This is a genomic window from Stenotrophomonas sp. YJH_SMC_58 (assembly GCF_059369635.1).
Window position 1 is genome coordinate 113,169 of sequence record NZ_JCAFSW010000009.1, and the last position, 54,694, is coordinate 167,862.

60 protein-coding genes and 2 tRNA genes (2 of these 62 only partly in view) are annotated in these 54,694 nt (G+C 63.3%); 33 read left to right on the forward strand and 29 right to left on the reverse strand.

Annotation, left to right across the window (positions count from 1 at the left end; all coding sequences use genetic code 11):
- A protein-coding gene (locus tag AC5P68_RS13185; RefSeq protein ID WP_033835198.1) for a GNAT family N-acetyltransferase crosses the window boundary here: on the reverse strand, positions 1–106 show its beginning. The gene continues 338 nt to the left of window position 1, outside the view; 106 of the gene's 444 nt are visible here — the first part of the coding sequence; it begins with the start codon at positions 104–106; the stop codon falls past the left edge of the window.
- Positions 107–445: 339 nt separating this feature from the next.
- Here AC5P68_RS13185 and AC5P68_RS13190 point away from each other — a divergent pair, with 339 nt between their 5' ends.
- Entirely contained in the window at positions 446–856 is a 411-nt protein-coding gene (locus AC5P68_RS13190; RefSeq protein ID WP_239498936.1) for a DUF3592 domain-containing protein, read from the forward strand.
- A 565-nt stretch (positions 857–1,421) separates the two neighbouring features.
- Entirely contained in the window at positions 1,422–1,793 is a 372-nt protein-coding gene (locus AC5P68_RS13195; RefSeq protein ID WP_495216741.1) for a virulence factor, read from the forward strand.
- A 147-nt stretch (positions 1,794–1,940) separates the two neighbouring features.
- Here the strand turns inward: AC5P68_RS13195 and AC5P68_RS13200 are convergent, their stop codons facing one another.
- From AC5P68_RS13200 to AC5P68_RS13210, 3 genes are all read right to left on the reverse strand, one after another.
- Entirely contained in the window at positions 1,941–2,279 is a 339-nt protein-coding gene (locus AC5P68_RS13200) for a hypothetical protein (protein ID WP_495216742.1), read from the reverse strand.
- Entirely contained in the window at positions 2,276–2,590 is a 315-nt protein-coding gene (locus tag AC5P68_RS13205; RefSeq protein ID WP_053505548.1) for a hypothetical protein, read from the reverse strand. Before AC5P68_RS13205 ends, AC5P68_RS13200 begins: the two co-directional genes overlap by 4 nt.
- Positions 2,591–2,656: 66 nt before the next feature.
- Positions 2,657–3,430: a hypothetical protein gene (locus AC5P68_RS13210; RefSeq protein ID WP_495216743.1), complete on the reverse strand. Its 774-nt coding sequence runs from the start codon at positions 3,428–3,430 to the stop codon at positions 2,657–2,659.
- Positions 3,431–3,560: 130 nt separating this feature from the next.
- On the opposite strand from AC5P68_RS13210, the gene AC5P68_RS13215 reads away from it, so the two are divergent.
- From AC5P68_RS13215 to AC5P68_RS13235, 5 genes are all read left to right on the forward strand, one after another.
- The gene (locus AC5P68_RS13215) at positions 3,561–3,863 is read left to right on the forward strand and encodes a helix-turn-helix domain-containing protein (RefSeq protein ID WP_495216761.1); all 303 of its coding nucleotides are present in this window, start codon (positions 3,561–3,563) and stop codon (positions 3,861–3,863) included.
- Between the two features lie 35 nt (positions 3,864–3,898).
- Complete coding sequence (locus tag AC5P68_RS13220) at positions 3,899–4,030, forward strand: hypothetical protein (protein ID WP_258179534.1); 132 nt, start codon at positions 3,899–3,901, stop codon at positions 4,028–4,030.
- 221 nt (positions 4,031–4,251) lie between these two features.
- Positions 4,252–5,364: a dsDNA nuclease domain-containing protein gene (locus AC5P68_RS13225; protein WP_495216744.1), complete on the forward strand. Its 1,113-nt coding sequence runs from the start codon at positions 4,252–4,254 to the stop codon at positions 5,362–5,364.
- Positions 5,365–5,402: 38 nt separating this feature from the next.
- The gene (locus tag AC5P68_RS13230) at positions 5,403–7,100 is read left to right on the forward strand and encodes a coiled-coil domain-containing protein (protein WP_495216746.1); all 1,698 of its coding nucleotides are present in this window, start codon (positions 5,403–5,405) and stop codon (positions 7,098–7,100) included.
- An 89-nt stretch (positions 7,101–7,189) separates the two neighbouring features.
- On the forward strand, positions 7,190–8,095 hold the full coding sequence (locus AC5P68_RS13235) for a toll/interleukin-1 receptor domain-containing protein (RefSeq protein WP_495216748.1): 906 nt from the start codon (positions 7,190–7,192) through the stop codon (positions 8,093–8,095).
- 13 nt (positions 8,096–8,108) lie between these two features.
- On the opposite strand, the gene AC5P68_RS13240 is transcribed toward AC5P68_RS13235, so the two are convergent.
- A complete protein-coding gene (locus AC5P68_RS13240; protein ID WP_495217026.1) occupies positions 8,109–9,500 on the reverse strand; it encodes a site-specific integrase in 1,392 nt (463 codons plus the stop codon).
- Positions 9,501–9,902: 402 nt separating this feature from the next.
- Between AC5P68_RS13240 and AC5P68_RS13245 the strand changes: the two genes are divergently transcribed.
- Both AC5P68_RS13245 and AC5P68_RS13250 read left to right on the forward strand, forming a co-directional pair.
- Complete coding sequence (locus tag AC5P68_RS13245; protein ID WP_495216751.1) at positions 9,903–10,985, forward strand: type II toxin-antitoxin system RnlA family toxin; 1,083 nt, start codon at positions 9,903–9,905, stop codon at positions 10,983–10,985.
- Positions 10,964–11,326 (forward strand): type II toxin-antitoxin system RnlB family antitoxin, encoded by a 363-nt coding sequence (locus AC5P68_RS13250; RefSeq protein ID WP_152236269.1) that lies wholly within the window; start codon positions 10,964–10,966, stop codon positions 11,324–11,326. Before AC5P68_RS13245 ends, AC5P68_RS13250 begins: the two co-directional genes overlap by 22 nt.
- A gap of 82 nt (positions 11,327–11,408) precedes the next feature.
- Here the strand turns inward: AC5P68_RS13250 and AC5P68_RS13255 are convergent, their stop codons facing one another.
- Complete coding sequence (locus tag AC5P68_RS13255; RefSeq protein ID WP_152236268.1) at positions 11,409–11,825, reverse strand: hypothetical protein; 417 nt, start codon at positions 11,823–11,825, stop codon at positions 11,409–11,411.
- A 178-nt stretch (positions 11,826–12,003) separates the two neighbouring features.
- Here AC5P68_RS13255 and AC5P68_RS13260 point away from each other — a divergent pair, with 178 nt between their 5' ends.
- Positions 12,004–13,533: a MobA/MobL family protein gene (locus AC5P68_RS13260; protein WP_495216752.1), complete on the forward strand. Its 1,530-nt coding sequence runs from the start codon at positions 12,004–12,006 to the stop codon at positions 13,531–13,533.
- A 104-nt stretch (positions 13,534–13,637) separates the two neighbouring features.
- On the opposite strand, the gene AC5P68_RS13265 is transcribed toward AC5P68_RS13260, so the two are convergent.
- The 4 genes from AC5P68_RS13265 to AC5P68_RS13280 form a co-directional block, all read right to left on the reverse strand.
- The gene (locus AC5P68_RS13265; protein ID WP_072168241.1) at positions 13,638–14,792 is read right to left on the reverse strand and encodes a phospholipase D family protein; all 1,155 of its coding nucleotides are present in this window, start codon (positions 14,790–14,792) and stop codon (positions 13,638–13,640) included.
- Between the two features lie 556 nt (positions 14,793–15,348).
- Positions 15,349–16,116, reverse strand: coding sequence for an NYN domain-containing protein (locus tag AC5P68_RS13270; protein ID WP_072168240.1), 768 nt, complete (start codon positions 16,114–16,116; stop codon positions 15,349–15,351).
- On the reverse strand, positions 16,116–17,624 hold the full coding sequence (locus tag AC5P68_RS13275; RefSeq protein ID WP_495216754.1) for a DUF6538 domain-containing protein: 1,509 nt from the start codon (positions 17,622–17,624) through the stop codon (positions 16,116–16,118). Before AC5P68_RS13275 ends, AC5P68_RS13270 begins: the two co-directional genes overlap by 1 nt.
- Before the next feature lie 86 nt (positions 17,625–17,710).
- Positions 17,711–17,803: transfer RNA gene (locus AC5P68_RS13280), tRNA-Ser, on the reverse strand.
- Positions 17,804–17,965: 162 nt separating this feature from the next.
- Here AC5P68_RS13280 and dnaX point away from each other — a divergent pair.
- The 4 genes from dnaX (at position 17,966) to AC5P68_RS13300 (ending at position 21,464) form a co-directional block, all read left to right on the forward strand.
- Positions 17,966–19,999, forward strand: coding sequence for a DNA polymerase III subunit gamma/tau (gene dnaX, locus AC5P68_RS13285; protein ID WP_033835199.1), 2,034 nt, complete (start codon positions 17,966–17,968; stop codon positions 19,997–19,999).
- 6 nt (positions 20,000–20,005) lie between these two features.
- The gene (locus AC5P68_RS13290; protein WP_005408298.1) at positions 20,006–20,326 is read left to right on the forward strand and encodes a YbaB/EbfC family nucleoid-associated protein; all 321 of its coding nucleotides are present in this window, start codon (positions 20,006–20,008) and stop codon (positions 20,324–20,326) included.
- Positions 20,327–20,437: 111 nt separating this feature from the next.
- Positions 20,438–21,037: a recombination mediator RecR gene (recR, locus tag AC5P68_RS13295; protein WP_005408299.1), complete on the forward strand. Its 600-nt coding sequence runs from the start codon at positions 20,438–20,440 to the stop codon at positions 21,035–21,037.
- A gap of 67 nt (positions 21,038–21,104) precedes the next feature.
- Positions 21,105–21,464: a histidine triad nucleotide-binding protein gene (locus tag AC5P68_RS13300; RefSeq protein ID WP_005408300.1), complete on the forward strand. Its 360-nt coding sequence runs from the start codon at positions 21,105–21,107 to the stop codon at positions 21,462–21,464.
- Between the two features lie 77 nt (positions 21,465–21,541).
- Here AC5P68_RS13300 and AC5P68_RS13305 read toward each other — a convergent pair whose 3' ends face one another.
- Genes AC5P68_RS13305 through AC5P68_RS13320 form a run of 4 tightly spaced genes read right to left on the reverse strand, consistent with a single transcriptional unit; the run spans position 21,542 to position 25,908 of the window.
- Positions 21,542–22,069: a Slp family lipoprotein gene (locus AC5P68_RS13305; RefSeq protein ID WP_005408301.1), complete on the reverse strand. Its 528-nt coding sequence runs from the start codon at positions 22,067–22,069 to the stop codon at positions 21,542–21,544.
- Entirely contained in the window at positions 22,066–24,015 is a 1,950-nt protein-coding gene (locus tag AC5P68_RS13310; RefSeq protein ID WP_414498077.1) for a transglutaminase TgpA family protein, read from the reverse strand. The genes AC5P68_RS13305 and AC5P68_RS13310 overlap by 4 nt, the downstream gene beginning before the upstream one ends.
- On the reverse strand, positions 24,008–24,952 hold the full coding sequence (locus AC5P68_RS13315; RefSeq protein ID WP_033835175.1) for a DUF58 domain-containing protein: 945 nt from the start codon (positions 24,950–24,952) through the stop codon (positions 24,008–24,010). Before AC5P68_RS13315 ends, AC5P68_RS13310 begins: the two co-directional genes overlap by 8 nt.
- A 2-nt stretch (positions 24,953–24,954) precedes the next feature.
- The gene (locus tag AC5P68_RS13320; protein WP_005408304.1) at positions 24,955–25,908 is read right to left on the reverse strand and encodes an AAA family ATPase; all 954 of its coding nucleotides are present in this window, start codon (positions 25,906–25,908) and stop codon (positions 24,955–24,957) included.
- A gap of 42 nt (positions 25,909–25,950) precedes the next feature.
- Here AC5P68_RS13320 and AC5P68_RS13325 point away from each other — a divergent pair, with 42 nt between their 5' ends.
- The gene (locus AC5P68_RS13325; RefSeq protein WP_005408305.1) at positions 25,951–27,792 is read left to right on the forward strand and encodes a glycosyltransferase family 39 protein; all 1,842 of its coding nucleotides are present in this window, start codon (positions 25,951–25,953) and stop codon (positions 27,790–27,792) included.
- A 246-nt stretch (positions 27,793–28,038) separates the two neighbouring features.
- Here the strand turns inward: AC5P68_RS13325 and AC5P68_RS13330 are convergent, their stop codons facing one another.
- Positions 28,039–28,608, reverse strand: coding sequence for a Maf family protein (locus tag AC5P68_RS13330; RefSeq protein ID WP_414498076.1), 570 nt, complete (start codon positions 28,606–28,608; stop codon positions 28,039–28,041).
- 113 nt (positions 28,609–28,721) lie between these two features.
- Between AC5P68_RS13330 and AC5P68_RS13335 the strand changes: the two genes are divergently transcribed.
- The 17 genes from AC5P68_RS13335 to AC5P68_RS13415 all read left to right on the forward strand — a co-directional run bounded on the left by AC5P68_RS13335 (position 28,722) and on the right by AC5P68_RS13415 (position 41,559).
- Complete coding sequence (locus AC5P68_RS13335; protein WP_012479287.1) at positions 28,722–29,231, forward strand: YceD family protein; 510 nt, start codon at positions 28,722–28,724, stop codon at positions 29,229–29,231.
- Between the two features lie 107 nt (positions 29,232–29,338).
- A complete protein-coding gene (gene rpmF / locus AC5P68_RS13340; RefSeq protein ID WP_005408308.1) occupies positions 29,339–29,533 on the forward strand; it encodes a 50S ribosomal protein L32 in 195 nt (64 codons plus the stop codon).
- Between the two features lie 91 nt (positions 29,534–29,624).
- Positions 29,625–30,602 (forward strand): beta-ketoacyl-ACP synthase III, encoded by a 978-nt coding sequence (locus tag AC5P68_RS13345; RefSeq protein ID WP_005408309.1) that lies wholly within the window; start codon positions 29,625–29,627, stop codon positions 30,600–30,602.
- A gap of 78 nt (positions 30,603–30,680) precedes the next feature.
- The gene (locus tag AC5P68_RS13350; protein WP_414498075.1) at positions 30,681–31,463 is read left to right on the forward strand and encodes a BUD32 family EKC/KEOPS complex subunit; all 783 of its coding nucleotides are present in this window, start codon (positions 30,681–30,683) and stop codon (positions 31,461–31,463) included.
- 256 nt (positions 31,464–31,719) lie between these two features.
- The gene (gene fabD, locus AC5P68_RS13355; protein WP_049403325.1) at positions 31,720–32,664 is read left to right on the forward strand and encodes an ACP S-malonyltransferase; all 945 of its coding nucleotides are present in this window, start codon (positions 31,720–31,722) and stop codon (positions 32,662–32,664) included.
- Between the two features lie 82 nt (positions 32,665–32,746).
- Positions 32,747–33,490: a 3-oxoacyl-ACP reductase FabG gene (gene fabG / locus AC5P68_RS13360; RefSeq protein ID WP_005408312.1), complete on the forward strand. Its 744-nt coding sequence runs from the start codon at positions 32,747–32,749 to the stop codon at positions 33,488–33,490.
- A 152-nt stretch (positions 33,491–33,642) separates the two neighbouring features.
- Complete coding sequence (acpP, locus tag AC5P68_RS13365; protein WP_005408313.1) at positions 33,643–33,882, forward strand: acyl carrier protein; 240 nt, start codon at positions 33,643–33,645, stop codon at positions 33,880–33,882.
- Positions 33,883–34,025: 143 nt separating this feature from the next.
- Positions 34,026–35,288: a beta-ketoacyl-ACP synthase II gene (fabF, locus tag AC5P68_RS13370; RefSeq protein WP_414498074.1), complete on the forward strand. Its 1,263-nt coding sequence runs from the start codon at positions 34,026–34,028 to the stop codon at positions 35,286–35,288.
- Positions 35,289–35,503: 215 nt separating this feature from the next.
- Positions 35,504–36,868, forward strand: coding sequence for an aminodeoxychorismate synthase component I (locus AC5P68_RS13375; RefSeq protein ID WP_322534810.1), 1,365 nt, complete (start codon positions 35,504–35,506; stop codon positions 36,866–36,868).
- Between the two features lie 197 nt (positions 36,869–37,065).
- Positions 37,066–38,127, forward strand: coding sequence for an endolytic transglycosylase MltG (mltG, locus tag AC5P68_RS13380; RefSeq protein WP_099527119.1), 1,062 nt, complete (start codon positions 37,066–37,068; stop codon positions 38,125–38,127).
- Entirely contained in the window at positions 38,124–38,789 is a 666-nt protein-coding gene (tmk, locus tag AC5P68_RS13385; RefSeq protein ID WP_111117991.1) for a dTMP kinase, read from the forward strand. The genes mltG and tmk overlap by 4 nt, the downstream gene beginning before the upstream one ends.
- Complete coding sequence (locus tag AC5P68_RS13390; protein ID WP_005412451.1) at positions 38,786–39,742, forward strand: DNA polymerase III subunit delta'; 957 nt, start codon at positions 38,786–38,788, stop codon at positions 39,740–39,742. Before tmk ends, AC5P68_RS13390 begins: the two co-directional genes overlap by 4 nt.
- Complete coding sequence (locus AC5P68_RS13395; protein ID WP_005412452.1) at positions 39,739–40,092, forward strand: PilZ domain-containing protein; 354 nt, start codon at positions 39,739–39,741, stop codon at positions 40,090–40,092. Before AC5P68_RS13390 ends, AC5P68_RS13395 begins: the two co-directional genes overlap by 4 nt.
- A gap of 113 nt (positions 40,093–40,205) precedes the next feature.
- A tRNA-Val gene (locus AC5P68_RS13400) sits at positions 40,206–40,280 on the forward strand.
- A gap of 141 nt (positions 40,281–40,421) precedes the next feature.
- Positions 40,422–40,628 (forward strand): YegP family protein, encoded by a 207-nt coding sequence (locus AC5P68_RS13405; protein ID WP_414498049.1) that lies wholly within the window; start codon positions 40,422–40,424, stop codon positions 40,626–40,628.
- 145 nt (positions 40,629–40,773) lie between these two features.
- Entirely contained in the window at positions 40,774–40,920 is a 147-nt protein-coding gene (locus AC5P68_RS13410; protein ID WP_495203756.1) for a DUF4224 domain-containing protein, read from the forward strand.
- Positions 40,921–40,995: 75 nt separating this feature from the next.
- A complete protein-coding gene (locus AC5P68_RS13415) occupies positions 40,996–41,559 on the forward strand; it encodes a hypothetical protein (protein ID WP_495217031.1) in 564 nt (187 codons plus the stop codon).
- Here the strand turns inward: AC5P68_RS13415 and AC5P68_RS13420 are convergent, their stop codons facing one another.
- From AC5P68_RS13420 to AC5P68_RS13440, 5 genes are all read right to left on the reverse strand, one after another.
- Positions 41,560–41,727 (reverse strand): helix-turn-helix transcriptional regulator, encoded by a 168-nt coding sequence (locus AC5P68_RS13420; protein ID WP_414498047.1) that lies wholly within the window; start codon positions 41,725–41,727, stop codon positions 41,560–41,562.
- Positions 41,728–42,005: 278 nt separating this feature from the next.
- A complete protein-coding gene (locus tag AC5P68_RS13425) occupies positions 42,006–42,584 on the reverse strand; it encodes a hypothetical protein (RefSeq protein WP_414498046.1) in 579 nt (192 codons plus the stop codon).
- 223 nt (positions 42,585–42,807) lie between these two features.
- On the reverse strand, positions 42,808–43,536 hold the full coding sequence (locus tag AC5P68_RS13430; RefSeq protein WP_414498045.1) for a hypothetical protein: 729 nt from the start codon (positions 43,534–43,536) through the stop codon (positions 42,808–42,810).
- Positions 43,537–43,734: 198 nt separating this feature from the next.
- Entirely contained in the window at positions 43,735–44,301 is a 567-nt protein-coding gene (locus AC5P68_RS13435) for a hypothetical protein (RefSeq protein WP_414498044.1), read from the reverse strand.
- Between the two features lie 52 nt (positions 44,302–44,353).
- Positions 44,354–44,761 carry a hypothetical protein gene (locus tag AC5P68_RS13440; protein WP_414498043.1) on the reverse strand — a complete coding sequence of 136 codons (408 nt, stop codon included), beginning with the start codon at positions 44,759–44,761 and terminating at the stop codon, positions 44,354–44,356.
- A 561-nt stretch (positions 44,762–45,322) separates the two neighbouring features.
- Between AC5P68_RS13440 and AC5P68_RS13445 the strand changes: the two genes are divergently transcribed.
- Complete coding sequence (locus AC5P68_RS13445) at positions 45,323–45,703, forward strand: tautomerase family protein (RefSeq protein ID WP_106549828.1); 381 nt, start codon at positions 45,323–45,325, stop codon at positions 45,701–45,703.
- A 31-nt stretch (positions 45,704–45,734) separates the two neighbouring features.
- On the opposite strand, the gene AC5P68_RS13450 is transcribed toward AC5P68_RS13445, so the two are convergent.
- The 9 genes from AC5P68_RS13450 to AC5P68_RS13490 form a co-directional block, all read right to left on the reverse strand.
- Positions 45,735–46,808: a phage late control D family protein gene (locus AC5P68_RS13450; RefSeq protein ID WP_414498042.1), complete on the reverse strand. Its 1,074-nt coding sequence runs from the start codon at positions 46,806–46,808 to the stop codon at positions 45,735–45,737.
- Positions 46,799–47,014 carry a tail protein X gene (locus AC5P68_RS13455; RefSeq protein ID WP_049430174.1) on the reverse strand — a complete coding sequence of 72 codons (216 nt, stop codon included), beginning with the start codon at positions 47,012–47,014 and terminating at the stop codon, positions 46,799–46,801. Before AC5P68_RS13455 ends, AC5P68_RS13450 begins: the two co-directional genes overlap by 10 nt.
- On the reverse strand, positions 46,998–47,465 hold the full coding sequence (locus tag AC5P68_RS13460; protein ID WP_414498041.1) for a phage tail protein: 468 nt from the start codon (positions 47,463–47,465) through the stop codon (positions 46,998–47,000). Before AC5P68_RS13460 ends, AC5P68_RS13455 begins: the two co-directional genes overlap by 17 nt.
- A gap of 2 nt (positions 47,466–47,467) precedes the next feature.
- Positions 47,468–49,915, reverse strand: a complete 2,448-nt coding sequence (locus tag AC5P68_RS13465) for a phage tail tape measure protein (RefSeq protein ID WP_414498040.1) — start codon at positions 49,913–49,915, stop codon at positions 47,468–47,470.
- Between the two features lie 120 nt (positions 49,916–50,035).
- A complete protein-coding gene (locus AC5P68_RS13470) occupies positions 50,036–50,326 on the reverse strand; it encodes a phage tail assembly protein (RefSeq protein ID WP_106549831.1) in 291 nt (96 codons plus the stop codon).
- A gap of 80 nt (positions 50,327–50,406) precedes the next feature.
- Entirely contained in the window at positions 50,407–50,910 is a 504-nt protein-coding gene (locus tag AC5P68_RS13475) for a phage major tail tube protein (RefSeq protein ID WP_005412457.1), read from the reverse strand.
- Positions 50,911–50,912: 2 nt separating this feature from the next.
- Complete coding sequence (locus AC5P68_RS13480) at positions 50,913–52,115, reverse strand: phage tail sheath C-terminal domain-containing protein (RefSeq protein ID WP_414498039.1); 1,203 nt, start codon at positions 52,113–52,115, stop codon at positions 50,913–50,915.
- A gap of 106 nt (positions 52,116–52,221) precedes the next feature.
- Complete coding sequence (locus tag AC5P68_RS13485; RefSeq protein ID WP_111173243.1) at positions 52,222–52,881, reverse strand: hypothetical protein; 660 nt, start codon at positions 52,879–52,881, stop codon at positions 52,222–52,224.
- 1 nt (position 52,882) lies between these two features.
- Positions 52,883–54,694: the 3' portion of a tail fiber domain-containing protein gene (locus tag AC5P68_RS13490; RefSeq protein WP_414498038.1), read on the reverse strand. 156 nt of this gene lie beyond the right edge of the window; 1,812 of the gene's 1,968 nt are visible here — the last part of the coding sequence; the start codon falls outside the window, past its right edge — the gene reads right to left on this strand; it ends in the stop codon at positions 52,883–52,885.

Consider the following 54,694-nt stretch of genomic DNA (forward strand, 5'->3'; position numbering starts at 1 on the left):
GCTCAAAGTCGCTGCGCTCTTCGGGCGCGAAGTAGGTGGGCACGTTGCTGTCGAAAATCGACAGGCAGGCGCTGGCATCGGCGGGGCGGTAGAGGCGGAGGTTCATGGAAAATGCCTTGGCGTTGCCCGGGCGCATTTCAACCGTCCAGACGTTGTCCTTCTCGAGGGGGGTATCGCACGACGAGGCCGCAGGGGCGCCGAAGTGCTCCAAGGTACATGGAGCGGAGTCGATCTTCTCACGGATGATTTCGCCCACTTCGAATGACTGTGCGGAACACAGGCGCCTGCACCAGGCGGGTGCGTCAGTGGCGAGGCGCATGCGGCCGCGATGGCATGCAGCGGGGCGCGGCGGCTCCTGGGCTATGCTTTCGACACGTGGGACTGACCGCGCGGCAGGATCCGCCGGCCCCATTCGTCTTCCTGCCTGCAACGGAGCTGCCCAGCGATGCCCGACCCTTCTCTTTCCCGGACTGCCCAGGTCATGCGCGGTCTGCTGTTTGGCGCGGTGGGGCTGTTGATCCTTGCCGTGGCCGCCTTCGAAGTGACGCATCGCCTTGAGTTCCTGCAGATCGCGCAGGCCGTCGATGGCCAGGTCGAGCGCCTGAACGCGGGCGGATCGCATCCGCAGATTGCGTTCACCACCGCGACCGGCCAACGCGTCTCTTACCCGCAGGGTGGCATGATCTTCGGCTATGAGCCTGGACAGCCGGTACGCGTGCTGTACGATCCGGCGCAACCGCGCCTGGACCCGGTCCTGGACACGTTCGGTGCGCTGTGGGGAATGACGGTCGTGTGGATGCTGCTGGGGCTGGCGTTCGTCGGCGCCTGCGTGCGGGGACTGCTCCGGCGCAGGTGACTCGCAGCGGATCGCGCGCTGTCGGCGGGCGGACCGTTGGACCTGCCCCTGGCGGCAGGGCCTGTTCAGTTCGGTAGTATCTGCCGCGCTTCCCGCCAGCCAAATAAAAAAGCCGCCCAGTGGGCGGCTTCTTCATTTATCTGGCGGAGAGAGGGGGATTGTCGGGTGCATCCCTGCACCCGATCCCGATGCGCGTTGCGCCCCGGGACCAGCCTGCGGCTGTCCGGTTCTGCTCCTGCAGAACCGTCGAACCCCGGCGGGGCGTCTCACCACCCATCCCATCCGCCAGCCAAATAAAAAAGCCGCCCAGTGGGCGGCTTCTTCATTTATCTGGCGGAGAGAGGGGGATCGGATCGACTCGAACCTAACCCCTTGACCCTGCAACAGATCGCAAACCGGACATGTGTCCTATGTTGTGTCCTGAGATGCTAGCAGTTAGCAAGGTGACAGAGGAGGATCGACTACTAGTGCCCAGCTGAACGCTTGGAGCTATGATATTTGCACCTACTTGCGCCTTGCCAGCATCTTGTTACAATGTCAAGTGTAATCTCAAATGGGGATCCTCATGGGCCGCTATGATCCAGTTATACATCGGCTCGCCGAAGAGGCGGCCAAGGAATCTTTAACTCAATCTCTGCCTAAGGATGCGAGCAGGATGTATGCGATTGCTTTTGATTTGGACCAAAAAGCGCTTCAGGCTAACTACCATGTTGCCTCATACCAGAATGCGTATGCCGATATCGGTCGCGTTTTGGTAGCAAAGGGTTTCAACAGGCAGCAAGGCAGTGTGTATTTTGGTGGTCCTACTGTGACGGCTGTCAGCTGTGTTCTGGCTGCGCAAGCCCTTAGTGCGGCCTTCCCTTGGTTTAAGCCCTCTGTCACCGACATTCGGATGCTTCGCATCGAAGAGTTCAACGATCTCTTCCCTGCGCTTTAAGGGATGGCGTAACGTAAGATGACAAAAAAGCCCGGTTTTCCCGGGCTTTTTTGTGAGTGGCGTATAGGCTGATTGCGAGCTTGGGTGTTTATTTCTGGCCATACAGCGCGTTTGGCGTAAAGCTATCGATTATGGTCGGCTAGGTGGCTACTGAGTCAGCTGTGCATACATCACGAACAGGAACATCGGCAGCCCGCTTAGGACAGCGAAGGCCCCCAGTGCGCCCATCAGCGTCAGCACGGTCATGGCCCACCACTGCCACCAAGCGAACCCTTTATCCCTAGCCTGAGCCACTCGAGATTCGGCGGGGTAGAGGCGTCCTACCTTCCGTGTTCCTCGCCGGGCCATAAGCGGCCCAACAATGAACCCAAAAGGTCCGAGGAAGAGCAAGGTTCCCGAATACCACCAGAAGAACCGGTCCCTGGGGGGCATCAACTTGCGCCGGGCAGGGGGCGACTGGTCAAGAAGAGGGGGAGGGACGCTCATTTGGCGTAGGCCCTCCAAGTCCCATCCTCTTTGACGTAGCGCAGGTTCTTGCCGATAGGAACCGGAACTCGGCGGCCGCCAATGTCGATAGCCACCTTGCCGCTGGTGTCGCAGCGGTATCCGGCGGTGTCTTTCGCTTCAACGCACCCGTTGATTTGGAACTCGGGGACATCGGAGATCTGCCCGGCTCCGCTCTGCTCGAGCAGGGTGACCAGCGCTTTCTGGGCGTCCGCGTTGGAAGGCGGGCCGCCGCAGGCGGTCAATGCAAAAGCGGTCGCCAAGCCGGCGAAGGCAAGCTTCGGTGCTTTCATAATCATTCCTTGGGAGTGATGAGGGGCGGCGGTGGGCCGCCCCGGACGGGTAGAGAAGGAGAGGGCTTACCGGTCTCGATTGCCTTCCGGCTTGAACCCAGCGAGCCACATCCTCGAATCTTTGAAGGGCGTCAGCAGACCGCTGGCTCCCGGGTGCAGATCCGATGTTTGGATGAAGCCGCTTACCCAGGCCACGCGAAGGGCTACGTCGACAGCCCGGTCGGACACACCTGGACGGCTCACGTTGAGGACGAACGGCTGGCTCGGCGGATTGGGGCCGCTGGACCGACTAGCCCCGGTGTTCGGTTTGCCTGCCGGCACTCGAATCCCAGTCAGGCTGTCGCGCCCTTTCCAAAGTGCCGCCGTGTTGAGCTCGGCGATGTCGCCCAGGTCGTCGGTCTCCGTCAGGGCTGCATTGGCGCAGGTCTGGAAGACCTCTGTGGTCGACGCGGAGGGGCTTGTCCAGATGCGGGCCTCGACGGTCCAGCAGCGCAGGGACGTTCCCCACTCCTGGAATGTCAGGGCGACCCGGGGCCAGTCCAGTCGGCCTTGCTGGGCAAGCTGGTGGTTATCGGATTTGAAGAGCCCGGGCAGCTTCCCTGCACCGCTGACCGGGGCGTAGATCGGCTGGTTGCCAGAGGCTTGGGTGGTGGCCCCGGCGGGCTTCCCCCCCATCATTTCTTGGCCCGCATTCTTCAGGCTGGTCCCAAGCTGGCGGAAAAAGCCCGGCTTTCCTGACTCCGGGTTGGACTGGCTGGCTTCCTGGGCGGAAACGACATGTGCACTCAACAGCAGCGTGGCCACCAGGGCGGCGGCCATCCTTGTCTGGTTCTTCTTCATGAAAACCCCTGTGGTTGGTCGGGAGGGTGCTACATTTCATGAAGAGTCTGCCATGCATTGAGGGACCACGTCATGCTGTCCACCCAAGTTTTCAACATTCGTTCACGTGTCCAAGGCTTCCCCCCGTTCATTGTTCGCCGCCCGCCTCAAACAGGCCCGGGAACTGCGCGGCATCGCCAGCCAGCGAGCGCTGGGGGTTCTGATGGGGCTCGATAAGAAGCTGGCGAGCAGCCGGGTCAACCGGTATGAGACCGAGGTCAGTGGGATTGACCTGGACGGGCTCGCGCGTTTGGCCGAAGTGCTGGGCGTGCCAATGGCCTACTTGGTCGCGAGAGATGACCACATGGCCGACGTTATTCTGGCGTTGGAAGAGCTTTCGCCGGAAGAGCGCGCGGATGCGGCGCTTTGGTTGCTGAAAAAGCTCAAACGGTGACTGTCGTTGGTTTCCTTCTATAAGGAGAGCTCCAGATGGCAACGAAGAAGATCGGACGCGATGCGGGTTCAGGGAGATTCAAGCCCGTAAAGGAAGCGGAACGTGACAAGAAGGGCTCGGTGGTTGAGACGATCAAAACGCCGCCCCCGAAACCCAAGAAGAAGTGACTGCGCCTGCCACAGGGAAGTGGCACCCCAAATGTTTTTCTTAGGTGGTCGCTTTGGACGTTTGGAGGGGGCGTTAGCCGAGCCGTGGGGAAACACCAGCCCGGCAGGCAACTCATTGATTATGCTGAGTGTGTAGGCCCAATGTTGACTTGGGTCACAAACATCCCTCTAATCGCGGCAAGGCGTCGGGCAAGGAGATCCGACGGAAGGGGCCTCGGGAAATGAGTTCGACCGTCATCGCTGACTTTCTGTCCACGGCTCAATTGGCAGAGGAAGGCGGCGCTATCTCTGCGGATCGCTTCGATTACCAAAAGAACTGGGCTTTGGCTCGGTTGCTGACCCTGCACCAGGGATCAGGGAACTACGTGCTCCTTTGCGAGTTGCATGAGGACATCGCTGTCCTGGATTGTCCAGACCAGCCATCACGCGCCGCGTTCTATCAGATCAAGACCAGCGAAAAAAAGGCTTGGACGCTGAAGAGGCTGACGAATCGGAAGAAGGGTAAGAGTGGCGACGCTCTACCTTCCATCCTTGGGCGATTGTGCGCCAAGGCTGCTCAGCTAAAGCAGGAGCAAGTCACTTTCCAGTTCGTGACCAACGTGGGAAGCGGCTACGGCTTCCCTGTCACCGAAAAGGCCTCTGAGCCATCTGGTGAGCGACTCTTTGAGGTGTTGAAGCCTACAGAGTGGGAGGCTATGAGGACCTGCTTGGCGGACGAACTGGGCGAGGACTTTGAGGAGCCTCTCCGGGAGCAGCTAACGGTTTCCATTGCCCAGATTCATCTGGATACACACAACGAAACCGCTGTCGGCTTGGTGACCAACTTCTTAGATCAGCACGTCAAAGGCGCTCACATTCGGCCCAAGGCTTTCTACAGAACGCTGTTTGACGAGTTGCGTAGACGGACTGTAGCTAAAAGGCCGTCCGGGACCATTTCCGAGGTTTGCAGTGCAAAAGGGATCGACCGGGCGTCCTTTAACCTGATGCTTGACAGCGCACGATCTGTAGCACCAGCCGCTGGTGCTTGGGCAAATGTCCTCGCAGAGCTACACAAAGACAACGTGCCATTTCCCGTTCGGGTCAAGCTCCGGGAAGCCTATCCGGACTACTTCTCAAGGATGCAGAGCCCGTTGGATGGAGCGTTTCGCCGAGACAGGCAAATCCTCGTCGCAGCGGGTGAGAGCGTCATGGCCAATAGTGCAACGCTGTTTGACATGGCGAACGCTGCCGTGGCGATCGCTCGAAGCGACTCTGGATACGGCGCTGCTGCGCTTTCCCCGGAGCAGGAACTCATTGTCGTAATGATGACTTTCTATGAAAACCACTCCCAATAACTTCCGGATGCTGGTGCGCAGTCTAAGGACCAGGACTCATGAAAAACTTAGTCTTTCAAAGGCTTCATCTCGTATCCCATCGGGAACGAAAAGCAAGGTCGGTCGAGTTCCACCCCGACGTGACGGTGATCAAGGGCCTAAATGACGTAGGCAAGTCATCGTTAGCCAAGTCCATATATGGGACGCTGGGCGCAGAAGCGGCAGAGATCCATCCGGATTGGAAAGGTGCGAGCGTCATATCGGCGCTGGAGTTCACTGTAGACGGCGATTCCTACGTCATGTTGAAGGAGGGAAAAACCTTCACATTGATCGAATCAGAGCGCGTCAGAGGTTGCTACACCAGTGTCACTGAAGGGCTCGCGCCGGCTCTCTATGAGTTGCTGGGTGCCAAGCTTCGGCTGAAAAATCGGGCCGAGAAGGTGGTTGTTCCGCCGCCGGCCTACCTGTTTATCCCTTTCTATGTGGACCAAGACGCTGGATGGAGCAGTCCTTGGACTTCCTTTGCTCGTCTGGAGCAGTTCGCTCGCTGGCGAGAAGACGTTGTTAACTTTCATGTAGGCGTGACAGGCGCTGAGTATTTCGATGCCTTAGAGCTCCAGGCGACAGCAACGGCTGCCAAAGTTGAGCCGGCTAAGCAGTTGGATGGATTGCGCTCGCTTCAGAAACGAGCCAAGAACACGGTTGCTGAAGACATCGACGTAGAAATCGATCCGGAAGTCTTTTCCGAGGAGATTGAGCGCGTGGTGGGCATGCTCCAACAGCTGGTGGAGGTCCGTGAGGAAGAGCGAGCAAAGCTCTCAGGCTTGACCCAGCGCCGACTACAACTGGAGGCTCAGCGAGAGATTCTCGATCGCGTTCGCAGGGAGTTGCATGCGGACTACATGTTCGCTGTAAAGCATGAGGGTGAAGACTTAGAGTGCCCGACCTGTGGTCAGCTTCACGAGAACTCGTTTGGTGAACGGTTTGCGTTGGCGCAAGATGAAAGTCGGACAGACGATGTCTTAGTTGAGGTGATGAATGCTCAGGCGATTGTATCTGGTGAGATCGCCATCAGTCGTCAGCGCCTCAAAGACGCCACCGAGGACGAGCAAAGGTTCAATGAGCTTCTCACTCGCAGACGGGGGCAGGTCACGTTTGCACGTTTACTTGAGCGAGCAGGACAGAAGCGATTCTCCTCACAGCTGGACGATCAGGTTGCTGATCTTGTTCAGGAGATCGCCACTCTGGACTATCGGATTAAGCAGGCGGCGGAGCGGCTAAAAAATGCGCGCTCAACAGAGCGAAAGAAGGAGATCCTCGAGACGTATGCTCGGTTGTTGACTGGCTTTGCCGGGAAGCTCAGCGTCATGTTTCAAGAAGACTTTCTTAAGTCGCTGATGCTCAAGATTCAAGAGACCGGAAGTGACCGGCCCCGCGCCATCCTCGCTTACGTTTATGCAATCCTTCATCTCATCTGGGATGCGGAGGATGCTGTGAGATGTCCGATTGTGCTGGATTCGCCCAAACAGCAGGATCAGGATGACATCAATCACCTGAATCTTCTTCACTTCATCAGAGACGAACGGCCGATTGGATCTCAGCTCATCCTGTTGCTGGTCGACGATGCAGAGGTTGATTTCGGTTGTGAGCCATTGGTGTTGGACTCGAAGTATTCGCTGCTCTCCGCCGAAGAATATGAGCAGACATCTGAGGTGATTCGTGGTTTCCAAGCCATTCGAGAGATGTCGGCACATTGATCCTCATCGCCGCAACTCAATGTAGGGGCTCCTCCAGTCGGAAAGGCCTGGTCATCTGTCGTGGCTAACTCAGTCAGTATGGAGGGCGTATGTATAACTTGTTGATGGTGTATCGGGAGGGGACTTGGGATGAGGACGAGTTCATCCTTGAGCTGCCGCGTTACCTTGAGCACACTGTTCCGCCGCTAGCAGAGCGTTTTGCTACCTTGAATGCGGATACTATTGCCGCCCTTAAGGGGCTTCCTACTCTGTTTGCCTATGAAGATCGAGGACGTGACGTTGGACCTTCCTCGCAGGTCGGTCGGATCGAGGACATCCAAGTTCGTTACGGGGGTGTGCGGATCACTTGGTCCATTGACGCGAGAATAGGCCCTATCCCAGCTGAACGCCTAAAGGAGATGTTTGGCCAGCTGGATATCTCGGAGCGAAACTGGGAACACACCCGCACTCACTGGGCGGTGAAGGACGTTGATCTGCTAGATGTCCTGGTCCGAAACGGCATCTTGCAGGATGACCCATCTCTGCCCCCTAAGGTCTTCGTTTCCTATTCTTGGGATTCCCCTGAGCATCTGGAGTGGGTCCGTAGGCTCGTGATTGATTTGCGGGCGAACGGTGTCGACGCAATCTCGGACCGAACACACCTTCGGTTCGGACAGGACCTGCCCCATTTCATGGAACAGGCAGCTGCCTGTGATCGGGTGATCGTGGTCTGCACCGAAAACTACATGAACCGCGCAAACCAGCGCTTGGGTGGGGTTGGGTATGAGCATCTAGTGACCGCCGCACAGCTTGCCAGCGATCCCTTGTCTATGAGATTCATCCCAGTCATCAAAGATCAGCGAGATGCCGGGAACACCCCTGTAAATCTTAGGGGAAGGATGTTCGTAGATCTCAGTGATGGGCCGGGATACAACACCAACTTCCAGGCGTTGGTTCGAGACATTCATAACGCCGTCCCTCCCGTCCCTCCCCTTGGTCGACGACCGCAGTTCTAGGTGGTCGATTTTCTCAAGGATAGAACTTGCGAGGGTCGGACAAGGCCCCCTTGAACTGGCCCGCTTGGTAGACCGGCAGCACCACGTCAGGGCGATACCTCTCCAGGACTGCGATCTGCTTTGTTCGTGCCAACGCGGGCTTCTTGTGGAAATAGGCCTCGTGCAGCACAGGGACCCGCTTGCTGATGGAGTGGCCGGTGACCAGGGCAATGTCCTCATCGGCCACCCCCATGTGATGCAGCTCGGTGGCAAGGGTATGCCGGAAAGCGTGGAACCCGACGCCTTTAGGAAAGTCGAGATCCTTCATGTATCGGCTGAACTGGTTGAGGACGCCTTGGCTGTAACGGGCATTGGTGTCGCCATTGTCGCGTCGCACCCCGGCAGATAGGTGGGGGAAGAGGCGAGGATGGCCACAAGCGCGGATGTCCTCCACGAACGCCAGGAAACCAGCATCGAGCAGCGGTTGGGGAATGGGGAGCGTTCGGACGGCTGCTTTGCCTTTTAGGCTTTGGCGGCTTCGATTCCGGTCTTTATGGCCAAGGTCGCTGTCGATGGTCTTTTGGATGCGGATGCACCATACGCCGCTCTCCTGAACGATGTCGTGCAACTTGAGCTGAGCCACTTCATTGATACGTGCGCCGGTATATAAGCCAATCATGGGCACCCACCAACGATGCGGGGATTTCATTGCCCAAGGGATGAAGGTCTGAGGGGCGAAGATGCGCTGCAAATCCTGCTCATCAAACAGCCTCTCGGCTTTGTTGGGGTCAATAGCCAGGTCTTTCTTGACCTCCGCGAAGACGCGCATGGGCGAGGCGATGATGGCCTTTGCTTCTTCCAACCGCCCGAAGAACGTAACCAAGAACCTGCGGTGCTTTTCAGCTGTGGCGGGAGCAGGCGGATCGACGCACAACTTCTTGCCTCGCGCTACCGCCTGCTCGAACGTCCAATCTCGATACATGGTGTCCGACAGTAGTAGCGGCGGAGCCCATCGCAGAAGGTCCCACAACCTGTAGATGTGGGTATGGTCGATTCGAGAAACAGGAATGTCCCCGCAGGCCATCTGGAGCAGTTTCAATGTCCGCGCCGTGGACTCGATGGTGTTGCGTGTCAGGCCCATGCGCTCGCGGTCAGCCAGGTAGTCCCGGATCTCGATAGACAGCAATCGAGCAGGGGCGGCCACGGGGAGCGGCTCGGGGTAGCGCGTGCCATTCTTTCCAAGGTTCGCTCGACGGGTCCGCTCACAGGCGTCGTTGATGATCTCTTGAGCATGGATGGCTGCTTCTCGGCCGGTGACAATCATTTCGCCGATGCGGACGCGGCCAATGCGAACGTCTGTCAGCTTGAGCGTGCCAGTTGGGTCGGCCAAGTAGGAGTTGAGGTGTTTCGAGGTGGGGGAGGTCACTGCGTTGCTTCCATCTGAAGGATGGAAGTACAGATACTGCGGGCCTAAAAATCGTCAACGAATAATCGGGGTTTTGTTCACGGCCTTAGGCATCGCCTGAAAGGTGCCGTTTTGCACGTCGGCCTAGCCAATCGTACCGCGCGAAAATGCACCTGAAGTTTCATATTTATCAATGGCTTGCGTTCGGCGGGGCGGACCGTTTTCGGAGTCATTACCGTACTGTTTAACTGAAGTAAGCTAACAGTTCATTTTTTGAACATGAATGAAATATAAATGACGATTCTGTTTTGTTAGCTAGTTCATGTCGGATCATCCAGGTCAACGCCGGACGGCGGCTTGTGTTCCTATCCATGCCTCACAGATCTGTTATCATCTAGTGTTAAGGACGATCAGGGGGCGGCAGTGGCGGAGAAGCGGTTCAAGGACATTTTTCTCGATTGCGCAAAAGTGCAATCCGCTCTGGTGGATGCTGGCGCGACTGATTTGGCCGAGCGGGTCGTGAAGGAAGGGCGACTGACTCACCATAGCGGAGAGCTAAATGGGAAGCGTTTCTTGGTCCAGATCTTCGCCAATAACGGCGGAAAGTTCACCATCGGCAACTCGTCGGGGTTTGATGCGGCGACCTTTGAGGTTCTTGGGGATGCCATCAAGGATCGGTGCGGGTATGGTTCTCCTTCCCCTCTCAATGCGAGTCTCCCTCGTTTCGAGGATGAGAAGGTTGCCTTTGTTTTGGATTACCTGCTTGAGCAGGGCGTGGAAATCAACGGCGACGAGACGACAGCCAACTACAGGCTGATTCGTGTGGTTGGCACAAATGGCGAGCGACTGACTTTCAAGCACTACAAGAATGGCACGTTCCACATGCAAGGCGTGCATGGAAAGGTCGCCGGGTGGGCATTGGATGCAGTGCAAACCATGCTTCCTGTGGACAAGATCCTTGCTCACCAAAAGGACATTTACTCTGTCCCTTTGTCGGTCGAGCAGATCAAGCAGAACCTCGAGGTTAAGATTCCTATCGTTCACGATTACCTTCGTGACGCCGTCCGTATCCAGTTTTCATCCTCGCTGGCGCTCACGCAGGTGGGCATTGCCCTGGAAGATTATTCTGCGGTCGCCTACCCCGCGTTGCGAGGACTTGAGGGCTACTGCTTCCAGCTTCTGGGCGAAGAGGGCGGTATCGCGCTAAATGTTAGGGAAAAGCTAGGTGATTATTTTGATTTGGAAGCACCCACGCCGAGAGTCCTGTCTACCTATCAGGCGACCTGCTCACTAGAAGTTCAGCAAACTCTTGTCGAAGGTTACCAGCTGTGGCATAACCTTCGGCACCGTCTCTTCCACATGGACGGCAACGTGGACACCACGCGAATGCTAAAGACGCGTGAAGAGGCAGTCGCCATTGTGGATGAGGTGTTTTCGCTTGTAGAGAGTGGCCATCAACGAATCAGCCGTTCAAAAGGCAAGGTATGCGAAAGTTTGTCGTCATAAGTTCTTCATCGGAAGCCTTCTCGGTCGTCGTCATGGCGACAGGGCAGAGCTTGCCGCAGGAGAACTTGGAAGACGTGGCTGAAGAGCTGCGGCGACGCCAAGTATTTGGCAATGTCGTATTCGATCTTCTGGCGTCGAACGGCTCTCGCCACTGCCGTTTTTACGAAGCCGACTTTGATGGCTACGCCTTCGATAGCCGCGCTCGATTCAAGGCAGTGCAGCCGGATCCGTGTGTCCGCGAAGCAACGGCGCAATACCTTAAAGGTCACATGGATGAGTTCGACCTCTCCATGCTGACCCCTGCGATGCAGTTCGCCGCCAAGCGCGGCGTGGCCCTATAAAAAGGCTTTTGAACGTCTAGGGAGCCCGGCAGCGCCAGCCTAGTCAGTTGGCGTTGAGTTGGAGTCGCAGTCCTTAAGCTCGTTAGTCGGAGATCCCTGGGAGGTTTGTAACGAACATCTTCTTCTTCGGGGAAATCTTCGGCGTTTGTGACATCCCGGCTAAGGCAGATCCTATCTTGCGCCTTGTATTCTTGTTTTCGCGGCGAGTAAGTATTTCTCGACACGCCTTGCCGGTTTCCCTTGCGCTATCTGTGGTGATGTTGTAATCCCCATTTTTTCCTTGTTGGATTCCGCTGGTTGGATCTGGTTCCCCAAGTTCATTTGCGGCATCTTGAATGGAACGTATGGATGGGAGTGATCGAAGATCCGGTTCCATTTTGCGATCAGGATCCTTTGAGTCGAACGGGTCGCCTGCTTCAGCGGCGCGCGTAATCACTTCAATGGCTGCCGCTTTTTTGTCATCTTCTGCTTCTTTGTCATCAGTCGGTTTGTCGCTCATCCTTAGCTTTCCTATTTCTTAGATTGGTGGACAGTATGGAGGATGAAAGGCAAGAGCGCACTTAGGCATCCTGACGGATGCGTGCGCCAAGGGCTGCGCCCCTGGAACCCCAAGCCTCTGCGAGGCTTGCCAAAGGCAAAAGTTGAGCCATAAAGACTTCTATTTCTTAGGAGTTTCCATGGCTATCTTCCACGCGGCGGTCAAGACGTTCAGCCGAGCCAAAGGCCAATCCGCCGTCGCCGCAGCCGCCTATCGAGGTGGCTTGCTGCTGTCCGATGTCATCACCGGGCAGCAGCACGACTACCGCCGTCGGAGCGGCGTTGTCGAGACCTTCTGCCTCGCACCCCCAGATGCGCCCGACTGGGCACTGGTGCCCGGCGAGCTCTGGGCCGTCGCGGAGGCCGCTGAGCGTCGTAAGGACGCTACGGTGGCTCGCGAGTTCGAGCTGTCGTTGCCCCATGAGCTTTCGGAAGAACAGCGCGCACACCTGGCGTTTTCCATCGCCGAGGCCTTGGTGGATCGCTACCAGTTCGCCATCCAAGCTAGCATTCACTCCCCTGGGACCCCGGACGGGCTTAATCATCACGTGCACCTGCTTGCCAGCACCAGACGCATTGGGCCGGATGGGTTTGGCGAGAAAACGCGCGAGCTCGATGGGGGCGTGTCGGGAAAAGTACAAGTCCAGTGGGTCCGGGAGATGGTTGCTGAAACGACCAACGCACACCTTGAAGCGGCTGGCCTGACGGTCACAATCGATCATCGGAGTCTGGCAGAGCAGGCTCGGGCGGCGTCGGACCGGGGTGACGAACTCCGAGCCGTAGCCCTATCTAGAGAGCCCACGAGACACCTTGGAAAGGCAGCAACTGCGCTGTCCAGAAAGGGCATGGACAGCCGGCTGGTAGCGGAGAACGACGTCATAGAGGTCGGCAACGTCGAACATCTGGACCATCTCACCCTCCAAGCTGGGCGCGAGGGCAGGGCAGTTCCCATGCCTGCGTCGGTCGGTCATGGCCAAGGTGGCCGGCCGTCCTCCATGCAGGGCTTGGCTCCTGGACTCGAGATTCGAGGCGTGTCCGGGATGCGGCTGTCTCAGGTCGTGGCCCTCCAGCACGAAGCGACCGAAGGGCAGCGCCCGGTCAGTCTCGTCGAGCGTGTGAGTGATGCCTTGCGCGACCTGCGGGACATCGCGCGCGCTAGGGCAGACCTGTCGACCCAGCGCATCCGTGCTGGTCTCGAATGGGCTCAAGCCGAACTGGCAAAGGCTGGGGAGACGGTCCTCTTGCGGCAGTGGATCACCAAAGCGGTTCTTCAGGTCCGGGCACTGCGAGCGGCGATCCTGGGGCGCGCCTTGCGATTGGTGTCGCTGGGCAGGGCTGAACGCCTACGTCACCTAGCTCAGCACGAATGGGAGCGCTTCAACACCGACTATCCCATGGGAACCAACGGCTATTCGCGGCCCGAATGGACGCAGCGCCGGGAGCGCCGCCTGTCTGCGCTGGAGCAGCGGACCAAGGAGCTCGAGAAGGCGCGGTTGCGCGGGTCGGCTGAGGCGCTGGCAGAGGTAGATGCGGACATCCTCCGCAAGGCGGTCGAGCTGGAGGCCCTCCCTTCGCCGTCCCAGTTCGCTCTTGAACGGCAGGCCATTTCGTCGGCTGCAGGGAACTCCTCCGCGCCAGTTTTGAAGCCACGGCCGCCCACCCTCCATTGAACGAAAGAGCCCCGCGAATGCGGGACTGGTTGTCATGACTGCGTCCGGAGACGTTTTCCGGCTAATGCACTAGCTCGGTAAGGGCTGATGGTGCCGCGTGCGAGTCACCCCTGCGGGTTGTATTCCGATGAGTCCCAGATCAGCAGATCAAGTTCGGCCAGATTTTTCGCGATGTAGCCAGGGTTTGCGCGGAGGGCCGTCCGAAGCTTCTTCGCGAGATCGATGTATTTCGAGCCTTCGCTGGATCCACGCGGAGCGCTGAGTTGATGCTTGACCAAGAAGGCACGAACCGGATTGTTGAGGACGGGGTAAGAGTTAGGGAATCGAAGGCAGAGCATTTCCGACAGGAAAGCTCGGCGTGCTGGATTGGCGCGATCATGAAGGCGGTCTATCTCTCGCCTGACGACATCATCACGGTCTCGCTTGGAGGCATCTTCAATGGCGATGAAAGCTTGGGCTATCTCCTTAAAATCTGCCGCCATCCCCAGTCTCTCCCATCCTCTTCCTTGCAATCGATTGCCAAGCTCAAAGCTCCAGTGGCTTGGCAGCAGTTCATAAAACTCGTTGTTCTTTATCTCGCCTTTCGCAGTTCGCCTGAAAAGGGCCATGAGTCCTTTTTTGTGCTTCTCAAAGGCCTTCATCTGTTTCTGGCGTTCCTGGACACGCTCCTCAGCGTTCGCGGGCCAAGGAAGCTTGAAGGCTACGGTGGGGGCCTCGTCGGCGAAGGATGCCTTGTTCTCATCGTTGCCGATTTTGGGCGGACGGACTGCTTCCGTGTAGAGCTCCAGCCAGTCCTCTGAAACAGGGATGGATGATTCCTCGATCCAGTCTATCCAAGCTCTGACATCATTGAACTCACTGGCGGAAATCGATACGAGGATGTTCGCTTCCACATTGCTGTTGAAGGCTGCTTTGCTTAGGTTTGAAGAACCGATGATCATGAACGCGTCACCGCTCAGGTCCTTCCAAATGACTGACTTGGGATGAAAGCCGCGGATTCCATCGGCAACCAGGAACTCGGCCTTTCTCGATGGAGCTAGCCACCTCAGGACCTTCCGACAGGCATCTTTTCGCGTAATGCCGAAGTCCTTTCCAACGATGAATCGGAATCGCTTGCATTGGGGCGATATCTTTAAAGCGTCGTCCCACTCAGTCAGGTATGCGGAGACCACATACAACTCCACCGCTTCTCGGAATGCCTTGGTGTAGCGATGGCCAAGCTGACTTTTCTGCTGGCTCTGATGTAAAAACAGTTCCATGTTTCCCCTTTGGTGATCGCTTGGAGCGTTCCGTATTGGTCCTTCGTATGAGCGTTCCGCCTGAGTTTTACGGGAGGGATGGACCGCTCACGCGCTTCGGCGAATGCTGTTGTGTCTTAACTGGCTGGAGACCGCGAGCCTTCCGCCAGTCTTCCTGCGAGGGGAAGGTGGGTGGTAACTGTTCGCGGTCAACCGTCGAGGCTCGTGGAGATGGTCGACAGGTCGGGCTGGATGTGTAGGCTTGCTGGGCCTGGCCGTGGGGTGAGCCAGCGAACCTTCGCATGAGCAGCGCGGCGACATCAATGGCGTGTTGAACGTCGATTTCTCTGGCATTGACGTCGCGCGTGTCGCTCTGGGCTATTAGGGTCGGGAGCAGGCGGCTGGCGATACGGAGCTCAACATTTGCGGGCATAGGATTTCTGAGGTTCCAGATGTGAAAAGTATTCACATCGAAGCACTGGCTGGAAGATTGGCAAGGGGAGGAATCTGCGCTGGTTCACAGATCTTGAAGTTGCTTTCCAATGCCTAGGAGTCGAAAGCCGACCAGCAAAAGCAGTCACACATCGGCCGATTCGATTTGCGGTGCCAGCTTAACAAGCCAGTGTCCGCCGGATGCTTGTGAGGCTGTCAGGAGGTCATACGTCTTGATCATGTTCAGGAGCCCGGAGTGGCCATAGGCGTTCGGGGAGAAAGATGGGTCAGTCCGTTTCAGATAGTGGCCAAGCGTTCCTAGCACTACTTCCCCGTCCGTGGTCCCATCGGCTAGCAAGGAGACCGCGTCGACAAGAAAGCGAGGGCGGCGTTTGGGAAGCGGCTTGGGTGCCTCCACTTTGCCGTGGGAGTCCTTGGGGGGCGGGGCAGGTGATTCCTCGCAGGATGCATTCGACTCTGCTGGTTGCCACTCGAAAAACTGGTCGCAGGCGTTGCGCAATGCCTCTGGTGTCTTGGCTTCACCAACGATGCAGACGGTGGCTCCTCGCTCTCGGAGCTTGCGACAAAGGTAGGCAAAGTCAGAGTCGCTGGTCACTAGGCAAAAGGTGTCCGCTCGTTGGTCAAACATTGCCTCCAGAGCGTCCAAAGCCAACGCCATGTCAGCTGTGTTTTTGCCCGCCGCGTATTGATACTGGAGGCATGGAGTGAAGGCCTGTCGGACCAAAGTCTCCTGCCAGCGCTTAGCCAGCGTGGCGTGGTTGCCGTAACCCCTCCGAACGACAACCCGTCCGAACTGCGCGGCCATGAGAAGGGCGTGATCCACAATCTCCGGATTGACGTTGTCGCAATCCAGAAGAACCGCGACGCGTGATTCGTGTGGAACGATGCTCATCAACCAGCTTTCCTTTGCTTGTCGGAGCTGGGCTCCACGGTCAAGAGGGCGCGAAGCGCAGGCAGGTTGAGCTCGTAAGAAAGCACAGCCAGCCCCGGCGAGACGCCTTTAAGGCCTTTCAGCTTTTCCCGGACCGTGAAGGTCCGGCTGTAGGTGGCATGGTGCTCGTCGTCCAGCTCATGGCCCACCAGTTGGGCCCGGAGCTCGGAGACCACGCCAGCGCCTTGGAGCTCCTGAATCAGCGTTTTTCGGAGGGAGTGGAAGCCACGCTTGGCTTCCGGCCAGTTTGCCCCGACCTGCTCCAGGTGTCGGCCGAATGCCTTGGTGATCCAGTTGCCCGCGCCGTTTTTGGCGTTCGCCTTGGCGGCGGGGAAGAGCCGTGGTGCCTTCTGGGCTCGAAGGGTGCCCACCCAGTCCAAGAAGCCCAGCTCAATGAGGTCGGGATGCACGGGGATCGTGCGCAGGCTGACTTCGGTCTTGACCTTCTGGTGCTCCCCCTCGTCAGAAATCCTAATGCAGGGCAGTCCGTCCACCGTCAAGACATCCTCGACCAAGAGCTGGCCGACCTCTGATGCCCGGGCACCCGTGTAGAGACCCAGCAACGAGGCCCAACGGGCGGACAGGGCCAGCTCTTCGAACGCGGCCGGTGCGAACAGCGCTTGGACCTGATGACTGTCATAGGCCTTAAAGCCGAACCGCTTCCTAGCCCGCTTCTCGCGGGTGGAGTAGGTGACATGGCCTGCGGCCGGGTTGTCGCCCTTGGGATAGTGGCCGGAGGCCATGGCCCACTCGAAAAACCCGCCCTTGCCCCCGATATAGGACTGTTTATTGGTCAGGGTGGGGGTGGCTGCGCCGCCATCTCGCATGAACTGATACCAGCGGGCCAAGTCGGACCTGGTCAGTGAGTGCAGCTTGCTCTTGTCGCCCAAGAAGGACACCAACGCCTCGATGGCGGTCTTCTTGATGGTGTAGGTCTTGGGCAGGCAGCCGGGCTGGATGCTGGCCAGCCACCCGTCGCGGGCCTTGCCCAAGGTGATGGTCTCCACGGCAGGCTTGGTCACGCGACGGGCCACGGGCATGGGCGGCACGCCCTCACGGATCAACTCGCTCAGCTCACTGGGCTGAGAGGCAGAGAGCTCCATCATCTGCTGATAGAGCCTGACATCGTCTGGCGTGTCGATTTGCCAGTGCTCGGTCACCGTCCCGTCTGCTGTCTTGGTCCGGTTCAAGATCAACTGCTGTAGCGGGTCGCCATCGGTCAGGCGCCTGAGTAGCGCGTCGATGTCCTCTTCCTTGATTCCCATGCGTTGCTCCCTCAACACGTCGAAGGCTTGAGCATAGCGCGCCGCCAGTTGCAGGGCGCGCAACTGGGCCACGGCCAGCTCGGACGTGCGCAGGGTGCGCTTGAAGATGCGCCGGCCAACGATGGCCTGGAGATCGGTGGGGACCCGTTGCCGGAAAGACCAGAGCCCTGAGGGCGCGCGAACGAGGTGGTGTGGGATGCGCATCGAGAGAGATGTGTCCCGATTTGTGTCCCGCCGAAGATCACCCCAGAAAAGCAAAAACCCCTGCGTAAACAGGGGTTTGCGTAATCTGGCGGAGAGAGGGGGATTCGAACCCCCGAAGCGCGGTTTAGACGCTTACACACTTTCCAGGCGTGCTCCTTCAACCACTCGGACACCTCTCCGGATACCTGCCATCGGCAAACGCCTCAGCAGGGGCGCAGATTCTAGCGGGCTGCGCGGCACTTCACAAGCACCCCGGCCAGGAACCCGCGAAAGATGTGCCGGAGGCGAGGGGGCTGGACAGGCATGGCACAATGGAACATCCGATGGAAAACGGTGGCCTGATGTCCTATCTCGTCCTTGCCCGCAAGTGGCGTCCAAAGCGTTTTGCCGAGCTGGTGGGCCAGGAACACGTGGTCCGTGCGCTCAGCAACGCACTGGACAGCGGCCGGGTCCACCATGCGTTCCTGTTCACCGGCACCCGCGGCGTGGGCAAGACCACCATCGCGCGCATCTTCGCCAAGTCGCTGAACTGCGAACAGGGCACCAGTGCCGATCCCTGCGGCCAGTGTGCAGCCTGCCTGGATATCGACGCCGGCCGCTACATCGACCTGCTGGAAATCGACGCCGCGTCCAACACCGGCGTGGACGACGTGCGCGAGGTGATCGAGAACGCGCAGTACATGCCTTCGCGTGGCAAGTACAAGGTCTACCTGATCGACGAAGTGCACATGCTGTCCAAGGCGGCGTTCAATGCGCTGCTGAAGACGCTGGAAGAGCCGCCGGAGCACGTGAAGTTCCTGCTGGCCACCACCGATCCGCAGAAGCTGCCGGTCACCGTGCTCAGCCGCTGCCTGCAGTTCAACCTCAAGCGCCTGGACGAGGACCAGATCCAGGGCCAGATGACCCGCATCCTGGCGGCCGAGGAGATCGAGGCCGACGGCAGTGCCATCGTGCAGCTGGCCAAGGCCGCTGATGGCAGCCTGCGGGATGGCCTGTCGCTGCTGGACCAGGCGATTGCCTATGCCGGCGGCGCGCTGCGCGAGGACGTGGTGCGTACCATGCTGGGCACGGTCGACCGCACCCAGGTGGCGGCGATGCTCGATGCGCTGGCTGACGGCGATGGCCCGCGCCTGCTGCAGGTGGTGGCCGCGCTGGCCGAATTCTCGCCGGACTGGAGTGGCGTGCTGGAAGCGCTGGCCGAAGGCCTGCACCGCATCCAGGTGCAGCAGCTGGTACCGGGTGCGGCCGTTGCCGAAGGCCTGGACGCCGCCGCATTCGCCGAGCGCCTGCGCCCGGAAGTGGTGCAGCTCTGGTACCAGATGGCCTTGAACGGCCGTCGTGACCTGCCGATGGCGCCGAGCCCGCGCGCGGGCTTCGAGATGGCCGTGCTGCGCATGTTGGCGTTCCGCCCGGCCGCGGCGGTCCCGCCGGTGCCGAAGTCGGTGGAGGGGGCAGGCAATGCGCCGGGTGGCAATGCTGCCGGTGGTGGCACCGGTGCGGGTACCCACGAAGCGACGCCGGCGACTGCCGCCGCTTCGGCAAGCCCGGCTGTGGTGGCGCAGGTGGCCGCTCCGGTGCAGGCCGCGCCGCGCGAACCTGAACCCGAACCTGAGCCGGCCCCGCAACCCGAACCGGACCCGACGCCGGAGCCCGAGCCGGTTCCGGTGGAAGAGCCGGTGTCACCGCCGCCGGTGAAGGCCGAAGCAGCGGCGCCGCCGTCCGTTGAAACAGAAGTGGGCGACGACCTGCCGCCGTGGGCCACCGACGAAGCCGAGGCACGTGACGAGGCGCTGGCGGCCGAGATGGCTGGGCCGGAAGCTGCCATGGTGGCGCCCTGGCATGAGCCGCCGGCTCCCGTCGCGGCTCCCAGCGAGCCTGCACCGCCCGAGCGCCCGTTCCGCACTGAAGGCATTGCCATCGCGCCGGTCGAGCCGGCGCCAGTGCAGGAGAATGCGCCGCTGGAAGGTGTGAGCGACCTGGCCAGCGCCGAGGACTGGCTGGATCTGGTCGCCAACAGTGGCCTGAGCGGCCCGTCGCGGCAGCTGGCCGCCAACGCTGCCTTCATCAGTTGCCAGCACGGGACCTTGAAACTGGGCCTTTCGCCCGGATTTGAATACCTGCGCTCGGAGCGCGCGCTGGCCGCCCTGGGCGAGATGCTGGAGAAGGCCCTCGGCCAGGCGCCGAAGATCGTGGTCGAGACCGTGGAAACCGAACACGTTCCGGCCGAGACTCTGCACCAGCGTGCCGACCGCCAGCGTAGTGAGCGGCAGCAGGTGGCAGAGGCCGTTTTCATGGACGACCCGGAAGTGCAGGTGCTGATCCAACAGCACGGTGCCCGGGTTGTTTCCGATTCCATCCGTTCTTTTGACGAGTAAGACACCATGCGCGGAAACATCGCCCAACTGATGCAGCAGGCCCAGAAAATGCAGGAAAACCTGCAGAAGGCCCAGGAAGAAATCGCCAAGATCGAAGTGACCGGCAGCGCCGGCGGCGGCATGGTCAGCGTGACCCTGACCGGTGCCAAGGAATGCCGCAAGGTGCGCATCGACCCGTCGCTGACCAGCGACCCGGAGATGCTGGAAGACCTGATCGCCGCCGCCTTCAATGATGCCTCGAACAAGATCGATGCCGAGTCGAAGTCGAAGATGGGGTCGGCCACCGCCGGCATGCAGCTGCCGCCGGGCATGAAGCTGCCGTTCTGATTTCCCAGGGGGCGCCTGCCGCTGCAGGTGCCCGCTCCAACCCTCGGTCGAGCATGGCTCGACTCTACAGACAGCTGTCGAGCGTGCTCGACGCCATGAAAGCATGCCGCCGTGTCCGCACCCCTGCTTGAACAATTGATCGACGCATTGCGGGTGCTGCCTGGCGTCGGCCAGAAGACTGCACAGCGCATGGCCTATCACCTGCTCGAGCGCGAGCGCGAAGGTGGCCAGCGTCTGGCCGAGACACTGGCATTGGCGGTGGAGCGAATCGGCCACTGCGTGCAGTGCCGCGATTTCAGCGAAACCGAGCTGTGCCCGACCTGTGCCAACGGCAGCCGCGAGCGCAGCCAGCTGTGCGTGGTCGAATCGCCGGCCGACCGCCTGGCCATCGAGAACGCCACCGGCTTCCGCGGTGTCTACTTCGTGCTGCAGGGGCGGCTGTCGCCGCTCGATGGCATCGGCCCGCGCGAGCTGGGCCTGGAGCAATTGGAGCGACGGTTGGCCGAAGGCGAGGTGCAGGAGCTGATCATCGCCACCAGCGCCACTGTCGAGGGCGAGGCCACCGCGCATTACCTGGCGCAGCTGGCGCGCGCACGCAAGGTGCAGCCGAGCCGTTTGGCGCAGGGCCTGCCACTTGGCGGTGAACTCGAATACGTCGATCGCGGCACGCTCTCGCACGCGTTCGGAACGCGCAGCGAATTCCGCGATTGAATGCCGGCCGGGCATCCCCCGGCGCGGCCGGCCTACAATGCGGATGACATCCCCGCCGAGGCCGACCATGAGCAACGAAACCCTCTTCAGCAAGATCATCCGTCGCGAGATCCCGGCCACCATCGTCTACGAGGATGACGAGGTGCTGGGCTTCAAGGACATCGCACCGCAGGCGCCGGTGCACGTGCTGTTCATTCCGAAGAACGAGATCATTCCGACCCTGGATGACCTGCAGCCGTCGCAGGCGCACCTGATCGGCAAGCTGGCGCTGGCTGCCGCCGAGTATGCGCGCCGCGAGGGCTTCGCACAGGACGGCTACCGTATCGTGATGAACTGCCGCGAGCATGCCGGGCAGACCGTGTTCCATATCCACATGCACCTGCTGGCCGGTGCGCCGCTGGGGCATTTCGGTGCGCCTGGGCGTTGAAGCCCCTGTCCACGCCATGCGCGGATGAAAAAGGCCGCCCGAGGGCGGCCTTTTCCGTCATGCCTGTGCGGTGACGATCACCACCAGCCCCAGCGACCATAGCCGCCCCAGTACGGACCATACGGGCCCGGGCCCCACGGGCCATAGGGGTAGGGCACCACGTCGACCTGGCGCTGTTCCGGCCACAGGTAGATCACATCGGCCGACAGCTTGGGCAGGCGGTAGTCGTACTCGCCGATGCGGGTGTTCTGGTAGCCGTCGATCTTGCCGATGAAGGTCACGTCACGACCGGCTTCGAACACGGCCGGGTCGTAGAAGCCGGCACGGCAGGCGATGAAACGACCGTCGCTGGCGTCGGACGAGGTGGTGTTCGGGCGGCCACTGCCATTGAGCGGGCGCGAGATGATCTGGAAGCAGGTCTCGCCCTGGCCGGGCTTGGTTTCGATGATGCGACCGCCCCAACGGACCGGCGTGCCGACCTGCTGGGTAGCGACCGAGTCGCGCGGGGAGACCAGGCTGAACTGTCCCTGCAGCGGCTTTGGGGCCGTGGCGCAGGCCGACAGGGCCAGCGTGGCCACAGCGGTGAGAAGGAACTTGGTGTTCATGGGGAGGCTCCGGAAGTCGGGCGATGCCTGCGCAGGTCCCGCAATAATGAAGCGAGGTCGGTGCAAGTTCCAGCGTAGCGCGCGTCGGCGAAACGCTGGCTGAGTGCGAGCAGGGCCGGGTCAGGGCGCTGCCGGTGCACCCGCTGGGCCCAGTCCTGTGCGGTTTCGTGCGGTTCACGGGCCAGGCCGAGGCGGGCGTAGCGCCGTCCGAGCCGGTGCCAGGCGCGCAGCAGCGGGTCGCGTTCGCGCTCGCCACGGGCCAGCAGCCAGGCCATCCACGCCAAGGCCAGCATCGTTGCCACCACGAAGCCAGCGACAAGTTGCGTGGGGCCCAGATCATCCAGCCCGAACGGCGTGAGCAGTTGCTGCTGGCGGCGTGCATCGAATGACAGCACCAGGTCGTTCCAGCCGCGGCGCAGCCAGTCGCCCATCTGCCCCAGCTGCTGCCAGCGTTGCTGCAGTGGCGTGTCCGTACCGGCCTGCAGGCGGTCGTCCAGTGTGTCCAGGATGCGTTCCGGTGCCACGGCTGCGGTCGGGTCAACCCGTACCCAGCCGCGCTGCGGCAGCCATACCTCGGCCCAGGCATGGGCGTCCATCCGCCGCACGATCCAGTAGTCGCCAAGGCGGTTGTAGGTGCCGCCGGCAAAGCCGGTCACCACCCGTGCCGGGACGCCGGCGTTGCGCATCAACACCACGAAGGCCGAGCTGAAGTGTTCACAGAAGCCGGCCTTGTAGCCGAACAGGAACTCGTCGATCGGGTCGCGCCCTGCCGCAGGGGTGTCCAGCGTGTACGAGAAGTCGGTGGTGATCCACTGCAGCGCGCGGCGCACGAGGGCCTCGTCATCGCTGCCAGCCTGCTGCCGCCATTGCTGCGCCAACGTGGCGGTGCGCGGGTTGAAGCCACTGGGCAACTGCAGCGCGGCCCGTCGCAGATAGGGTGACAGCGTGCTGTCGAAGCGTTGTGGTGGCGCCGAATGCAACCGCCAGCGGCTCAGCGACGCCAGTGACCGCTCGCTGCTCAGGCTCATGTCCGCATCCAGCGTGCTGCCTGCAGGCGCGCGGCTGGGCAGGTCCAGTGCCACCAGCTGGCGCCGGTCGGTGGGTTCGTAGTCGATCTGGTAGTCCCAGCCCTGCGTGCCGGCCTCGACCACGGCCGCCGGCCGTCGCTCGCTGGCGCGGTCACGTGTCCAGCGCCGGCCATCGAAGGCGGTCAGTACCGGTCCTCGCCAGTAGCGTTGCATCGGCTCGGGTACCGCGCCGAAGAACTGCACGCGCAGCGCCGGGCTGTCGTCGGCCATCAGGTCCAGCCACTGGCCGGGCTCCATGCTGTCGGACAACCCCGGCGTACCCACGGCGCGCTCGGGAACACCCCACAGTGGCGTGGCCAGGCGCGGGAACAGCCAGAAGCAGGCCAATGCCAGCGGCAGGCCGATCGCCAGCAGGCGGCCAACGCCGCGCAGCTGCCCTCGCAAAGGCAGCGGCGCGGCGTGGCCTTCATCCCCGGCCAGCCGTTGCAGGGCGAGCAGCGCGCTGATCCCCGCCAGTGCGGCCAAAACCGTGGTCAGTGGTCCTTGGTCGAGCAGGAACGCCGCAAACGGGGAAAACAGCGCGAACCCGAGCAGGCTGCGGGCATCGCGCCGGCTGCGCAGTTCGCTGGACTTGATCGCCAGCATCGCTGCCAGCAGGGCGCAACCGGTATCGCGCCCAGGTCGGACCATCCCCATCTGCGAGGCGATGGCACCGAGCATGGCCAGCACCAGCAGCAGGCGCACCGGCATGGGCAGCACCCTCCGCCACGACAGGGCCGCAGTCACGAGCGCTGCGGCCGCGATCACGCCCGCCAGCAGGGGCGGCAACTGCAGCAGCAACGGCAACAGCGCCAACGCCGCGCTGGCCAGGGTCCAGTTGCGGGCATTGCGGTCGAGCGCGGGCGTGGTCTCAGTCATGCGGCATCAATGCCAGTGCACGCAGGCACAGGTGGTGGTGGCTGGCGCCCTGGCCTGGCCCGAACGGCGGGTGTGCAGGCAGCAGCAGGGTGTAGCGGCGGCCTTCGCGCTCGGCCATGTCGACCCATCGCGCCAAACGCGCGATGCGTGCTTCATGGCCCAGCGGGGACAGCGTGCGCCAATCGAGGATGACTTCGATGCCAACCGGCCTTTCGTACTCGCGCACCAGCAGGCTGTCGCGGCGTGCCGAGTGCTTCCACGAAATGCTGCGTGGCGCATCGCCCGCACGATAGGGCCGTAGCTGATGCAGTTCCTCGCCACTGGCATGGGCGCGCGTGTGCAGCGGATCGTTGCCGCTTTCCGGCAGTGCAGGGGCCAGCGCCTCGGGTTGCGGGTAGACCAGCAGCGGTTGTTCCGGCCACACCCACGACCATGCCCGCACCAGGCCCAGTGGCTGGTTGGTGGAGAGGCGGATGCGCGGGAGCTCCAGCCAGCCGCGGCGTTCGCTGGGAACGTGCAGCTCCACCTCACCGCGGCCGTGTGCAGGCAGCGAGGTCCAGGCTTCGCTGTCCCCCAGCTGCAGGTGCAGGCCGTGGCGTGCGCGCGGATCACGCAGTGACAGGTCCACGCGCAGGCGCAGTGGTTGCCCGGCAGGAACCGGCTCGGCGGAGATCGCGTCGATCTGTACGCCGGACAGCTGCAGGTGCGCGGCGATGGCGCTGGCGATCGCCGCTGCCGCCAGCAGCAGGGCCAGCAGCAACGCCGGGTTGTTGTTGTAGTTCAGTGCGCCCAGCAGCATTGCCGCCAGCAGCGCGGCGACGAACAGGCCGAAACGGGTGGGCAGCACGTAGATGCGATGGCGGTCCAGACGCTGCGGCAGTGCTTCAGGCCTGCGCGGGCGTGCCAGCAGTTGCAGTCGTGCCCAGCGCGTGGCCACCCTCAATCCACCGCAACGGTCTGCAGGATGGCCCGTGCCAGTGCCGGCCCCGAGCTGGACTCGGCTTCGGCCACGAGGCGATGACCGGCCACCGCCACGAACAGGGTCTGCACGTCCTCGGGCACCACGTGGCCGCGGCCCAGCAGAAGTGCATGCGCCCTGGCCGCGCGCAGCAGCGCAAGGCCGGCACGCGGTGACAGGCCCACGCGCACGCCGGCGTGCTGGCGGCTGCGGGTCAGCAGGGCCTGCACGTAGTCCACCAGTGCATCGCTGGCATGGACCTGGCTGACGGCTTCACGCAGCGCGCGTACCTGGGTGTCATCCAGCTTCGGTACGGCACGTGCGATCAGGTCGCGGCGGTCTGTACCTCGCAGCAGTTCGCGTTCGGCCTGCGCACTGGGGTAGCCCATCGCCAGGCGCAGCAGGAAACGATCCAGCTGCGAATCCGGCAGCGGGAAGGTACCGGACAGGTCCACCGGGTTCTGCGTGGCGATCACGAAGAACGGATCGGGCAGGGGATGGGTCTGCCCATCCAGGGTGACCTGCTGTTCGGCCATGGCCTCCAGCAGCGCGCTCTGCGTGCGCGGCGGCGCACGGTTGATCTCATCGGCCAGCAGCACGTGGGTGAACACCGGCCCCGGATGGAACTGGAACTGGCGGCTGCCGGCCTCGTATACCGAAACGCCCAGTACATCGGCGGGCAGCAGGTCGGAGGTGAACTGCACGCGCTGGAAACTGAGGCCCAGACTGCTGGCCAACGCATGCGCCAGCGTGGTCTTGCCCAGGCCGGGCAGATCCTCGATCAGCAGATGGCCACCGGAAAGCAGGGCGACGAAAGCCAGCCTGACTTCCGGCACCTTGCCCAGCACCAGTGCGTTTACCTGATCCTGTGCCTCCCGCAGGGCCTGGCGCAGTTGATCGGTTAGCATGCTGGGATTGGGGGACGAGGCTGGCATGATCGTCTCAGGTCTGGAATCCATTCGATTATCCATAGAGCAATGCAGGGCGAACAGCGCGCGCGGACAATATTTCTCTGGTTATGGACGCTGGTCACAGCGGCCAAGCTGGTAGTGGCTGCGCGGCTGCCACTGTTTGTTGACGAGGCGTTCTATTGGCAGGAAGGTCAGCATCTGGCCGCTGCGTATTCGGACCTTCCCGGACTGACCGCGTGGTTGGCGCGCCTGGGTGTGGAGATCGGTGGCCACCATGTGCTCGCGTTGCGCCTGCCGTTCCTGGCCATCGGCGCGCTGCTGCCGTTGCTGGTGGTGCGCACGGCCACGCGCTGGTTCGGCAATGTGGCCGGTTGGCAAGCGGGCAGCCTCACGCTGTTGATGCCGTTGTCGGCGACGCTGGGCCTGCTGGCGGTGCCGGATGTGCCCATGGCACTGGCCGCGGTGATCTGTCTGCACGCCGGTGCGCGGCTGCTGCACAACGTTGATGCATCGTCGGCGATGAAGCTTGCGCTGGGCCTGTCGATCGGTGCGCTCAGTCACTACCGTTTCATCGGTGTCATCGGCGTTGGCTTCATCGCGTTGCTGGCGCTGCCGCAGGGGCGGCGCATGCTGGCCGATCCGCGCGTATGGGTCGCGCTGGCGGTGGGCGTGCTGGCGTGGCTGCCGTTGCTGGCATGGAACGCGGACAACCACGACGCCGGCCTGAAGTTCCAGGTGGTCGAGCGCCATCCCTGGACGTTCGAATGGAACGGGCTGTGGTTCCTGGTGATCCAGCCCATGCTGGTCACCCCGATCCTGTGCATGGCGATGTGGAAGGTGGCGCTGGCCGGTACCCGCAGGGGCGGCGGCACGCGCGTGCAGTGGCGCTACTTCGGCCTGGTCGGGGGCGTATCCACGCTGGGCATCTTCCTGCTGGGCTTCTTCACCGACGTCGAGCGGATCAGTTTCCATTGGCCGCTGCCGGGCTACCTGGCCCTGCTGGTGGCGGTGCCGGTGGTGCTCAACGGCTGGCCACGCTGGCTGCGGCGCACCGGCTGGTGGCTGGCGGGCGCAGGCATGGTGCTGGCGTTCGGCTATTACCTGATGGCCTCCACGCCCGCGTTGCGTGAGCAGCTGGCAGGCAGCAAGTACTACCCGCGCAATTTCGCGGGCTGGCAGCCGTTGGCGATGGCGGTGCGCGAAGAGTTGCAGCAGATGCCGGCGGGCACGCGGGTGCTGGCGGGGAACTTCAAGGTTGGCGCCGAGCTGGGCTTCCAGCTCGGCAATGGCGATATCGAAGTGCTGCCGCATCCGCTCAACGACAAGCATGGGCGCACCGCGCAGCTGGCGCAGTGGGAACTGCTGCATGAGGGCAAGCGCTCGACGCCGATGCTGCTGGTGCTTTCACCCAGCGACCAGCGTTACCGCGATCTGCTGGCGCGCTACCACGCCATCTGCGGACAGGTGGGGCCGCTGCCGGCGCCGCGGGTGGTCAGCAGTGACCATGGCTTCCAGCGTTTCCTGCTGTTCCGGCTGCCGGCGCAGCGCGCGCCCGGGGCGTGCGTGACTCCGGCAATGGCGTGGCTGGATACGCCTTCCAACGGCGAAAAGGTGTCTGGCACGCTGGCGATCAAGGGATGGGCGTTCAAGGATGGTGTCGGCCTGGCACGGGTTGAGGTGCTGGTCGATGGCCGCTCGATGGGGGATGCGCGCTATGGCCGCGCATTCGACGTGCGCCAGACCTGGCCGGACAGCACCGATCCGCAGCATCCTGCGGTGGGCTTCGATGCTTCATTGGACACGAGCACGCTGGCGCCGGGACGACATTGGCTGGGCCTGCGCCTGCACGGTCGCGATGGCAGCGTGGAGGAATGGCAGGAGCAGCCGTTCGAGGTTCGCGGGCGCTGAGGCGGAGCGCGGTCCAGGTGGTCGCGCGCCAGGTTGGTTGCGTGCTCCAGGTTGGTCGGGTGCTCCACGTTGGTCGGGGGCTCCACGTTGGTAGAGTCGACTGTCAGTCGACTGCTCTTCCAGCCGCCGGCAGAACCCCGCGCCGCGCGCGATAGTCGACTGACAGTCGACGCTACCCGGCTCAGGTCCTACCCGGCCATGTCCGGCCTGTTTCCGCGATCGGTGCCGGCAGTCAGTGTGTCGCCTTTAGGGCACCGCGAACCGTGCCTGGCGCAGCAACCCGCACAGCGCGATCAGCGGCAGGCCGATCAGCGCGGTCGGGTCGCGGTTGTCGATCGCTTCGAACAGGCTGATGCCCAAGCCCTCGCACTTGAAGCTGCCGGCGCAGTCCAGGGGCTGTTCGGTGGCCACGTAGCGTGCGATCTCCTCCTGGCCCAGCGCGCGGAAACGGACCTCGGTCAGATCCACGGCACTGAATGATTCTCCGTCTCGCGTGAGACTGGTGGCGGTATGGAAGCGTACTGTCTGCCCGGACATCGCCGCCAGCTGCGCGCAGGCCGCCCCGGCCGTGCCCGGTTTGCCCAGCGGTCGCCCGTTCAGGTCCGCCACCTGGTCCGAGCCGATCACCCAGGCGCCGGGGTGGCGGGCGGCGACTTCGGTTGCCTTGGCCGTGGCAAGGCGCGTTGCAAGGGCCAGCGGCGTCTCACCGTTCAACGGGGTTTCATCCACCTCCGGGCGCGCGCAGTCGAAGGGCAGGCCCAGCCGCTGCAGCAACTCGCGGCGGTAGCGGGAGGTGGAGGCCAGGACCAGTGACATGCGAGAATACCGGGGCAGGGTGCGGCAGTCTGGCCTGTGCGCAGCGCCAGCAGCAAGTGCTGTATGGCGGGCATTTGACAGCAGCCCCCCCGATCCTTAGTATTCAGCGGCTTATGTCCGCGAACGTGCCCGAATCGCTGGATGCTTGGCGGATGGTCGTAGCGCGAAGGCGCTTCGACGGCCAGGTCTCCCTGGCTGAATTGACCCGCCTGCAGGGGCTGGTCGCAGATACCGACGGCGAGTGTTCCTACTCGCTTGAATTCGGTCGCGACGAAGTCCTGCGGGTATCCTATGTGGAACTGACCATCGACACCGCGTTGCCGCTGACCTGTCAGCGCAGCATGCAGCGATTCCTGTTGCCGGTGAAGGTGACCCAGAGGCTTGGCCTGATCCGCGACGAGGACGAGGAATCGTCCCTGCCGGAGGAGTACGAGGCGTTGCTGGTGCCGGAAGACGGCCAGCTGCGTCCGCTGGACCTGGTCGAAGACGAGTTGGTGCTGGCGGTGCCGGTGGTTCCGCTGTCGCCCGACGGTGAAGCAGTCGACAAGGACTGGGCGCCGAGCGAAGAAGAAACAAAGAAGGCCAATCCGTTCGCGGCATTGGCGGCATTGAAGAAACAATAGCAGCCGGATTGTCGTCGGCGGCTGCGGCGAAAGCGAAAGTGTGCTGGGCGCTGGCGTCCTGCGCGACGATACGACGAAGCAAAACGAACCGAGTTTGGAGCAATCCCATGGCTGTGCAGAAATCCCGTGTTACCCCGTCCCGCCGCGGCCAGCGCCGTTCGCATGACGCCCTGAGCGCCAAGCAGCTGTCGACCGACCCGACCACCGGCGAAGTGCACCTGCGTCACCACATCACTGCCGACGGTTTCTACCGCGGCAAGAAGGTCATCCAGACCAAGACCTCGGCCGTCGAAGAAGATTGATGTGCCGGGAAGGCCGCTGCCCCCGGGCAGCGGCCTTTGCCTTCTTTCCCGGGCGTGCCGGTGATCGGCGGCCCGCGCAACAGGAAACATGATGAGCAAGCGGATCTACTCGAGGATCGCGGGCACCGGTAGCTATTTGCCGGAAAAAGTCCTGACCAACGCCGACCTGGAAAAAATGGTCGAAACCTCGGATGAGTGGATCCAGTCGCGCACCGGAATTCGTGAACGGCACATCGCGGCCGAAGGCGAAACCACCAGCGACCTCGGCTACCAGGCCGCGTTGCGCGCACTTGAAGCGGCCGGTATCGACGCTTCGCAGCTCGACATGATCGTGGTCGGTACGACCACGCCCGATCTCATTTTCCCCTCCACCGCGTGCCTGATCCAGGCCAAGCTCGGTGTTGCGGGGTGCCCTGCCTTTGACGTCAACGCCGCCTGCTCGGGCTTCGTGTTCGCGCTGGGCGTGGCCGACAAGTTCATCCGTTCCGGCGACTGCAGGCACGTGCTGGTGATCGGCACCGAAACGCTGACCCGCATGGTCGACTGGAACGATCGCACCACCTGCGTGCTGTTCGGCGATGGCGCCGGCGCCGTCGTGCTCAAGGCCGACGAAGAAACCGGCATCCTCAGTACCCACCTGCATGCCGACGGCAGCAAGAAGGAGCTGCTGTGGAACCCGGTGGGCGTCTCGACCGGCTTCAAGGACGGCGCCAACGGTGGTGGCACCATCAACATGAAGGGCAACGACGTGTTCAAGTACGCCGTCAAGGCGCTGGACTCGGTCGTGGACGAGACCCTGGCTGCCAATGGCCTGGACAAGTCCGACCTGGATTGGCTGATTCCGCACCAGGCCAACCTGCGCATCATCGAAGCCACCGCCAAGCGCCTGGACATGTCGATGGACCAGGTGGTGGTGACTGTCGACAAGCACGGCAACACCTCGTCCGGCTCGGTGCCGCTGGCGCTGGACGCCGCGGTGCGTTCGGGCCGCGTCGAGCGCGGCCAGCTGCTGCTGCTGGAAGCCTTCGGCGGCGGCTTCACGTGGGGTTCGGCCCTGCTGCGCTATTGATAGTGCAAGTTACGACAATGTGAAGTTTTGTCGTTACGGCCCCTCTGGGGCCGTAACGCGTTTAAAGGAGTACACGTCATGGTTGAGCCCATCGTCATCGAAGGGCAGCGCGCCTGGCTGAAGCAGTACGGCAAGGGAAGCCGCGCAGTGGCCCTGGGCCTGCTCAATTTCGTTGCCCGCCGTTTCCATCTGGACGCCCTGCGGCCACCGCCGCACCGTGGTGGTGATGCCGCGCGAGAAACCGAAGCCCGTCGCCTGGGAGAACTGCAGGCGCAGGGCGTGAACGTGCCCGACGTGCTGGGCAGCGGCCACGCCGCGCTGGTGATCGGTGACAACGGCAGCTCGTTCAATACCTGCCTGCGCCAGGCCGACGAGGCCGGCCGCGACCGGCTGGTGATGGCGGCCATGCAGGCCATCGCCGAAGCGCATGCGCGCGGCGCCTATTTCGGCCAGCCGCTGCCGCGCAACCTCACCTGGGACGGGCAGAACGTGGGCTTCATCGACTTCGAGGAAGATCCGCTGGAAGTGATGGATCTGTCCGAAGCGCAGGCCCGCGACTGGCTGATGTTCGGCTACGGCGTGGCCAAGTACTACGCCGACCGCCCGGAGCAACTGCAGGCGATGATGGCCGAGGCGATGGGCGATGCCCAGGCGCCGGTGCGCGAGCATGTGCATGCGGTCAGCGGCCGCCTGCGCAGCCTGGCCCGGGTCTGCATGAAGCTGGGCCGTTCAGCGCGCGCGCTGGCGCATTCGATCTTCATCGCCCATGGCGCCAGCACGGCGGGCGTACTGGTGCTGGTGGGCCTGTGCGTGGACTTCCTCGCCGACGGCGACCTGGACGTGCTGCAGCTGTTCTGCTGATGGCAGGTTCGCGCTGCTGGCAGGTTGGCGCTGCGGTAGAGTCGACTGTCAGTCGACTTCCGCGCGCAGCGCGGGTTTTCAGCGGCTGATCGAAGGGCAGTCGACTGACAGTCGACTCTACCTGGGCGGGGCACCGCACCGGATGCCGGGTTGTCCCGCGGCCGCGCTCCATACGCCTGCATACGCGCACGTACAGACGACACAGCGGATTCGCCCTTATCATGGCCCGCTTCGATTGCAACAAGCGGATGACCGCGTGACCGTATCCACCCTCGCTTTTGTCTTCCCCGGCCAGGGCTCGCAGTCTGTGGGCATGGTGGCCGAGCTGGCCGAACTGCACCCGCAGGTGCGTGAAGCCTTCACCGAAGCATCCGATGGTGCCGGCGTCGACCTTTGGGCGCTGTCCCAGGGTGGCCCGGAGGAAATGCTCAACCGTACCGAATACACCCAGCCGGCCCTGCTGGCCGCGAGCATCGGCGTGTGGCGCGCCTGGAACGCCGTGGGCGGTCCGCGCCCGTCGGTGCTGGCCGGCCACAGCCTGGGCGAGTACACCGCCCTGGTCGCCGCTGGCGCGCTGAGCCTGCATGACGGTGCGCACCTGGTGCGCCTGCGCGGCCAGCTGATGCAGGAAGCCGCACCGGCCGGTGTCGGCGCCATGGCCGCCGTGCTGGGCGCTGAAGACCAGCTGGTGCTGGACGTCTGCGCCGAAGCCGCGGGCAGCCAGGTGGTGGTGCCGGCCAACTTCAATTCGCCGGGCCAGATCGTGATCGGCGGCGACGCAGATGCGGTTGATCGCGCGCTGGCGCTGCTGGCCGGGAAGGGCGTGCGCAAGGCCGTCAAGCTGGCCGTGAGCGTGCCCTCGCACACCCCGCTGATGCGCGAAGCCGCCAACCGCCTCGCCGAAGTGATGGCTGGCCTGTCCTGGCAGGCGCCGCAGCTGCCGGTGGTGCAGAACGTGGATGCCCAGGTGCATGACGGTATCGACGCGATCCGTACCGCGCTGGTCCAGCAGCTGTACCAGCCGGTGCAGTGGACCGGGTGCGTGCAGGCGCTGGCCGGCCGCGGCATCACCCGGATCGCCGAGTGCGGCCCGGGAAAGGTGCTGACCGGCCTGGTCAAGCGCATCGACAAGGCCATCGACGGCCGTTCACTGGCCACCCCGGGCGACTTCGAAGCCGCCCGCGAGGCATGGTCGGCCTGACTCCCCCTGTTCCTGCCGACCGTACCGGTGGCCGCTGCACGCGGTACGGGTACGGCGGCCGCCCCAGCCTGAGGAAAACATCATGAGCAAGCCCCTGCAGGGTGAAATCGCACTGGTCACCGGCGCCAGCCGTGGCATTGGTGCCGCCATCGCCGATCTGCTGGCCGCCCAGGGCGCCACCGTCATCGGCACCGCCACCACCGAATCCGGCGCTGCCGCGATCGGTGAGCGCCTGGCCGCCCACGGCGGCCACGGCCGTGCACTGAACGTGACCGACGCTGCCGCGCTGGACAGCGTGCTGGACGGCATCGCCAAGGAGTTCGGCCCGATCTCGATCCTGGTCAACAATGCCGGCATCACCCGCGACAACCTGCTGATGCGCATGAAGGACGAGGACTGGGCGTCGATCATCGACACCAACCTGACCAGCGTGTTCCGCACCAGCAAGGCGGTGATGCGCGGCATGATGAAGGCACGCAAGGGCCGCATCATCAACATCGCATCGGTGGTGGGCGTGACCGGCAATGCCGGCCAGGCCAACTACGCGGCCGCCAAGGCCGGCATCATCGGCTTCAGCAAGTCGCTGGCCAAGGAAATCGGTTCGCGCGGTGTCACCGTCAATGTGGTTGCTCCCGGCTTCATCGACACCGACATGACCAAGGCGTTGCCGGAAGAAGCGCGCACCGCGCTGATCAACGACATTGCCCTCGAACGCCTGGGTTCGCCGGAGGACATCGCCCATGCGGTGGCCTTCCTGGCCAGCCCGGCTGCCGGTTACATCACCGGCGAAACCCTCCATGTGAACGGCGGCATGTACATGCCGTAAGCAAGGGGCGCAGGGATTGCGCCGCAAGTGGTTGATCTGCTGAGGTTTTTGCTGCGATGCAAGGCCGCGCCGGTTTCCACTACACTATCCCACGGCCATCGCCTTTGATGGCGACCACTTTTGAACCACAACTCCATCTGGAGCGAGATCCCATGAGCACCATCGAAGAACGCGTCAAGAAAATCGTCGTCGAACAGCTTGGCGTCAAGGAAGAAGAAGTCACCAACAGCGCATCGTTCGTCGATGACCTGGGCGCTGACTCGCTGGACACCGTCGAGCTGGTGATGGCCCTGGAAGAAGAATTCGAGTGCGAGATCCCGGACGAAGAAGCCGAGAAGATCAGCACCGTGCAGGCCGCCATCGACTACGTCAAGGCCCACGTCAAGGCCTGATGTCAGACGGCAGTGCGCGTGCAGGTATTTCCTTGCCGCGCACCGCACCCCATGGGGCCGCTGTTGCGGCCCCGTGTGTTTGAGCATCACATCGAAGCAAACCGAGTTGCCCGTAGAAATCATCCGGGTCAGGAGAAACAGCAATGAAGCGTCGCGTCGTCGTAACCGGCCTGGGTATCGTCTCGCCGTTGGGCAATGATCTGGCCAGCAGCTGGGAAGGCATCACCCACGGTCGTTCGGGCATCGGTCCGCTGACCAACGTTGCTGATGCCTACGTGGATCGGTTCACCACCAAGATTGCAGGTGAGGTCAAGGGATTCGACATCACCGCCGACAATGAACTGTTCGGCAAGTTCCGGGTCAGCGGCAAGGATGCCAAGAAGATGGACCCGTTCATCCATTACGGCCTCGGTGCCTCGTTCATGGCCCTGCATGATTCGGGCCTGGAGATCACCGACGCCAATGCCGAGCGCATCGGCGCCATCGTCGGCGCCGGCATCGGCGGCCTGCTCGGCATCGAAGAGCAGACCATCGAGTTCCACGAGGGCAAGAAGATCTCGCCCTTCTACGTACCCAAGACCATCATCAACATGCTGCCGGGCCAGCTGAGCATCATCACCGGCCTGAAGGGTCCGTCGTTCTCGGCGGTCTCGGCGTGCGCGACCTCGAACCACTCGATCGGTACCGCGATGCGCATGATCCAGTACGGCGATGCTGACGTGATGGTGGTCGGCGGTGCCGAGCGTGGCTCGTCGCCGACCGCGCTGGGCGGCTTCTGCGCGATGAAGGCCATGAGCACCCGCAACGATGCCCCGGAACAGGCCTCGCGCCCGTGGGACAAGGACCGTGACGGCTTCGTGCTGGGCGACGGCGCCGGCATCCTGATCCTGGAAGAGTACGAGCACGCCAAGGCACGTGGCGCGAAGATCTACTGCGAACTGGCCGGCTTCGGCGCCAGCTCCGACGCGTACCACATGACCGCACCGAGCGAGAACGGCGAAGGCGCCGCGCGCTGCATGGTCATGGCCATGAAGGACGCCGGCGTGACCCCGGAACAGGTGGGTTACCTCAATGCGCACGGCACCTCCACGCCGCTGGGCGACCTGGGCGAGACCATGGCGATGAAGACCGCCTTCGGCGACCACGCCTACAAGATGATGGTCAGCTCCACCAAGTCGATGACCGGCCACCTGCTGGGCGCTGCCGGCGGCGTGGAAGCGATCTTCTCGGTGATGGCACTGCAGGACAACGTCATTCCGCCGACCATCAACCTGGAACAGCCGGGCGAAGGCTGCGACCTGGACTACGTACCGAACGAAGCACGCCAGGCCAAGGTGGAAGTGGTGATGTCCAATGGCTTCGGCTTCGGCGGCACCAACGGCACGCTGATCTTCAAGCGCGTCTGAGTGGTGTTGCGACGTCGCGCCACGCTCGACGTCGCATTGGTAGAGTCGACTGTTAGTCGACTGCTCTTCGCGGGAAGCCAAATTCCCGCGCTGCGCGCGATAGTCGACTGACAGTCGACTCTACCGTTCGGCGTCCGGAGAATCGGATCAACGCCGTGCACCACGGAGCCGCCGCAAGGCGGCTTCCGTGCATCTGAATTCCCGAACTCGCTGCCATGACCCACGCACCGCTGATCCACCCGCTGCCGCACCCGATCGATCTGCTGGCCCTGCAGCAGCACGACCCGGCGCGCTTCCCGCTGCTGATGGAATCCACCGCCTCGGGCACCGCCCAGGGCCGCTGGAGCCTGCTGCTGGTCGCGCAGGGCGATGGCCTGCGGCTGGATGCCGACGGCCAGGTGCGCGACCAGCACGACCTGGTGCAGCCCGGCACGTTCCTGCAGGCACTGGATCGCGCCTGGCAGCATGAGCGCCTGCCGCATGACGGCAGCCACAGCCTGCCGTTCCGCGGCGGCTGGGCGTTGATGCTCGATTACGAAGTGGCCAGCCAGATCGAACCGGTGCTGCCGGCGCGCGCACGCGAGGATGGCCGCCCGACCGCGCTGGCGCTGCGCTGCCCGGCCGCGGTGCTGCATGACCACCACAACGATGCCAGCTTCGTCATCGCCGAAGCCGGCGAGCAGGCGTTGCTGGATGCGCTGGTGGCACTGGCCTCGGCCGCGCTGCCCGAAGCCGGGCAGGGCTGGCAGCCACCGCAGGCGGTCGGCGAGGACGCGCCGCAGCGTTTCACCGATGGCGTGCGCCGGGTGATCGAGTACCTGCGCGCCGGCGACGTGTTCCAAGTGAACCTGTCGCGGCGCTGGAGCGCGCAGTTCGCTGCGCCGGTCAGCCCGCAGGCGCTGTACGCACAGCTGCGTCGTGCCAACCCGGCGCCGTTTGCCGGCCTGTTCAGCGCGCACGGCCGCCATGTGGTCAGTTCCTCGCCGGAGCGGCTGGTGTCGGTGCACGCCGGCCATGCGCAGACCCGTCCGATTGCGGGTACGCGGCCACGCTTCGAAGGCGACGACGATGCCGCGCGCATCCAGGAGCTGGTCGGCCACCCCAAGGAGCGTGCCGAGCACGTGATGCTGATCGACCTGGAGCGCAACGACCTGGGCCGCATCTGCCTGCCGGGCACCGTGGTGGTCGATGAGCTGATGACCGTGGAGAGCTACGCGCACGTGCACCACATCGTCAGCAACGTCAGCGGCCATCTGCGCCCGGAGGTCACGCCCGGCGAGGTGATCGCCGCCACGTTCCCGGGTGGCACCATCACCGGCTGCCCGAAGGTGCGCTGCATGCAGATCATCAGCGAGCTGGAGCAGGTGCCGCGTGGTGCCTACACCGGCGCGTTCGGCTGGCTGAACCGCGATGGCGACCTGGACCTGAACATCCTGATCCGTACCGCCGAAGTGGATGGCCACGAGGTGAGCTTCCGCACCGGCGCCGGCATCGTGGTCGATTCGGACCCGGACAAGGAGCTGGACGAGACCCGCGCCAAGGCCCGCGGCCTGCTGCGCGCACTGGGCCAGCAGGGGTAGTGGCGGCCGCTGGCCGGCAACCTCATTCATCCGCGATCCACGCGATTGCCGGCCAGCGGCCGGCACTACCGGTACCGGCGGGTGCCGTTGTTCCGGTGGGTGCCGACCGTTGGTCGGCACGGCTGCGTGGCCCCGGTCATGACCCCAATCCACCGGCACGGTATCCTGCACGACGGAATCGAGTTCAGAGGTAGTCCATGGCGGGAGCCAAGCGCGGGTGTCTGTTCGTGGTAACGCTGGTGGTGGTGCTGGGCGCCGTCGTGGCCGGCGTGGGCGCGTGGTTCTTCTACCAGCAGACGCGTTTCGCCGATGCCCCGATCACCCCGACCGCCGAGAGCGTGGTCATCGCCAGCGGCGATGGCATGAACAGCGTGCTGCGCAAGCTGCGCGATGCCGGCGTGGACGAGGGCCAGGACGCCCAGTGGCAGTTGCTGGCGCGCCAGCTTGATGCCGCCGGCAAGCTGAAGGTGGGCGAGTACGCGCTCAGCGCCGACCTGACCCCGCGCGAACTGCTGCTGCGCATGCGCGCGGGCAAGGTGCTGCAGCACCGCGTCACGATCGTCGAGGGCTGGAACATCCGCCAGCTGCGTGCTGCGCTCAAGCGCGCCGAGCCGCTGCTGCACACCACCGACAATCTTGATGATGCCGCGCTGATGCAGCGCCTCGGCTTCGGTGGCCAGCATCCGGAAGGCCGCTTCCTGCCGGAGACCTATGTCTACCAGCGTGGCGACAGCGATCTGGACGTGCTCAAGCGCGCCCATGCCGCAATGGAAAAGGCGCTGGATGAGGCCTGGGAAAGCCGTGCACCGGACCTGCCGATCAACACGCCCTACGAGCTGTTGACGATGGCCTCGATCATCGAGAAGGAAACCGCGCTGGCCAGCGAACGCCCGCAGATTGCCGGCGTGTTCATGCGCCGCCTGAAGATCGGCATGCGCCTGCAGACCGACCCGACCGTGATCTACGGCCTCGGTGCCGCGTATGACGGCAACATCCGCCGTCGCGACCTGACCACCGATACGCCGTACAACACCTACACCCGTGCCGGCCTGACCCCGACCCCGATCGCGATGCCCAGCCGCGACGCGCTGATGGCCGCCGCGCAACCCGCTGCGGGCGACGCGCTGTACTTCGTCGCCGTGGGCGATGGCAGCGGCGCGCACGTGTTCTCGCCCAGCCTGGACCAGCACAACGCCGCAGTCGCCCGCTACCTGCAGCAGCTGCGCCAGCAACGTACCCAGGAGACCCCGGCGCAATGAGTCCCGCGCTGCTTCGCCACCCGCGTTTTGTCAGCCTGGAAGGCGGCGAGGGCGCGGGCAAGACCACCGCCATCAATGCCATCCGTGACTGCCTGCGCAGCCACGGTCATGAGGTGGTACTGACCCGCGAGCCGGGCGGTACGCCGCTGGCCGAGCGCATCCGTGGCCTGGTGCTGAAACCCGATGCCGAGATCGCCGCCGAACCGCTCAGCGCCGAAGCCGAGCTGCTGCTGGTGTTCGCTGCACGTGCGCAGCATGTGCGCCAGGTGATCCAGCCGGCGCTGCAGCGCGGTGCCTATGTGCTGAGCGATCGTTTCACCGATTCCAGCTATGCCTACCAGGGCGGTGGCCGTGGCCTCGATCCGCAGTGGATTGCCGATCTGGAGCGCCGCGCGGTGGGCCTGCTGCCGGGCCTGACCCTGCTGCTGGACGTGGACGTGGCCGTCGGCCGGGCACGCGCCAATGGCCGTGATCTGTGGCCGGACCGCATCGAGAGCGAACAGGATGATTTCTTCCAGCGCGTGCGCGAAGTGTTCCGCAGCCGTGCGCAGCAGGATCCGCAGCGCTTCGCGTTGATCGACGCCGGCCAGATACAGGCGCGCGTCGCCGCTGATGTAGTTGCGCGTGTCGAGCGCTGGCTGCAGGACGGGGAGGGCGCATGAGCACGTTTTCGCCCTGGCAGCAGCGCGCGTTCGACCAGACCGTGGCCGCGCTCGATGCGGGTCGCCTCGGCCATGGCCTGCTGATCTGCGGGCCGGCCGGGCTGGGCAAGCGTGAGGTGGCGTTGGCGTTGGCTGACCACGTGCTGGCGCGCGGGGATGCCGCGCACGCCACGCGCACGCGCCAGCTGATCGCCGCCGGTACCCATCCGGACCTGCAGCTGGTCAGCTTCATTCCGAACAAGAGCGGCGACAAGCTGCGTACCGAGATCGTCATCGAGCAGGTGCGCGAGATCACCGACAAGCTGGCGCTGACCCCGCAGTACGGCGTGGCGCAGGTGGTGATCGTGGACCCGGCCGATGCGATCAACCGCTCGGCCGCCAACGCGCTGCTGAAGACGCTGGAAGAGCCGCAGCCCGGCCGCTACCTGTGGCTGATCAGCAGCGACCCGGCACGCTTGCCGCAGACCATCCGCAGCCGTTGCCAGCGCCTGGAATTCAAGTTGCCGCCGCAGCACGAAGCGCTGGCCTGGCTGCAGCAGCAGGGCCACAGCGAAGCATTGGCGCGCGAAGCGCTGGAGGCCGCCCGCGGCCATCCCGGCCAGGCCGACAACTGGCTGCGCGAAGACGGCCTGAGCCTGCGCCGCGAAGTCGGTCGAGATCTGGAACAGCTGGCCGCCGGCAAGACCGGCGCGGTGGAGCTGGCGCAGAAGTGGTGTGGTGACGACAACGCGGCGCTGCGCCTGCGCTTTGCCGCCGACCTGGCGCTGGCCCAGGCCAGCACCGATGCCTTGACCACGCCGGAGCGATTGCACAAGCTTGCAGCCTGGTTCGATGCGGCCAACCGCACCCGCGACCTGCTGCGCACCACGGTGCGTGCAGACCTTGCGGTGGTCGAGTTGCTGCTGGCCTGGAACAAGGTGAACGAGCGGCCTGCCGCAAGGGGAAATCGATGAGTGCCAGCAACGCCCGCCAGGGCATCCTGTCCCTGGCCGTGAAGGACAAAGCCGCGCTGTACAGCGCGTACATGCCGTTCGTGAAGAACGGCGGCATCTTCGTGCCCACGCCCAAGCGCTACTTCCTGGGCGACGAAGTGTTCCTGCTGCTGACCCTGCCCGATTCCAGCGAGCGCCTGCCGGTGGCCGGCAAAGTGATCTGGGTGACCCCGGCCGGCGCGCAGGGCAACCGCACCGCCGGCATCGGCGTGCAGCTGGCCGACGGCGCCGAAGGCGAGGGCGTACGCCACAAGATCGAGACCCTGCTGGCCGGCCTGACCGGTTCGGACAAGCCGACCCATACGATGTGAGGTAGCGCCGGGCGATGCCCGGCGGCGGCCCTCGAAACACCCGTGAACACGAATGTGAAAAACTGTTGACGGCCTCTGAAAAGCCCCTATAATGAGCGGCTCAGCAACACACCGGGCGGTTAGCTCAGCGGTAGAGCATTGCCTTCACACGGCAAGGGTCACAGGTTCGATCCCTGTACCGCCCACCAATACAATCAATGTGTTGCGACGAAACCGGCCTAGAGCCGGTTTTTTCGTAAGTGCAGGGTAAGTGCAGCACCGCTGCTCGACCATGGTTTTCTGCGTATTCTCCCGGTGGGCAGTCCGCCCAACCGACAAGGAAACGAGCCATGGCTGAGGGTGCTGAGCAGTTCGTGCTTTACAAGGATTCCGCCAACGAATGGCGATGGACGCTGTACGGCAAGAACGACAAGACAATTGCCGACAGTGCTGAGGGGTACAAGAACAAGGCGGACTGCCTGCACGGTGCCAGACTTGTGGCTGCGATTCCTCGCGAGACTTCCATCTGGAACGGTCACGAGAAAAAGTGGGAATAGAGTCTGCAATCTTTGGGGCCGGGGACGATCCGGCCCCATGTCAGCCTCAATATCAGCTGAGAAAATTGTTCCGATGCCAGCCCAGCTCTGTCTATGCCGTGATGAAATTCGCGACCTCTGTCGCACTCCCCAACGCGCGCGCTAGGTGCGATTCCTGCAACAAAATGGGATCCGGCATTACGTTGACGCCTATGGTTGGCCGGTCGTGCTGCAATCTGCGGTTGGAGAGCCTGTGCAGAAGCAGGAGTCGATCACCTTGCCATGGGTCTCCAACAAGATGAAGGGCCTGTAGTCGCGCCGTGCGCTCCACGCTGGAGAGCTATTCATGACTTGGGCTGGTAGCATCTCGCTGAATCAAGGGGGGGTCATGAGTCAGGAGCAGTATCAGGAGCAGTCAACGCAGCCTCTCTCACCTGAGCTGGTACAGGTGTTGGGCGACTTGCACATTCGTCTCTCCAATGTGGAGGAGATGCTTGTCAAAGCGCAGCAGATTCAGGCCAAGCCAAGCGAAGATGAGCGCCGCAAGCGCACGCAGGAATACATCGAGCGCGATGAAAAGAGCAATGAGACCTACGCGCAGATAATCCTGGCCATTGGCTATGCAGGAATGTTCACCTTATGGGTGCAATTGAAAGACTCGATTCCGGCTTGGTATTACTTCTTCACGGGTCTTCTTGCACTTATTTCTGTGTCGACGTTCGTGATCTACGAGATCATCAAGGTTGGATTGGCGAGCTACGCAAACACCAAATGGGCTGAGGATGCAGACCTTGATGCCTGGTGGCGCCAGCGGATGAAGTACGACGAGATTGGCCGGAAGCTCTGGAAGTACTTCTACTTCCCCTGCTTTGCAACCGGAACCGCTGCTGCCGCGCTGCTTGGGATGCGATTACTATGGAACTGCCTCAAGGCGGCCTTGATCTTTGTGTAGCTAGCCGTCTCGGCGAAGCCCATCGATCCAATCCTCAATGTCGCTTTCGAGCCGAGCTACCATCGCATCACCGAGGCGGACCGGCGGAGGGAACTGTCCGCGTTTGATCCAGTCGTAGATGGTGGTTTTGGGTAGGCTCGTCCGTTCCTCGCCCTCTGCCCGTCGCAACAGACGCCGCGGTAGTGGTTGGGTGTCCGGTGGCTCAGCCCTCTGGGTGCCGGCTGTTGCCGGCTACTTTCATGCTTGGCGATCGCGACACGCGCGGCGATGTCCTCGATCAGGATGTCAATCAGCTCATGGAAGGCGAACTACAGGCGGGCAGCACGCTTGGCGGTCATGGGATGTCCCTGGCGAGTGGAACCTCATGATGCCCCCACGTGCGTCCGGTATCTGCAGAACTGGCGGATGGCCAATGGCCGGAAACAGGGGAGGGCGGGATGATCCGCTCAGTCTTCGACATGCACCAGGCGGTAGCCGCGATAGCCTCGGTGCTTGAGATCCAGCTGGATAAGCTCGTTGTAAAGATTCTTGGTGCGATAGATGTAACCATCCAGAATCACGTGATCGTCGGGATCATCGTTGCGCGAATCAGTGTATTTGATCGCCCCGTCGTGATACTCGGCAATTCGAACGGCCATCTCACGAAGCTCGAGCCAAATTGGGAGATAGGCAGCAACAGGAAGTATTTCAAGGCTGAGTTCCATTGCACCGTCTGCAATAGACTTCCACTCCGCTTTGTGTCCCCACATCTCGAGTCCACGTCTGCCGCTGTCGCTTGCCATGCTTTCCCTGAGGCTCTCGGCCCGCCCCAAAAGGTACTGGGCAAACACGAGAAACTGATCTGCGGATTCCTTCTTCTTCTGGGCATCGATCCACCGTGGAACGAAAGCTGTTGCAAGGATGGCGACAACGGACATAACGGCTTGAACCCATGCCGGCCAATCGATCTGATCGGTTGGACGCTGCTGCGGAGGGTTGTTGCTCATAAGTGCCCATACGAAAAAGGCTCCGGCGAGAAACGTCATGGTCGCCACGACTACCCAGTCTCTGTCACTCCTTCCGTGCTTCATGGCTTCCTCCCATCGTCGGGTGGGATTCTACTGCTATGGGAGTACGCATGAGGCGCGGACGATCCACCGGGGACAAAACCAAAACCCAGCTGACTAGGCTTGAAGTGATCAAGGATGCCGATCCGTCGGCTAGTCAATATGGACGGCATCGACCTGGTAGTGAAGGGGCATTACGCTTCTATCGCGCGGCGCCGGTCCAGAGTTCCCACATCGCCTGCGCGTTGGCTTCCATGATTCGGTAATCGCCTGCATCCACTCCCACAAACAGACGAAACTCAGCCGCGAATCTAGCGGCCATGACCGTGCATTCCGCAGCGTGTTGGGCGAGTAGGGAAAGTTCTTTCAGGTCTCCGCTGTAGCGAAGTTGTGCGCCGCCAGCTGCAGGACTGGTGGAGGTAACACTGCAGTGATTCTGGACGCGAGATGCGATCGTGTTCAGAGCCTGGCAGTTGCCAATCAGCCTAGCGAGATCTGCGCCAAGTAGATCGGGAAGGTTATGGATCCTGTCCAGCACCGAAACCGAGGTTGGGGTCAAATTGGCCTGAGCTTCGCCCAGCGCAGCTCTGAACTTGACCAGATCCCTTACGCTGGGCCCATCTTCGATGGTGAGGGATTCGGCCAGCATGCGGCAAATCATGTCCAATCGCGCCGGAAGCGATCCAATCTCGGTCAGCAGTAGCCGGCCGATGACGCGCGCGTTTCCTTCACGCAGCGCGACCGTTTCGTCGTGCTGCTGCTGAGCGATTCCCTTCGACTGTTCTGCGATCTCTGCTGCCTTCCTGGAAGTTCTGTTTGCTGCAATCGCGACAAACACTGTCGCCGTTGCTGCTCCAAGCCCCATGACGACAGCCGCCCAATCGGCGAGGTTTCCCCAATCCACTGCTAGCGGACAAATCACCATCACCACTTCCCCCCGTCCATGTTGGAGCGCATTCTGCCATGACTAGGCCTAAGCAAAGGCGGCAATCAAAGGAAGGCCCGCTTAGTCTTAAGGATGGGTCTGTCACCTCTCGCTGGCATGAGAAACGGCGCGGCAACTGCCGGTATTGTTCCCGACACCGTCGGCTGGTCTGGCGCGGCCCATCAAACCGCGCGGAGAAGTCGTTCAGTGAAGCCTGGGGCTACTAGCCGGGGGCATCGGAGTCGGCGGTGCCTCGCCCTTTTCCATCACGCAGATGCCGGCTTGCACGACCGCCAGCAGACGACGGCCCACTTCGGCATTGCCGCTGGTCAGTTCCATCTCGCCTTCAAAGCACAGATCGGCCAACCACTCGTGCGCCTGCTGCATCCCGCGCTTGCGGACCCGGCGGAACTCCGCGAGCAGCTTCGCCTGCCCGACCTCCTGCTCACCATCGGCAAGCTGGCCGATGGCACCGCCATGCGCCGTGCGCCAGAGGGCCGGCAGCGGGCGACCGTTCGCGTCCACCACGTCTGCCGCGAACTGCGCGCAGTACATTTCGTAGCGCTTGCCCGCTGTGCTGCGGGGCACGATGCCGGCCTGGGCGAGCAAGCGTTCGGCTTCATCCAGTTTGCTGAACTTCAAGCGCAGCAGTGCAGGGCGGCTCAGCTGTTGTGCCAGCGCCTGCTGGTTGGCGGCGAACCATACGTTCCAGCCTACGCTTGCGCGGCCCTCCAGGGCGGCCATGAAATACTCCAGGTGTTCGGCGTCCATTGCAGTCCCCTGCGTTTCCTGCGCGATTGTAGCGGGAGCGTATCCGAGCCGCTCAGGCGTCGCCGCCGGAGAGGCAGTGATGCGCCTCGCGCACCAGTTGCCGTGCCGCCACGATCAGTCCGTCGGTATGAAAGGCACCCAATTGTTCGTCCGGGCCACTCTCGGCACGTGCCCGGTCGGCGGCCTGCAGCAGATCGAGCACTGCGCTGAGCCCGGACATCGAGCGGCGCAGCGAGGCGTGATTGCTGGCGCCGAGGGTGAGGCTGCGGCACGGTTGCCCGTCATCGCCGTCGGCGCAGCTGATGGCGTTGAGGCACGCGAAGAAGGCGGGCGACTGCATGGGCAGGTTCTGTTCCTGCAGGGCGCATTCGATCTCGTGCGCAAGGTCTTCAGGCACGTCGGTGGCGATGTTGCCGATCAGGGCGTGCAGGCGGGGATGGATGGCGGTGCGGTTGGTCATGGCGAAACCCTCACTGGCGTAGGTCCACCTTCCGGAGTGAAGGTGGCGGACGGTGCGGGTTGGCGTACCGGGGCAAACACAACGGAGTGAAAAATCACCCGGCGGATCGAGTGATCCCCACACACCGCCCGCCATTGAGAGCAGTCGGTGCATTCTTGCGGTTGCGTCGTTCTGCGCAACCTGCTCGTCATGTTTGCTTTTTCGAGACGCCAATCCCGGCCCAGGCAATCTGCCTAGGCCCGGGGATCATCGGATCGCAGAATCACATCGGTCTGTAAGGAAAGTTCTCAACTTTCCCCAGGCAGGCCAGACGTTTCCCGTTGTGTGCCGTCCAACACCTGCGAGTAGTGCGGCGCGTCACTGATGGCGCAAATCGCCGCCCATGCCGACCGTGCGCATGACGTCTGCGGGGCCGCGTCGCCATGCCAATCACGTCACCTCGCGCGGGAGAGGGGGCATGTCACGAATGAAGGCAGAGGGTTCCATCCCTGTTCTGTTCCGCCACCCCGGGCAGGCGTAGTCTCAGCCTGTCACCGTACCCATCCACGCCGGAGTGCCACCATGCCGCTCGCCCGCATCGATCTTCGCAAAGGTAAATCCGCCGACTACCTGCAACGTGTCGGCGAAACCATCTACCAGGCCATGCGCGCGGTGGGCGTGCCGGAAAACGATCGCTTCCAGATCTTCCAGGAACACGAGCCCGGCACGCTGATCTACGACGCCAGCTACCTGGGCGTGGACCGCACCGACGATTTCATCTGCATCCAGATCACCTGGAACGAAGGGCGCACGCTGGAGCAGAAGAAGGCGCTGTATGCCGGCATCGCCGAGGGATTGCACGCGGCGGTGGGCATTCGCCGCGAGGATGTGTTCATCAACCTGGTGGAAGTGAAGAAGGAGAATTGGTCGTTCGGGAATGGGGTTGCGCAGTACGTGAGTTGATGCGCGAAAAGCATCCACGCATGGCGTGGATCTACACCTCGCTGCCGACCTGCTCGCCTTCGGTGGCTGCCGCACTACTGGCCGCCTTCACTGCGTCGGCGCTGTTGGGTTGTTCGCACTCGATGCTGGTCACGTAGCCGTCGTGGCTGATGTTGTGCTCGGCACGCTTGACCAGCCACTGCCCATCCACGCCATCGCGGAAGCCCTGCATCACCACCGTGGCTTCGGCCATCAGCGTCTCGCGGCCGGGCAACGTGTAGCTCAGCGTACGCGTCTGCCGGGCCTGTTCCTGGTGCTTGGCACGCGCTGCAGCTTCGGCGGCTTCGCGGTCGGCGTAGGCCATGCGCAGGCGCACGATCGGTTCACCGCTGCCCAGCTTCACTTCCTGGCGCGTGGCACCGCGTACATCGCGATAGTAGGCGATGGTGGTGCCGGTCTTCTCGCGCGAGACGATGCTCACCTTGTAGCCACTGCCATCGGCCGGGGTCAGGGTGACGTCGGGAATGCGCTCACCGCTGGCACTGGTGGATTCACCTCGCTTGACGAACATCAGGCGACCGCCGCCCGGCTTGGCGATGGCGTCATGCTGCTTGGCCAGGCGCAGCAGCAGGTTCATGTCCGACTCCTGCGACTGCACCGTCAACGGCAGCGCGATCGATGCAAGCGACCCGCTCACGGCAGCCTCCATTCCGTGTTCGCCGGCCATGCGTTGCACCATGCCGCCGATGGTCGTGCCCTTCTTCCAGGTGCGCGTCTTCTGCGTCTGCAGATCGTTCTTGCCGCCCTTGCTGGCCTCGAACGGCGCCGCGCGGGCACGCAGGGTCATGCTGCCCGGGTAGCCGGAAATCTCCACTTCGTCGCAGATGTACAGGCCCATGCGCCGTACTTCACCGTCGTAGCCGATGAAGGCTTCCAGCTCTGCGCCTGCCGGCGGCAGCTGGATCGGATCGGAAGGATCATGGTCGGCCAGCTGCAGTTCCAGCATGTCCGAGTTGTTATCGGTCTCGTCGGTGATCCGCAGCGACTTGAAGCGCGACCTGATGGTGTCGGTGATGTCCTGGTTGTTGGCCACCACGCGGAAGGCCGGTGTGATGTTCAGTCCCACAGGGCCACTCCCTTGCGCTCGTTTGCCGGGCGCTGCACATCGGGCAGGGTGATCGCCATGCCCGCGGGCAGTACCGCGCCGCGTGCGGCAAGGCCCGGGTTGGCGTCGAATACCGCGCGCAGGATGGCCGGTGATTGTTCGCCATAGTGCGTGTACGCGATGCGGTCGACGACGTCGCCGTCGCGGGTGTTATACGTTCGTGCCATCGCTGTGCTTCCGCAGGGAGAGGGTGAATTCGTGCCGTTGGATTCCAGCATCGGCAGTGAAACCGGAGGCAGTGGCGTCGATCTTGTCGATGACCCACAGCCCCAGGTTCCCACCCTTGCCGGTCAGCAACCGCTGTGGCTTGCCCTGAGCGGCCAGCTTGCGCAGCTGCGAGAGCTCATTGCCGGCACCGCGGAACCCATAGTGGATGACGCCAGGCAGCGTCATGCTGGCCTTGCCGGGCCCGGTGTACTGCAGCGCAGCCATCTGGCCGATGCGTTCCTGCGCTGCCCAGCCATACTCGTTGCTCTGCTGGATGTCCTGGAACACGGCGGTGTTGAGGCTGAACTTGAAGCCGCCCAGCATCAGCAGCACCGGAGCGTTGCCGGAATCGTTGGCTTTGAACTGCGACAGCAGCTTGTCCACTGTGCCGGTTACGAACTCGCGCTTCATGCTCAATTCCTGTCTGCAAGGCCACCACGGGCGGCAACCGCGTTGCGACGCTGCAGTTCGTCGGCGGTGCGACGTGCTACGGATTCGCTGGATTCACCCGGTTGCTGGTGGATGGTGATGTTGTTGGTCTGTTGTTGCTGCACGGTGGTGGGTGCACGGGTGGTGGGCGAGGGCATGGCCGGTGCAGTGCGTCCCTGCGCACCGCTCAGCTCAGCCATGCGTCGGTTCAAGCCATCGTTGCTGTCGGTGCCGACGGCATATGCGACCCGTGCCATGTCACCAATGCCACCACCACCGCGCGCCTTCATGCTGCTGTAGATGTTGGCGGCGCCCACTGCGGTCTGCAGCCCGCCCTCGGCCACACCCAGTGCCTTGTCCTTGGCCGCGCCCACGCCGCCGCCGAGCTTGTCCATGAACCAGCCAACGCCTTCAATGACCGGCTTGAGCTTCTCCAGGATGCGGTCGAACGCAGCCGTTGCCTTCTCGCTGATCGACTCCCAGATGCTACCGAGCGTCTCGCTGATGAAACCGGCGACGGTGCCGAGCATCTCGCCCAGCCACACCACTGCCCCCACCACACCGCCGATGACCTGGATGACCAGCCGGAAGTTGGTCAGCAGCGCCTCGCCTACCAGTGAGCCGATCTGGCCGACGCGTGACAGTTCGTTGCCGGTGTACTGCGCCGGTTCCAGCATCTTCGACAGCCAATCCCAGGCCTGCCCGATCAGCCCGCTCATGACTTCCCAGGCAGGGCGCAGCGGTTCGACCGCGCGCATCAGTTCCCCCATCGCCGCGGTGCCTGCACCGCTGAGACCTTCCCAGACGCCGCCCAGGAACGCCTTGATCGGCTCCCAGTACTTGCGCACCAGCAGGGCGCCGGCGGTGATGGCGGCGACCGCAAGAGCGATGGGGCCACCACCGATGGCACCGACGGCGGTAGCGACGATGCGGAAGCCCGATGCCAGGCGCATGGCCATCGGCCCGAAGCGTCCCATCTGGGCCAGCAGGCTGCCGCCCCGGAACAGCTCGAAGGCCTTCTGCGCAGCCAGGATCGGGCCCTGCAGGAAGGTCCAGGCGTAGCGGGCGCCGAGCACCGCGGTGCGCATGCCCAGCATGCCGACCACGATCTGCGTGGTGTTGGCGATCAGCTTCGGATTTTCCTGCACGAACGAGGTGACCCCGTTCAGCAGTTCGGTGAGCTTGACCGCGGCCTCGCCCACCGCCGGCAGCAACGCGGCACCGAAGGCCTTGGACAGGTTGTCCACGGCGATCTTGGCGCCCTCGATCTTCTGCGGGTCGGTCTGCATCGCAGCGGCATAGGCTGCATCGGTGGTGCCCGCCGATCCATTCAGCGCCTTGTCGCGGACACGCACGTAGGTGTCCCAGTTCTCGATCATCGGCTGGACGAAGTTCTTCGCCTGGGCATCGCCGAACAGTGCGCCGATCTTTTTCTGGTCGCCCGCGGTGGCCCGGATGATCCCCTGCATGGCAGCGTCGAAGGGATTGCCGCCGTCGGTCTGCGCGTCACCGATGATCTTGCGCAGATCCAGATTGAGGCTCTTCTTTGCCTTGTTCTGCAGCTCCGGCGACAGGACGGACGACATGAAGGTCTTCATGTTGCTGGCGGCCTTGTCGGCGCCGCCGGCCGAGTCCAGCGTAGCCTGCAGGGCGGCGCCGAGGGTCGCGGCCGCCGAGGTGCCCCGCAGCTTCATCGCTTCGAATGACGAGCCCAGGGCAGGCAGCACTTCAGCCATGTCCTTCAGGCCCAGGCCGCCCTGCCGGCTGTTGACGACCAGCACATCCAGCGCGTTCTGCATGCGCGACGGATCGATATCGAACGACTGCTGCAGGGCGGCTGCGGCCTGGGCCACATCATCGATGCTGGCGCCGGTGACGGTGGTGGTCCGCCCGACCGCGCCCAGGCTGGCCTGGGCCGATTGCGCATCCATGCCGGCGTCGATCATCAGCCTGATCGAGCGCTGCAGTGCGTCGGCGCCCTGGTTGGTCGCACGCGACTGTTCCAGGATGGCCTGACCCAAGGCGCTCACCTGGGCTCGGCTGAGGTTGGCCGCCACGCCGATCAGCTGGTTCTGGAGGGCGAAGCCGGAGGCGTTCTCCACCGGCTTGGCCAGCGCGGTAACGGCCGTGCCAAGCGCACCACGTGCCTCGCCGAATGCCGAGCCGAGCTTCTCGCGCTTCTCAAGATTGGCGGTGCGCTTTGCCTCGATGCTCTCCAGTGCCTCTTGCGAGGCACGCAATGCGTCGACCTGGGCACGCATGCGAGCGTATTCCTTGCTCGTCGTGTTCAGACGGGCAAGCCTGCGGTCCAGCAGTGTCATCTCGGTGCCGATGCGCTTGATGCCATCATTGGCGAAGGACAATGCGTCCTTCAGCGATTTGGACACCGAGCCGCCGATCGTGATCGTTGTCGTTTGAACGTTATTGGCCATGTACCGGCAACCCCTGAATCCACCAGATGAACTTCGACACCCGCAGCGTCATGATCTCGCGCAGGCCCCAGCCGGTATGCCCGGCCAGGGCAAGCACTCCCTGCCTGATCTGCGGCAGGGTCAGGTGGTAAAAAGCGCCACGCCTGCCTGCAGTCGGGCGTAGTCGCGCAGCGGCATCTTGCGCACGTCTTCCGGCGAGATCTCGCACAGGTTGGCGATCATCCGCACCTCACGCTGGGCGTCGCTGCCCTTGTCGTCCTGGTAGCGCTCCATGTCTTCCACGGTCGGTTCACGCATGCGCAGCACGGGGGTCTCCATGCCGTTGACCTGGCGCGGGCGGGTGAGGGTGATCTCGGCAAAGCCATCGCGCTCGATGACGGTGTCGGTGGGGGTCTTGGTCTTGCTGGACATGAAGGCGTTCCTGGAATGCGATGCGGTGCGATGGATGCGGGGGCGCGAGGCGCCCCCGGGTTCTTCGGTGCGGCGTGGGCTCAGATGCCCAGCGCGCCGCGGATGCCGGCCAGGACGTCGACGCCACCCTGGCGGGCGATCATGTTGACCACGTCGATCTCCTGCACGACCTGGGCACCATGGGTCAGCTTGTAGTAGCTCAGCGCCAGGCTGACCTTGATCGTGCCCTTCTCGCCGACCTTGGTTTCGCCACGGTCCAGCAGCTTCACCTTGCCGCGCATGTTGTGCACGACCTGGGTCACTTCGCCGTCGTCGCCTTCCAGCGCCTCGCGGGCGGTGAAGCCGTATTCCTTGCTTTCGATGACGTGGAACTTGCTCATGATCTCCGCGTCGTCGGAGGCGAACTCGACATCGGCGGTCAGCTTTTCATGGCCGAGCACGATCTCGGTCGGGGCGAGCATGCCGCCGGCCTGGAAGTCCTCGGTCTTCAGAGACAGCTTGGGGGCGGTGAAGGACATCACGCTGCCGGCATAACCCTTGCCGTCGACGTAGAAGTTGAAGTTTTTGCGGATCTTGCGCGCCATGCTTAGAAGATCTCCGAGACGTAGTTGTTGTTCATGTGCATGCGGAAGGTCAGCTGCTCACCCGGGTAGGTCGGAGTGAAGTCGAAGTCCCAGTAGAAGCGGCCCTGGGTCACGCTGTCCGCTGCGTTCAGTTCCGGGTCGATCCAGCAGTTGCCGCCGAGGATCGCGCCCTGGGTCTTCAGGCCGCGCAGGAAGGCGTTGACGCCCTCGCGCACGTCATCGACGTAGGTCTTGCTGATGCCGCGGTCGACGGCCCACAGGTGGGCGGCTTCCAGGCTGTCGGCGATGATGTCGGCGGTGCGCACCACGCACAGGAACTGCCACTTCGGATCGATGCTGGTGGTGCGGTTGCCCCACAGGCGGAAGCCCCCTTCGCGGATGACCGTGGCCACGTTGGCCTGGTTCAGCAGGTTGGCGCGGCTGGTGGCATCGGACAGGCCGAAGTCGATCGCACGCGCGGTACCGACCACGCCGTTGAGTTCCAGGTTCGACGGCGACGCCCACCAGCCGCGCTCGTTGTCGCTGCGGGCGATGGCACCGGCCACGGCACCGGAGGCATGGCGGGTGACGATGGCATCACCGGACTGCACCAGCAGCGCGGGGTCGACCACGTAGACGCGCTTGGAGCCGGTCAGGGCGGCGGTGGACTTGGCGGCGTCGTCGTTGCTGTTCGGGCCATCCTTGATGATCACCGCGCGCAGCTTCTCGGCGATGCCGAGCAGTTCCGCTACGACCGGGTTGGCCAGCACGGCCTCCGGCTTGGCCGGATCGGCCGGGTGCACATGGGTAAAGCCGGGTGCGACCAGGATGCGCGGCTTGACGCCGACGATGGACTTGGCGGCCAGCAGCGCATGCACGCCTTCGTAGGCGCCGGTCTGGGCGTTCACGCCGCCCAGCACGTTGGCCAAGGTGGCGCTTTCATTCGCGCCCTTCTCGACGCGGACGACGACGACGACGGCACTGGACTGGTCGAAGATCGTGTCGAGCGCACCGGGCAGGGTGCCGGCATCGGTGCCGGTGGTCGCCGACAGCTTGGCGGCCTGCGACGGCGAGGTCACCAGTACGGGCGTGTTGACGGGGAACGCTTCGGTGTCGGCCAGCGGTGCGGTGCCGACGATGCCGATCACGCTGCTGGAGGCGATGGCAATCGATCGGGCACCGGTATCGATGTTGACGACCTGTACGCCATGGAGAAATTCGGTCATTCGGGGTTCTTCCTCGGTGTGGGTGTGTGCCGGCTTGTGCAGGCGACGGGGTAATGTTCGGAGAATGTGGCGGTCGCGATAATTGCAGCGGTGGCCCGCTGACCGATCAGACCCAGCCGGAGGCGCTGACGCTTGCGCTGAAGGTGGAAACCTGGGCGATACCTCCGGCACGGCGCAGCGCGACGGAAATGCTGATGCTGTCCGATTCGTAACTGGCGGACCTGGCGGGGACACTGATCGACACGCCTGCCGACGGTGCCGCCGACGCCGGCACAAACGAGGGAGCACTCGTGCTGAAGGAGGCTTTAGCGGGCGAGGAGCCGGTGATCTGCACTTCGTACTCGGAAACGCTTGCACCTGCCGGAAGCCACTGGCCCGACGCTGCTACTGAGCTGCCTCCATTGCCGCCACCGGCGACGCCTGTGCGGATGGCATAGGTGCCGTCGGCATAGATCAGAATCGAGACGGTAGCCGACACGGAGCCGGTGGAGTTGGTCTTGGCGCCATTGCTTGCCGAGTAGCCCTTGCCATGGAACGGCAGCCTGTAGGTGGCGCTGCCCCGGGCCGCCCACAGGTTGGACACGTCCATGCCGTTGATGCGATGGCCTACGTCGGCACGCTTGCTGCCGTACTGGATGTGGGCATAGCGGCGGCTCAGGTCGCCGCCGCCGATACGGCGGCCCGAATCCTGCGCCAGTGGACCTTCAACGTACGGATCGAACAGGTCGTCAAAGTCGACACCGGAAGAGCGATATCCGCTGGGCATGTCAGCGCTCCGCTTTCAGTGCGCGCACTTCGGCGGCCAGTTCCTGGATGGCCTTGGCCATCACCGGCAGCAGCTGGTCGAGCTTGACCGATGCCACGCGCTCACCCTGGAACTCGACGCCTTCCAGGTCGACCGCTTCCGGCACCAGTTCGGCCAGCTGCTCGGCGACGAAGAACAGGCGACGGCGTCCGTCGTCGTTGTACTCGGGCTTGTAGTGGCCGGCTGCCAGTTCCATCTGTTCGACAGCTGCCAGGCCATAGGGAAGTGCGCCTTCGATGTTTTTCAGCTTGCGTGAAGAGCCAGTATCGAAGCCGCCGGCCGTCCAGAGAGCCCCCGCGGCATTCAGTTGCAGTCGATCCACTTGCGCAGTGGACGACCAGATCCGGAACACGTTGTCCGTGTTGTAGATGTGGAACTCTTGATTCGCGTTCCCACGGTCCTTGATGATGAATGCGGCATTGCCACCTGCGGAAGTGACGCCGCCGACGAATGTGTTCTCCCGGTACTGGACATTGCTGAAGCTCGCGCGCTGCGTCGGAGTTCCTCCATTGAAGTCGTAGGAGTAAAGCGAAAGTGTGGCGTCGCTCTCCATGGCTGTCGCCCATCGGGTCACGTTGTTGCCCCAGCCGAACCGTTGGTGCACGACCTGGGTGCTGCCTTGACCCACATACATGTTCAGCGTGCCGTTCATGATGTCGCCGGCTTTGTTGATCTTCCCGCCGGGATCGAAGTTGCCGCTAGTCCAGATGTTCCCGCCTGCGCTGAGCGTTGCGCTATAGGCACCCTCCACATTGCGGAAGGTGAAGGAGGAACCTGACTTGAAAATGTAGCTGTCACCGGTGCCGAAGTAGATGACACCATCGGTCAGCGTGCTGCCCCAGCCGGACAGGCGCAGCGAGTTGTTGGAGATGGAAACCGCGCCGGTGAACGTCCCGCCACTCTTGTCCATCTTCGCTTCAGGCGCGAAGTTCCCGGCATGCCACATCGGCGAGCCGTTCCAGCGCGGGCCATCACCATGCTTGATGGTTATCTCGCTGCTGGCGCTGCGGTCCGCGCTCCATACGCGCCACAGGCTGGAATTTCCCCAGCCGCCAATGAAGGACTGTTCGGCGCCGGCGGCACCGAAGCCCAGCAGCGGATACGTGCCGCTGATGAACTGCTGGTCGGTGAACGTGTTGCCGCCTCTGGACGCCTTGCCATCCAGTGCCGACTGCAGCCCGGTCACATCGGCAATCACATGCTTGTGGCCCACGGTGGCGAAGTCACCGGCCAGGGCGAACTCGGAGGCGTGCTTGCCATCCAGTGTGTCGGCGTCCAGGCCGTTGCCATGCCCGGCGTCCTTCAGCGCGGCGCTCTTCAGTTCCAGCGCAGTGCGCGCCGCCGCGGTGTTCGCCGCAGACAGCAGTGTCTTCGCCAGCGCGGTCGGGGCGCTGGCGCCGAAGCGCTTGTCGGTGTAAGCACGCATGCCACGCGGAGTCACCACGCGCTGTGTGTCGGTCGCATCTTCGGCTTCGGTGCTGGTGGCCAGCTCGACCACGCCGACGACCTCGGTGGTGGCCGGTGGATAGAGGAAGCCGGCATCACCGAACTGGATCTGCGTCGTGTCGATCCCGCTGAAGCGTGTGTCGGTGGCCAGCAGCAGCATCGATGCGGCCGACTTCTCCATGATCGGATCGGCTTGGCCGTAGCTGGCGAACAGCGTACCGTCAGCCAGGTACAGGCCGAAGCCGCGCAGCGTGTAGGAGGTGGCGCTGTCATCGCGGATGGTGACGTGCACGGTGTCATCGCCCACGGCCTGGCCGCCGAAGGTGGC

Bases quoted from the DNA above. Each gene is read 5' to 3' on its own strand.
- AC5P68_RS13210 (WP_495216743.1), bottom strand. From the start codon at position 3,430: ATGAAGAAGAACCAGACAAGGATGGCCGCCGCCCTGGTGGCCACGCTG.
- rpmF (WP_005408308.1), top strand. From the start codon at position 29,339: ATGGCTGTGCAGAAATCCCGTGTTACCCCGTCCCGCCGCGGCCAGCGC.
- AC5P68_RS13195 (WP_495216741.1), top strand. From the start codon at position 1,422: ATGGGCCGCTATGATCCAGTTATACATCGGCTCGCCGAAGAGGCGGCC.
- AC5P68_RS13475 (WP_005412457.1), bottom strand. From the start codon at position 50,910: ATGGCGCGCAAGATCCGCAAAAACTTCAACTTCTACGTCGACGGCAAG.
- AC5P68_RS13405 (WP_414498049.1), top strand. From the start codon at position 40,422: ATGGCTGAGGGTGCTGAGCAGTTCGTGCTTTACAAGGATTCCGCCAAC.
- AC5P68_RS13310 (WP_414498077.1), bottom strand. From the start codon at position 24,015: ATGACTGAGACCACGCCCGCGCTCGACCGCAATGCCCGCAACTGGACC.
- AC5P68_RS13220 (WP_258179534.1), top strand. From the start codon at position 3,899: ATGGCAACGAAGAAGATCGGACGCGATGCGGGTTCAGGGAGATTCAAG.
- AC5P68_RS13345 (WP_005408309.1), top strand. From the start codon at position 29,625: ATGAGCAAGCGGATCTACTCGAGGATCGCGGGCACCGGTAGCTATTTG.
- AC5P68_RS13485 (WP_111173243.1), bottom strand. From the start codon at position 52,881: ATGCCCAGCGGATATCGCTCTTCCGGTGTCGACTTTGACGACCTGTTC.
- AC5P68_RS13425 (WP_414498046.1), bottom strand. From the start codon at position 42,584: ATGACGTTTCTCGCCGGAGCCTTTTTCGTATGGGCACTTATGAGCAAC.
- AC5P68_RS13455 (WP_049430174.1), bottom strand. From the start codon at position 47,014: ATGGCACGAACGTATAACACCCGCGACGGCGACGTCGTCGACCGCATC.
- AC5P68_RS13290 (WP_005408298.1), top strand. From the start codon at position 20,006: ATGCGCGGAAACATCGCCCAACTGATGCAGCAGGCCCAGAAAATGCAG.
- AC5P68_RS13480 (WP_414498039.1), bottom strand. From the start codon at position 52,115: ATGACCGAATTTCTCCATGGCGTACAGGTCGTCAACATCGATACCGGT.
- AC5P68_RS13265 (WP_072168241.1), bottom strand. From the start codon at position 14,792: ATGGAACTGTTTTTACATCAGAGCCAGCAGAAAAGTCAGCTTGGCCAT.
- AC5P68_RS13270 (WP_072168240.1), bottom strand. From the start codon at position 16,116: ATGAGCATCGTTCCACACGAATCACGCGTCGCGGTTCTTCTGGATTGC.
- AC5P68_RS13445 (WP_106549828.1), top strand. From the start codon at position 45,323: ATGCCGCTCGCCCGCATCGATCTTCGCAAAGGTAAATCCGCCGACTAC.
- AC5P68_RS13375 (WP_322534810.1), top strand. From the start codon at position 35,504: ATGACCCACGCACCGCTGATCCACCCGCTGCCGCACCCGATCGATCTG.
- AC5P68_RS13305 (WP_005408301.1), bottom strand. From the start codon at position 22,069: ATGAACACCAAGTTCCTTCTCACCGCTGTGGCCACGCTGGCCCTGTCG.
- AC5P68_RS13335 (WP_012479287.1), top strand. From the start codon at position 28,722: ATGTCCGCGAACGTGCCCGAATCGCTGGATGCTTGGCGGATGGTCGTA.
- AC5P68_RS13460 (WP_414498041.1), bottom strand. From the start codon at position 47,465: ATGAAGCGCGAGTTCGTAACCGGCACAGTGGACAAGCTGCTGTCGCAG.
- AC5P68_RS13255 (WP_152236268.1), bottom strand. From the start codon at position 11,825: ATGAGCGACAAACCGACTGATGACAAAGAAGCAGAAGATGACAAAAAA.
- AC5P68_RS13435 (WP_414498044.1), bottom strand. From the start codon at position 44,301: ATGGACGCCGAACACCTGGAGTATTTCATGGCCGCCCTGGAGGGCCGC.
- AC5P68_RS13415 (WP_495217031.1), top strand. From the start codon at position 40,996: ATGAGTCAGGAGCAGTATCAGGAGCAGTCAACGCAGCCTCTCTCACCT.
- fabG (WP_005408312.1), top strand. From the start codon at position 32,747: ATGAGCAAGCCCCTGCAGGGTGAAATCGCACTGGTCACCGGCGCCAGC.
- AC5P68_RS13330 (WP_414498076.1), bottom strand. From the start codon at position 28,608: ATGTCACTGGTCCTGGCCTCCACCTCCCGCTACCGCCGCGAGTTGCTG.
- AC5P68_RS13470 (WP_106549831.1), bottom strand. From the start codon at position 50,326: ATGTCCAGCAAGACCAAGACCCCCACCGACACCGTCATCGAGCGCGAT.
- AC5P68_RS13300 (WP_005408300.1), top strand. From the start codon at position 21,105: ATGAGCAACGAAACCCTCTTCAGCAAGATCATCCGTCGCGAGATCCCG.
- AC5P68_RS13225 (WP_495216744.1), top strand. From the start codon at position 4,252: ATGAGTTCGACCGTCATCGCTGACTTTCTGTCCACGGCTCAATTGGCA.
- AC5P68_RS13190 (WP_239498936.1), top strand. From the start codon at position 446: ATGCCCGACCCTTCTCTTTCCCGGACTGCCCAGGTCATGCGCGGTCTG.
- AC5P68_RS13320 (WP_005408304.1), bottom strand. From the start codon at position 25,908: ATGCCAGCCTCGTCCCCCAATCCCAGCATGCTAACCGATCAACTGCGC.
- acpP (WP_005408313.1), top strand. From the start codon at position 33,643: ATGAGCACCATCGAAGAACGCGTCAAGAAAATCGTCGTCGAACAGCTT.
- AC5P68_RS13395 (WP_005412452.1), top strand. From the start codon at position 39,739: ATGAGTGCCAGCAACGCCCGCCAGGGCATCCTGTCCCTGGCCGTGAAG.
- AC5P68_RS13465 (WP_414498040.1), bottom strand. From the start codon at position 49,915: ATGGCCAATAACGTTCAAACGACAACGATCACGATCGGCGGCTCGGTG.
- mltG (WP_099527119.1), top strand. From the start codon at position 37,066: ATGGCGGGAGCCAAGCGCGGGTGTCTGTTCGTGGTAACGCTGGTGGTG.
- AC5P68_RS13325 (WP_005408305.1), top strand. From the start codon at position 25,951: ATGCAGGGCGAACAGCGCGCGCGGACAATATTTCTCTGGTTATGGACG.
- tmk (WP_111117991.1), top strand. From the start codon at position 38,124: ATGAGTCCCGCGCTGCTTCGCCACCCGCGTTTTGTCAGCCTGGAAGGC.
- AC5P68_RS13250 (WP_152236269.1), top strand. From the start codon at position 10,964: ATGCGAAAGTTTGTCGTCATAAGTTCTTCATCGGAAGCCTTCTCGGTC.
- AC5P68_RS13200 (WP_495216742.1), bottom strand. From the start codon at position 2,279: ATGAGCGTCCCTCCCCCTCTTCTTGACCAGTCGCCCCCTGCCCGGCGC.
- dnaX (WP_033835199.1), top strand. From the start codon at position 17,966: ATGTCCTATCTCGTCCTTGCCCGCAAGTGGCGTCCAAAGCGTTTTGCC.
- AC5P68_RS13230 (WP_495216746.1), top strand. From the start codon at position 5,403: ATGAAAAACTTAGTCTTTCAAAGGCTTCATCTCGTATCCCATCGGGAA.
- AC5P68_RS13275 (WP_495216754.1), bottom strand. From the start codon at position 17,624: ATGCGCATCCCACACCACCTCGTTCGCGCGCCCTCAGGGCTCTGGTCT.
- AC5P68_RS13205 (WP_053505548.1), bottom strand. From the start codon at position 2,590: ATGAAAGCACCGAAGCTTGCCTTCGCCGGCTTGGCGACCGCTTTTGCA.
- AC5P68_RS13260 (WP_495216752.1), top strand. From the start codon at position 12,004: ATGGCTATCTTCCACGCGGCGGTCAAGACGTTCAGCCGAGCCAAAGGC.
- fabF (WP_414498074.1), top strand. From the start codon at position 34,026: ATGAAGCGTCGCGTCGTCGTAACCGGCCTGGGTATCGTCTCGCCGTTG.
- AC5P68_RS13390 (WP_005412451.1), top strand. From the start codon at position 38,786: ATGAGCACGTTTTCGCCCTGGCAGCAGCGCGCGTTCGACCAGACCGTG.
- AC5P68_RS13235 (WP_495216748.1), top strand. From the start codon at position 7,190: ATGTATAACTTGTTGATGGTGTATCGGGAGGGGACTTGGGATGAGGAC.
- AC5P68_RS13440 (WP_414498043.1), bottom strand. From the start codon at position 44,761: ATGACCAACCGCACCGCCATCCATCCCCGCCTGCACGCCCTGATCGGC.
- AC5P68_RS13350 (WP_414498075.1), top strand. From the start codon at position 30,681: ATGGTTGAGCCCATCGTCATCGAAGGGCAGCGCGCCTGGCTGAAGCAG.